Annotated in this window: 57 protein-coding genes (1 of these 57 cut by a window edge); 40 read left to right on the forward strand and 17 right to left on the reverse strand. The window is 34.7% G+C overall.

Features of this window, described 5'->3' with window-relative positions; genetic code table 11:
• Positions 1-11: 11 nt before the first annotated feature.
• A complete protein-coding gene (locus tag WFZ86_RS03965; protein ID WP_342690730.1) occupies positions 12-1,079 on the forward strand; it encodes a branched-chain amino acid aminotransferase in 1,068 nt (355 codons plus the stop codon).
• Positions 1,080-1,134: 55 nt separating this feature from the next.
• Here WFZ86_RS03965 and WFZ86_RS03970 read toward each other — a convergent pair whose 3' ends face one another.
• Positions 1,135-1,536 (reverse strand): pyrophosphohydrolase domain-containing protein, encoded by a 402-nt coding sequence (locus tag WFZ86_RS03970; RefSeq protein WP_342690731.1) that lies wholly within the window; start codon positions 1,534-1,536, stop codon positions 1,135-1,137.
• A gap of 387 nt (positions 1,537-1,923) precedes the next feature.
• Here WFZ86_RS03970 and WFZ86_RS03980 point away from each other — a divergent pair, with 387 nt between their 5' ends.
• From WFZ86_RS03980 to WFZ86_RS03995, 4 genes are all read left to right on the forward strand, one after another.
• Positions 1,924-3,033, forward strand: a complete 1,110-nt coding sequence (locus tag WFZ86_RS03980; protein ID WP_342690733.1) for an SRPBCC family protein — start codon at positions 1,924-1,926, stop codon at positions 3,031-3,033.
• A gap of 64 nt (positions 3,034-3,097) precedes the next feature.
• Positions 3,098-3,640 (forward strand): RNA polymerase sigma factor, encoded by a 543-nt coding sequence (locus WFZ86_RS03985; RefSeq protein WP_342690734.1) that lies wholly within the window; start codon positions 3,098-3,100, stop codon positions 3,638-3,640.
• Between the two features lie 32 nt (positions 3,641-3,672).
• On the forward strand, positions 3,673-4,086 hold the full coding sequence (locus WFZ86_RS03990; protein WP_342690735.1) for a hypothetical protein: 414 nt from the start codon (positions 3,673-3,675) through the stop codon (positions 4,084-4,086).
• Positions 4,087-4,110: 24 nt separating this feature from the next.
• Positions 4,111-4,560 carry a sensor of ECF-type sigma factor gene (locus WFZ86_RS03995; RefSeq protein WP_342690736.1) on the forward strand — a complete coding sequence of 150 codons (450 nt, stop codon included), beginning with the start codon at positions 4,111-4,113 and terminating at the stop codon, positions 4,558-4,560.
• Between the two features lie 55 nt (positions 4,561-4,615).
• Here the strand turns inward: WFZ86_RS03995 and WFZ86_RS04000 are convergent, their stop codons facing one another.
• On the reverse strand, positions 4,616-5,677 hold the full coding sequence (locus WFZ86_RS04000) for a sialidase family protein (protein ID WP_342690737.1): 1,062 nt from the start codon (positions 5,675-5,677) through the stop codon (positions 4,616-4,618).
• 116 nt (positions 5,678-5,793) lie between these two features.
• On the opposite strand from WFZ86_RS04000, the gene WFZ86_RS04005 reads away from it, so the two are divergent.
• From WFZ86_RS04005 to WFZ86_RS04015, 3 genes are all read left to right on the forward strand, one after another.
• The gene (locus WFZ86_RS04005; RefSeq protein WP_342690738.1) at positions 5,794-6,969 is read left to right on the forward strand and encodes a hypothetical protein; all 1,176 of its coding nucleotides are present in this window, start codon (positions 5,794-5,796) and stop codon (positions 6,967-6,969) included.
• A gap of 120 nt (positions 6,970-7,089) precedes the next feature.
• Positions 7,090-9,051, forward strand: coding sequence for a KUP/HAK/KT family potassium transporter (locus tag WFZ86_RS04010; RefSeq protein WP_342690739.1), 1,962 nt, complete (start codon positions 7,090-7,092; stop codon positions 9,049-9,051).
• Positions 9,052-9,182: 131 nt separating this feature from the next.
• Positions 9,183-10,418 (forward strand): RsmB/NOP family class I SAM-dependent RNA methyltransferase, encoded by a 1,236-nt coding sequence (locus tag WFZ86_RS04015; protein ID WP_342690740.1) that lies wholly within the window; start codon positions 9,183-9,185, stop codon positions 10,416-10,418.
• Positions 10,419-10,484: 66 nt separating this feature from the next.
• Here the strand turns inward: WFZ86_RS04015 and WFZ86_RS04020 are convergent, their stop codons facing one another.
• The 3 genes from WFZ86_RS04020 to WFZ86_RS04030 form a co-directional block, all read right to left on the reverse strand.
• Positions 10,485-10,832, reverse strand: a complete 348-nt coding sequence (locus tag WFZ86_RS04020) for a DUF1801 domain-containing protein (protein ID WP_342690741.1) — start codon at positions 10,830-10,832, stop codon at positions 10,485-10,487.
• 2 nt (positions 10,833-10,834) lie between these two features.
• Positions 10,835-12,205: a M20/M25/M40 family metallo-hydrolase gene (locus WFZ86_RS04025; protein ID WP_342690742.1), complete on the reverse strand. Its 1,371-nt coding sequence runs from the start codon at positions 12,203-12,205 to the stop codon at positions 10,835-10,837.
• A gap of 924 nt (positions 12,206-13,129) precedes the next feature.
• A complete protein-coding gene (locus tag WFZ86_RS04030; RefSeq protein WP_342690743.1) occupies positions 13,130-15,226 on the reverse strand; it encodes a glycoside hydrolase family 97 protein in 2,097 nt (698 codons plus the stop codon).
• 612 nt (positions 15,227-15,838) lie between these two features.
• Here WFZ86_RS04030 and WFZ86_RS04035 point away from each other — a divergent pair.
• Both WFZ86_RS04035 and WFZ86_RS04040 read left to right on the forward strand, forming a co-directional pair.
• On the forward strand, positions 15,839-16,423 hold the full coding sequence (locus WFZ86_RS04035; protein WP_342690744.1) for a hypothetical protein: 585 nt from the start codon (positions 15,839-15,841) through the stop codon (positions 16,421-16,423).
• The gene (locus WFZ86_RS04040; protein WP_342690745.1) at positions 16,423-17,490 is read left to right on the forward strand and encodes a DUF262 domain-containing protein; all 1,068 of its coding nucleotides are present in this window, start codon (positions 16,423-16,425) and stop codon (positions 17,488-17,490) included. The genes WFZ86_RS04035 and WFZ86_RS04040 overlap by 1 nt, the downstream gene beginning before the upstream one ends.
• Positions 17,491-17,546: 56 nt before the next feature.
• On the opposite strand, the gene WFZ86_RS04045 is transcribed toward WFZ86_RS04040, so the two are convergent.
• The gene (locus WFZ86_RS04045) at positions 17,547-17,969 is read right to left on the reverse strand and encodes a group II intron maturase-specific domain-containing protein (RefSeq protein WP_425402856.1); all 423 of its coding nucleotides are present in this window, start codon (positions 17,967-17,969) and stop codon (positions 17,547-17,549) included.
• Positions 17,970-18,000: 31 nt separating this feature from the next.
• Entirely contained in the window at positions 18,001-18,360 is a 360-nt protein-coding gene (locus tag WFZ86_RS04050; RefSeq protein ID WP_342690746.1) for a transposase, read from the reverse strand.
• A 110-nt stretch (positions 18,361-18,470) separates the two neighbouring features.
• Here WFZ86_RS04050 and WFZ86_RS04055 point away from each other — a divergent pair, with 110 nt between their 5' ends.
• The 6 genes from WFZ86_RS04055 to WFZ86_RS04080 all read left to right on the forward strand — a co-directional run bounded on the left by WFZ86_RS04055 (position 18,471) and on the right by WFZ86_RS04080 (position 23,354).
• A complete protein-coding gene (locus WFZ86_RS04055) occupies positions 18,471-19,100 on the forward strand; it encodes a hypothetical protein (RefSeq protein ID WP_342690747.1) in 630 nt (209 codons plus the stop codon).
• Positions 19,101-19,431: 331 nt separating this feature from the next.
• Positions 19,432-19,977 (forward strand): GNAT family N-acetyltransferase, encoded by a 546-nt coding sequence (locus tag WFZ86_RS04060; protein WP_342690748.1) that lies wholly within the window; start codon positions 19,432-19,434, stop codon positions 19,975-19,977.
• Between the two features lie 363 nt (positions 19,978-20,340).
• On the forward strand, positions 20,341-21,015 hold the full coding sequence (locus WFZ86_RS04065) for a BON domain-containing protein (RefSeq protein ID WP_342690749.1): 675 nt from the start codon (positions 20,341-20,343) through the stop codon (positions 21,013-21,015).
• Between the two features lie 194 nt (positions 21,016-21,209).
• The gene (locus WFZ86_RS04070; RefSeq protein ID WP_342690750.1) at positions 21,210-22,592 is read left to right on the forward strand and encodes an NAD-dependent succinate-semialdehyde dehydrogenase; all 1,383 of its coding nucleotides are present in this window, start codon (positions 21,210-21,212) and stop codon (positions 22,590-22,592) included.
• A 66-nt stretch (positions 22,593-22,658) separates the two neighbouring features.
• Entirely contained in the window at positions 22,659-23,135 is a 477-nt protein-coding gene (locus WFZ86_RS04075) for a Dps family protein (protein ID WP_342690751.1), read from the forward strand.
• 33 nt (positions 23,136-23,168) lie between these two features.
• Positions 23,169-23,354, forward strand: coding sequence for an SHOCT domain-containing protein (locus WFZ86_RS04080; RefSeq protein ID WP_342690752.1), 186 nt, complete (start codon positions 23,169-23,171; stop codon positions 23,352-23,354).
• Between the two features lie 57 nt (positions 23,355-23,411).
• Here WFZ86_RS04080 and katG read toward each other — a convergent pair whose 3' ends face one another.
• On the reverse strand, positions 23,412-25,616 hold the full coding sequence (katG, locus tag WFZ86_RS04085; protein ID WP_342690753.1) for a catalase/peroxidase HPI: 2,205 nt from the start codon (positions 25,614-25,616) through the stop codon (positions 23,412-23,414).
• A gap of 238 nt (positions 25,617-25,854) precedes the next feature.
• Positions 25,855-27,774 (reverse strand): amino acid permease, encoded by a 1,920-nt coding sequence (locus WFZ86_RS04090; RefSeq protein ID WP_342690754.1) that lies wholly within the window; start codon positions 27,772-27,774, stop codon positions 25,855-25,857.
• Positions 27,775-28,308: 534 nt separating this feature from the next.
• On the opposite strand from WFZ86_RS04090, the gene WFZ86_RS04095 reads away from it, so the two are divergent.
• The 8 genes from WFZ86_RS04095 (at position 28,309) to WFZ86_RS04130 (ending at position 37,487) form a co-directional block, all read left to right on the forward strand.
• Positions 28,309-29,517: an anhydro-N-acetylmuramic acid kinase gene (locus tag WFZ86_RS04095; RefSeq protein WP_342690755.1), complete on the forward strand. Its 1,209-nt coding sequence runs from the start codon at positions 28,309-28,311 to the stop codon at positions 29,515-29,517.
• Positions 29,518-30,473: 956 nt separating this feature from the next.
• A complete protein-coding gene (locus WFZ86_RS04100) occupies positions 30,474-31,052 on the forward strand; it encodes a hypothetical protein (RefSeq protein WP_342690756.1) in 579 nt (192 codons plus the stop codon).
• A 232-nt stretch (positions 31,053-31,284) separates the two neighbouring features.
• The gene (locus WFZ86_RS04105) at positions 31,285-32,823 is read left to right on the forward strand and encodes a glycoside hydrolase family 10-like protein (RefSeq protein WP_342690757.1); all 1,539 of its coding nucleotides are present in this window, start codon (positions 31,285-31,287) and stop codon (positions 32,821-32,823) included.
• A 21-nt stretch (positions 32,824-32,844) separates the two neighbouring features.
• Positions 32,845-34,119, forward strand: a complete 1,275-nt coding sequence (locus tag WFZ86_RS04110; protein ID WP_342690758.1) for an MFS transporter — start codon at positions 32,845-32,847, stop codon at positions 34,117-34,119.
• A gap of 11 nt (positions 34,120-34,130) precedes the next feature.
• Complete coding sequence (locus WFZ86_RS04115) at positions 34,131-35,726, forward strand: glycoside hydrolase family 3 protein (RefSeq protein WP_342690759.1); 1,596 nt, start codon at positions 34,131-34,133, stop codon at positions 35,724-35,726.
• A 397-nt stretch (positions 35,727-36,123) separates the two neighbouring features.
• Positions 36,124-36,762, forward strand: coding sequence for a peroxiredoxin (locus tag WFZ86_RS04120; RefSeq protein ID WP_064714688.1), 639 nt, complete (start codon positions 36,124-36,126; stop codon positions 36,760-36,762).
• A 104-nt stretch (positions 36,763-36,866) separates the two neighbouring features.
• Positions 36,867-37,175 carry a thioredoxin family protein gene (locus tag WFZ86_RS04125; RefSeq protein WP_159683558.1) on the forward strand — a complete coding sequence of 103 codons (309 nt, stop codon included), beginning with the start codon at positions 36,867-36,869 and terminating at the stop codon, positions 37,173-37,175.
• A 54-nt stretch (positions 37,176-37,229) separates the two neighbouring features.
• Entirely contained in the window at positions 37,230-37,487 is a 258-nt protein-coding gene (locus tag WFZ86_RS04130; RefSeq protein ID WP_159683555.1) for a DUF6952 family protein, read from the forward strand.
• A 79-nt stretch (positions 37,488-37,566) separates the two neighbouring features.
• On the opposite strand, the gene WFZ86_RS04135 is transcribed toward WFZ86_RS04130, so the two are convergent.
• On the reverse strand, positions 37,567-38,124 hold the full coding sequence (locus WFZ86_RS04135) for a DUF4494 domain-containing protein (RefSeq protein WP_342690760.1): 558 nt from the start codon (positions 38,122-38,124) through the stop codon (positions 37,567-37,569).
• 249 nt (positions 38,125-38,373) lie between these two features.
• On the opposite strand from WFZ86_RS04135, the gene WFZ86_RS04140 reads away from it, so the two are divergent.
• Both WFZ86_RS04140 and WFZ86_RS04145 read left to right on the forward strand, forming a co-directional pair.
• Positions 38,374-38,808 carry an acyl-CoA thioesterase gene (locus WFZ86_RS04140; RefSeq protein WP_342690761.1) on the forward strand — a complete coding sequence of 145 codons (435 nt, stop codon included), beginning with the start codon at positions 38,374-38,376 and terminating at the stop codon, positions 38,806-38,808.
• Positions 38,809-38,820: 12 nt separating this feature from the next.
• Positions 38,821-39,210, forward strand: a complete 390-nt coding sequence (locus tag WFZ86_RS04145; protein WP_342690762.1) for a DUF1398 domain-containing protein — start codon at positions 38,821-38,823, stop codon at positions 39,208-39,210.
• A gap of 43 nt (positions 39,211-39,253) precedes the next feature.
• Here the strand turns inward: WFZ86_RS04145 and WFZ86_RS04150 are convergent, their stop codons facing one another.
• Both WFZ86_RS04150 and WFZ86_RS04155 read right to left on the reverse strand, forming a co-directional pair.
• On the reverse strand, positions 39,254-40,291 hold the full coding sequence (locus WFZ86_RS04150; protein ID WP_342690763.1) for an RluA family pseudouridine synthase: 1,038 nt from the start codon (positions 40,289-40,291) through the stop codon (positions 39,254-39,256).
• Positions 40,281-40,907 (reverse strand): PASTA domain-containing protein, encoded by a 627-nt coding sequence (locus tag WFZ86_RS04155; RefSeq protein ID WP_342690764.1) that lies wholly within the window; start codon positions 40,905-40,907, stop codon positions 40,281-40,283. The genes WFZ86_RS04150 and WFZ86_RS04155 overlap by 11 nt, the downstream gene beginning before the upstream one ends.
• A gap of 120 nt (positions 40,908-41,027) precedes the next feature.
• On the opposite strand from WFZ86_RS04155, the gene WFZ86_RS04160 reads away from it, so the two are divergent.
• From WFZ86_RS04160 to WFZ86_RS04170, 3 genes are all read left to right on the forward strand, one after another.
• Complete coding sequence (locus tag WFZ86_RS04160) at positions 41,028-41,999, forward strand: D-alanine--D-alanine ligase (RefSeq protein ID WP_342690765.1); 972 nt, start codon at positions 41,028-41,030, stop codon at positions 41,997-41,999.
• Between the two features lie 65 nt (positions 42,000-42,064).
• Positions 42,065-42,529, forward strand: coding sequence for a pantetheine-phosphate adenylyltransferase (coaD, locus tag WFZ86_RS04165; protein ID WP_342690766.1), 465 nt, complete (start codon positions 42,065-42,067; stop codon positions 42,527-42,529).
• A 71-nt stretch (positions 42,530-42,600) separates the two neighbouring features.
• Positions 42,601-43,167: a PhnA domain-containing protein gene (locus tag WFZ86_RS04170; protein WP_342690767.1), complete on the forward strand. Its 567-nt coding sequence runs from the start codon at positions 42,601-42,603 to the stop codon at positions 43,165-43,167.
• A 79-nt stretch (positions 43,168-43,246) separates the two neighbouring features.
• On the opposite strand, the gene WFZ86_RS04175 is transcribed toward WFZ86_RS04170, so the two are convergent.
• Positions 43,247-43,690 (reverse strand): hypothetical protein, encoded by a 444-nt coding sequence (locus WFZ86_RS04175; protein ID WP_342690768.1) that lies wholly within the window; start codon positions 43,688-43,690, stop codon positions 43,247-43,249.
• 145 nt (positions 43,691-43,835) lie between these two features.
• A complete protein-coding gene (locus WFZ86_RS04180) occupies positions 43,836-45,179 on the reverse strand; it encodes a DEAD/DEAH box helicase (protein WP_342690769.1) in 1,344 nt (447 codons plus the stop codon).
• Between the two features lie 116 nt (positions 45,180-45,295).
• Here WFZ86_RS04180 and WFZ86_RS04185 point away from each other — a divergent pair, with 116 nt between their 5' ends.
• The gene (locus WFZ86_RS04185) at positions 45,296-47,023 is read left to right on the forward strand and encodes a M14 family metallopeptidase (protein ID WP_342690770.1); all 1,728 of its coding nucleotides are present in this window, start codon (positions 45,296-45,298) and stop codon (positions 47,021-47,023) included.
• A gap of 14 nt (positions 47,024-47,037) precedes the next feature.
• Here the strand turns inward: WFZ86_RS04185 and WFZ86_RS04190 are convergent, their stop codons facing one another.
• The gene (locus tag WFZ86_RS04190; protein WP_342690771.1) at positions 47,038-47,640 is read right to left on the reverse strand and encodes an NUDIX hydrolase; all 603 of its coding nucleotides are present in this window, start codon (positions 47,638-47,640) and stop codon (positions 47,038-47,040) included.
• Between the two features lie 7 nt (positions 47,641-47,647).
• Here WFZ86_RS04190 and pyrE point away from each other — a divergent pair, with 7 nt between their 5' ends.
• Both pyrE and WFZ86_RS04200 read left to right on the forward strand, forming a co-directional pair.
• Positions 47,648-48,295, forward strand: coding sequence for an orotate phosphoribosyltransferase (gene pyrE, locus WFZ86_RS04195; RefSeq protein WP_342690772.1), 648 nt, complete (start codon positions 47,648-47,650; stop codon positions 48,293-48,295).
• 20 nt (positions 48,296-48,315) lie between these two features.
• The gene (locus WFZ86_RS04200) at positions 48,316-48,708 is read left to right on the forward strand and encodes an SRPBCC family protein (RefSeq protein WP_342690773.1); all 393 of its coding nucleotides are present in this window, start codon (positions 48,316-48,318) and stop codon (positions 48,706-48,708) included.
• A gap of 53 nt (positions 48,709-48,761) precedes the next feature.
• Here WFZ86_RS04200 and WFZ86_RS04205 read toward each other — a convergent pair whose 3' ends face one another.
• Entirely contained in the window at positions 48,762-49,490 is a 729-nt protein-coding gene (locus WFZ86_RS04205) for a biotin--[acetyl-CoA-carboxylase] ligase (protein ID WP_342690774.1), read from the reverse strand.
• 96 nt (positions 49,491-49,586) lie between these two features.
• Between WFZ86_RS04205 and rsfS the strand changes: the two genes are divergently transcribed.
• The 7 genes from rsfS to WFZ86_RS04240 all read left to right on the forward strand — a co-directional run bounded on the left by rsfS (position 49,587) and on the right by WFZ86_RS04240 (position 55,203).
• On the forward strand, positions 49,587-49,958 hold the full coding sequence (rsfS, locus tag WFZ86_RS04210) for a ribosome silencing factor (protein ID WP_342690775.1): 372 nt from the start codon (positions 49,587-49,589) through the stop codon (positions 49,956-49,958).
• Between the two features lie 16 nt (positions 49,959-49,974).
• Positions 49,975-51,900: an ATP-dependent zinc metalloprotease FtsH gene (ftsH, locus tag WFZ86_RS04215; RefSeq protein ID WP_342690776.1), complete on the forward strand. Its 1,926-nt coding sequence runs from the start codon at positions 49,975-49,977 to the stop codon at positions 51,898-51,900.
• 116 nt (positions 51,901-52,016) lie between these two features.
• Complete coding sequence (locus tag WFZ86_RS04220) at positions 52,017-52,613, forward strand: lactate utilization protein B/C (protein WP_342690777.1); 597 nt, start codon at positions 52,017-52,019, stop codon at positions 52,611-52,613.
• Between the two features lie 2 nt (positions 52,614-52,615).
• Complete coding sequence (locus WFZ86_RS04225; protein ID WP_342690778.1) at positions 52,616-53,506, forward strand: phosphatidate cytidylyltransferase; 891 nt, start codon at positions 52,616-52,618, stop codon at positions 53,504-53,506.
• The gene (locus tag WFZ86_RS04230) at positions 53,496-54,149 is read left to right on the forward strand and encodes a phosphatidylserine decarboxylase family protein (RefSeq protein ID WP_342690779.1); all 654 of its coding nucleotides are present in this window, start codon (positions 53,496-53,498) and stop codon (positions 54,147-54,149) included. Before WFZ86_RS04225 ends, WFZ86_RS04230 begins: the two co-directional genes overlap by 11 nt.
• The gene (locus WFZ86_RS04235; protein ID WP_342690780.1) at positions 54,149-54,424 is read left to right on the forward strand and encodes an acyl-CoA-binding protein; all 276 of its coding nucleotides are present in this window, start codon (positions 54,149-54,151) and stop codon (positions 54,422-54,424) included. The genes WFZ86_RS04230 and WFZ86_RS04235 overlap by 1 nt, the downstream gene beginning before the upstream one ends.
• Positions 54,421-55,203 carry a superoxide dismutase gene (locus WFZ86_RS04240; protein ID WP_342690781.1) on the forward strand — a complete coding sequence of 261 codons (783 nt, stop codon included), beginning with the start codon at positions 54,421-54,423 and terminating at the stop codon, positions 55,201-55,203. The genes WFZ86_RS04235 and WFZ86_RS04240 overlap by 4 nt, the downstream gene beginning before the upstream one ends.
• Positions 55,204-55,305: 102 nt before the next feature.
• Here the strand turns inward: WFZ86_RS04240 and WFZ86_RS04245 are convergent, their stop codons facing one another.
• The gene (locus WFZ86_RS04245; protein WP_342690782.1) at positions 55,306-57,177 is read right to left on the reverse strand and encodes an alpha-amylase family protein; all 1,872 of its coding nucleotides are present in this window, start codon (positions 57,175-57,177) and stop codon (positions 55,306-55,308) included.
• 283 nt (positions 57,178-57,460) lie between these two features.
• On the opposite strand from WFZ86_RS04245, the gene WFZ86_RS04250 reads away from it, so the two are divergent.
• Positions 57,461-57,671: the 5' end (the start) of an OstA-like protein gene (locus tag WFZ86_RS04250; protein ID WP_342690783.1), read on the forward strand. The gene runs 1,433 nt beyond the window's last position; the window shows 211 of its 1,644 coding nt (coding positions 1-211); it begins with the start codon at positions 57,461-57,463; its stop codon lies off the right edge, out of view.

A 57,671-nucleotide genomic window follows, 5' to 3' on the forward strand; every position in this document is an offset into this window, starting at 1 on the left:
AATAAATAATCATGAGTACTTCTCAAACAACAGCAATTGATATCACAAAAGCCGCTACTTCTAAAATAAACGATGTAGATTTTGATAATTTAAGTTTTGGAGCCGTTTTTACGGATCATTTATTTGAGTGCGATTTTAAAAATGGCGCTTGGCAACAACCTGTCATTAAGCCTTACCAACCTTTTCTACTAGACCCTTCAGCAAAAGTTTTTCATTACGGACAAGCCATTTTTGAAGGAATGAAAGCTTACAAAGACGATAATAATGACTTATGGCTTTTTAGACCAGATGAAAATTATAAAAGATTTAATGCATCTGCAGTAAGAATGGCGATGCCAGAAGTTCCAGAAGAAGTTTTCATGAATGGTCTTAACGAGCTTTTGAAAATTGACGAAGCTTGGGTAAAAAAAGGATTAGGAAACACTATGTATATCCGCCCGTTTATGATCGCAACTGGTGAAGGTGTCGTAGCTAATCCATCAAGCGAATACAAATTCATGATTATACTTTCTCCAGCAAAAGCATACTATTCTGGTGAAGTAAAAGTTTTAATTGCAGAGCATTATAGTAGAGCTGCAAACGGAGGTATTGGTGCTGCAAAAGCTGCAGGAAACTATGCTGCACAATTCTACCCTACAACATTAGCAAACAAAGAAGGTTTCCAACAAGTAATTTGGACAGACGACGCAACTCATACCAAATTAGAAGAAGCTGGAACCATGAACGTGTTTTTCAGAATTAATGACACATTATTGACTGCTCCTGTAAGCGAACGAATTTTAGATGGAATCACCAGAAAAAGTTTGATCGAATTAGCCCAGAAAGAAGGAATAAATGTAGAAGTACGCCCTGTTTTGGTAAGTGAATTAGTAGAAGCTTCTAAAAACGGAACTTTAAAAGAAATATTTGGAGCTGGTACTGCTGCAGTTGTTAATCCAATTGTTGGGTATTCTTATAAAGAAGAATATTATGAACTTCCGAAAATTGAAAATTCATATGCTGAACAATTAAAAAGTAAACTTACTAATATGCAACATAAATTAGAGGCTGATCCATTTGGTTGGACAGTAAAAATCTAATATTGCTTCAAATAAATTCAAAAGGCGATTTTCAAAATGAAAATCGCCTTTTATTTTACATAGAATCCTGTACAATGTTTAGAATTTTAGAAAAGTCAGGTTTAAAATAATTCGGCCCTTTCATTACTTTACCGTCTTCTCTGTAGATTGGTTTTCCGTCTTCGCCCAATTTACTCATATTACTTCGCTGAATTTCATCAAAAACTGCTTCAATATGACCTTGTAAACCATGCTCAATAATGGTTCCGCATAAAATATACATCATATCTCCCAGCGCATCAGCAATTTCAACAATATCATTATTTTTTGCTGCTTCAAGATACTCTTCATTCTCTTCTTTCATTAAGTTAAATCGAAGTAAATTCTTCCCTTCTCCTAAATCAGCATGAGGTTGTTCTTTATGCCCGATGGCAAAAGCTGTATGAAATTCCTTTACCGCTTCTATTTGTTTTTGCATAATTAGATAAGTTAATTGAACGAGCAAATTAGCAATAATTCCTATTCAATTACTTAAATTTGTAGAAAAATTTACAACTATGTTTAGTCAAGGACAATTAATTTTTGGAGGCTGTTTCGCCATCGCATTCATTTTTGCTATGATTATCGCTTACCGAAAAGATGCCAATTTACACCGAATTTTTTATAAAGGAAACTATAAAATTCTATTAGGCTTCCTTCTTTTTATTGGACTTTTGTTCCTTATAAAAATTTATCTTAAGCATTAAAACTACTATCCTTTCTAGATTGCCAAGCTTATTATTATAAAGTAAGGATCAATTCTAAAAAGTACCCCTACTTTTTGAATAAAATTTCTAACTTTACGAAAGTTTATACCCAAATTCTCATGCAGATCCTTAAATATCTTTTTCTTTTACTCCTTCTTACTGCTGTTGCAACTACTATTTTTGTGGCCACTCAAAAAGGAGCATTTCAATTAGAACGAAGTAAAGTCATTAATTCTCCTAAAGCAGCCGTTTTTAATTACGTAAACGACTATCAAAATTGGCCTGATTTTAATACTTGGATGCTTGAAGATAAGAATTTAAAGATGAGCTACCCTGCAACTAACTCAGGAAATAGAGCTTCTTGTTCTTGGACAGGAGCCGACGGCACAGGAGACATCCAAACTTTGAGTACAAAATTCAATGAAAGTATTACTCAAAAATTAAATAATAACGGAACAGAATCCGAAGTATTTTGGCATTTCAAAGATACTATAGGAGGCACCAAAGTAACCTGGAAAACAAAAGGAAACTTGAGCTTTGAATTAAAAATGTTGGCCACTTTAAAAGGAGGCGTAGAGAGAAATCTAGGTTCAATTTATGAAAAAAGCCTAAAAAATCTAGATAAAATTTTAGATTACGAAATGAATACTTACTCGATAAAAGTAGTAGGTGAAATACGAAAAACGTCAACTTATTACTTAAGTCAATCCTTTAGTAGTAAAATAGTCAATATCAATAAAAACAGTAGAATTATTTTCTCTAAAATCATAGACTATTGTTATAGAAACGGTATCGAAATCTATGGAAAACCATTCATCATTTATCATTTTTATGATGCCAAAAAAGAAACAGCTAAGCTTTCTTTCTGTATTCCTGTAAAAAATGAAATAGTTCCAACTTCAGAAAGCGGGTTCGTGGCAGGCAAACTACTTTCTTTTCCAGCAATTAAGACTGTACTTAAGGGTGACTCTTCTCACCTTCAAAAGGCATTAGATCAAACCAACACTTATTTCAACACAAAAATAATTTCTAGAGAAGCTACATTTTCACATATAGAAGTCTATGCAATAGGAAAAAATGAATTGAGACAACCTTCAAAATGGGTAACTTACATTTATACACCTATAAAACCAAAAGTAATTCCTGCCCCGGTAGTTCGTCCATTAACTCCAAAGAAAGAACCTGCCGTTACGACTCCAGTTGAAGAGGAAATTCCAACAGAATTCTAAAAAAAATGATTTGAATTAAACCTTTTAACAAAATGCTATTCTAACCCTAAAAAAAGTGTAAAACTTGCAAGAAGAACAAGCATTTATCCAGCAATTATTAGATCCGAAAACGCAAAATAAAGCGTTCGAACAATTATTGAAGGAATATCAAAAACCGCTGTATCATCATATTCGGAACATTGTTTTAAATCATGACGATACTGATGATGTTTTGCAAAATACATTTATTAAAGTTTTTCGTTATTTAAAAGATTTTAAAGGAGAGAGTAAACTTTTCTCATGGATGTATCGAATAGCTACCAATGAGGCTTTGACATTTTTAAGTCAAAAGGCAAAAAAAAACAATTTATCTTCTCAAGAATTACAAGAAAAAACGATTCAAAATCTTCAATCTGACATCTATTTTGAAGGTGATGAAATTCAATTAAAATTACAACAAGCAATAGCACGTTTGCCAGAAAAGCAACAATTAATATTCAAAATGAAATATTTTGAAGATCTAAAATATGAAGAGATTTCAGAAATATTAGGAACTTCAGTAGGAGGTTTAAAAGCCTCATATCATCATGCTACTAAAAAAATTGAAGCCTTTGTAACCGGAAATTAAACCTTTTGAGACACTTATAGTCTAAACATATTATGAAAGAATTTAAATTAGATAACGAACCGAATATAAGTACTGGATTTAGTGTACCTGAAAATTATTTTGAAAATTTTTCAGCAAAACTTCTCCAAGAACTTCCAAAAGAAGAGCCCAAAGTGATTTCTTTATTTCAAAAGAGAAAAAAATTACTTTTTGCGGCTGCAGCTGTTCTCATTATAGCTTTGAGTTTACCTATTTACAATAGTTTTTTCAAAACAACACAAGAACTAGACAATGCAAGTATAGAAAACTACTTAACTTATCAACCCAATATTACACAATATGATTTAATAAGTGAAATGGAAGCCAATGACTTGGTTTCTCTCAACGAAACTTCATCGGCCGATAAAGCGGTTATCGAAGAACATTTAATTAAAGAAGGTAATTTAGAACAACTTATACTCGAATAATAGTATCGTCAAAACAAAACAATCATGACAATTAAAAAACTTTTTCCGTATTTATTTTTACTACTATCGGTAACAATCTATGGTCAAAATGAAAGATTAAAAGAAAAGAAAGACCAGATTAAAGCTATGAAAGTAGCCTTTTTGACTAGTGAGCTTAACTTAACTTCTGTAGAAGCTGAGAAATTTTGGCCAGTTTACAATGCCTATGATGACAAACAATTTGAATTAAGACATCAAAAAATGAAAACCTATGCAAAAAAACTCAATGATGGTTCTCTTGACAATATGAGTGACAAAGAAGCTTTGGCTTTTTTGAATCAGATAGAAAGTACCGATGAAGAACAATGTCTAATTAGAAAAAAATTCAATTCGGCACTAAGAAATATTTTACCTCCAACAAAAATCCTAAAACTAAGAAAATCCGAAGTAGATTTTGATAGAAAATTACTTCAACAATACCGCAACAAAAACTAATCTATAGTTTCATTTAGTTTTAGCCTCATAAATTCATTTTTGGATGTATGAGGTTTTATTTTTTAAAAGAGAGACGTATCATTTTGTTTTTTCCCGCTGCAACGGCTGTGGAATCATCGATAAAACGCAGGGTAAACAATGAAGAATCTATACTCATTTGCTTCCAAGTTGTGCCCCCATCCCCTGAATAATGAATGCCCGTAGCACCAACTGTCACTATTCCATTTCCTTTACTTTTGGGAACAAATTGTATGCATGAAATATAGCCTGGGCCACTATTTTCGGCTAATAATTGCCAAGTTTTACCTCCATCTCTTGTGATTGCTTTATTACCAAAATTCTGATTTGGCAATTCATAATTCCCTCCTGCAATACAACCAATAGATTCATTATAAAATGCAGCCGTAAAAATACCAGTCATTTGTTGGCCTTGTACAATTGGAGTCTCGTTAACACTCCATGATTTTCCTTTATCAGCCGAATAAAAAATTCTGGCTTTTTTTCCTCCAGAAACTATCCAAGTATGATAACCATTAATAACGATATTGGTGTTACTTGCAGCAAATGCACCTTCATCTTCAAAATTCTTATAAAAAACACTATTGGGTAACGATTGCCATGTTTGCCCTCCATCTCTAGTTATGATAATACTAAAATAATTATCAATCGGATCGCCCAAGGCTATTCCTTCTTTTGAATTCCAAAACTGTAAACTATCAAAAAACATTTTTTCGTTTGAATTCTCATAAACCAACTCCGTACTCAAGTTTTTTTTATCAATCTTAAACAATAAAGCTGGACTAGCGATGGTCAAAGCAAAAAAATGATTAGGCGTAATTGCACTGCTCCTACATTCAAATCTCAAGTTATCCTTTGCTAGTTTATGAATGACCTTTTCTCGTTTCTTTACATCATAAAAACCATATCGGTTTTGGTCGGCTGCAAACCAAACTTTGTCGTTATCAATATTTAAGGAACGGATACTAATTTTATCCTCAAATAGGGTATCAATTTCAATTTTTTGAAAAAAAGAACCTTTTTTTTCACTATTCTGAGCATTAGCACAATTAAAACATAAGACACTAAAAAACAACGGAATTACTATATTTTTAATCATTACAATACATTTTACATAGGCTAAAATACAATTATATTTAAATATCGATAATTAAAAAAAATATTTATTGGCACAGTAGTTGAATTATCCGTTTCAGAACTTTAAAACTAACTGCTATGAAAACTAAATTACTTTTATTTGCAATACTTACCACGCTTGTAACAGGCTGTTCAACCGCGCAAGACAGAACAACAATCTATGCGAAGAATGGAGAAATTAGTGATAATTTAGATTTGAAAGCAGTAGCTTCTGTTTTCGGAGAATCTTCAAACTTACAAGATTTCGAAAGAAGATTAAACGATCCAAGACTTCAACTTTCAAACTTAGATTTGAATTATGATAACCAAGTAGATTATTTACGTGTAATTGAATCGGTAGAAAACAGAACTCATGTTATTGTTATACAAGCCGTATTAGGAAGGGACATGTTTCAAGATGTAGCCACTATTGATGTTGAAAAAGATCGCTACAACAATGTTAGCATACAAGTAGTGGGAGATATTTTCATGTATGGCCCCAATTACATCTATGAGCCTGTCTATTACAGAACTCCTGCGATCTACGCCTCTTTTTGGATAGGTAATTATCGTCCTTACTATTCAAGATGGAATTGGAATTATTATCCTACTTATTATTATACTTGGAATCCGTTTCCAGTATACCGATACAGAAGTAATATCAACCATTGCATCAATGTACATAACTCATATCGATATGTTTCTTACAGAAGTAACTATAGAGCTTCACAAATCTGCGCTTCAACACGCAATAATGCTTTTGAAAGAAGATACCCAGACTATTCGTTTTCACGAAGAAACAATGATGTAGTTAATCGTTATGAGCTAGACCGCAGAAGAGATAATAGAGAGGTGTATAGTGACAATAGAAATGTTACACGCTACCAAGCTAATACGGACAGAAACTATTCAGCCTCTAGGGTTGAACCCTCAAGAAGATATGCAGACAATAACAACTATTCAAGAGAAAACACTATTCAAAGAAGAGATGAAAATACCACTAGAATAGCAACTCCTGTTAGAGAAGAACCAACCAGAAACTATACTGAAAACGCTGGATACAATAGAAGAGAATCAACCACAAGAACTGAAGTTGAGAATAATTCTAACAACAGAAGAAGCTCTAGTTCTAGAGAATACTCAACACAAAGAACAGAACAAAGAACCGCAGCTCCCTCAGAAAACAGAAGATCCGAAACCAACAGAAGTAATACTAGAAACGAAAGCCAATCTAGTGATGGAAGAGAAAACAGAGGAGGAAACCGAAGAACTTAAATTCTACTTCAAAAAGTAAAACACGACTAATAGGTCGTGTTTTTTTTGTTATTTTTAATAATTAAATCCTTTATTTTATTTAAAAACAGTAAATTTGAAGCAGTTTTTTAAAAAATATCCATGAGCGCATCGCACAAAGACCTACACAGCAAATTAACGCTAGGAGGTTTATTAATTTCTTTAGGAATTATTTATGGTGATATCGGGACATCACCTTTGTATGTAATGAAAGCCATTCTTGGCGAACACATCATCGACCCAGATGTTGTATTAGGAGGAGTTTCTTGTGTTTTTTGGACACTCACCCTACAAACCACATTAAAATATGTGATTATCACGCTTAGTGCTGACAATCACGGAGAAGGAGGTATTTTTGCACTTTACGCCTTGGTAAAGAAAACAAAAATACAATGGCTTATCGTCCCGGCAATTATTGGGGGGAGTGCATTATTAGCGGATGGAATCATTACGCCACCCATCTCGGTTTCTTCCGCAGTCGAAGGAATAAAAACGTTTAACCCAGAAATTAATACCGTCCCAATTGTCATTGGAATTTTGGTCATTTTATTTACCATACAACAGTTTGGAACTAAATTAGTTGGTAAGTTTTTTGCCCCCATGATGACCATTTGGTTTTTAATGCTAGCCATTTTAGGTTCCATTCAAATCAGTTACCATCCAGAAGTTTTTAAAGCGATAAATCCATATTATGCTTACCATTTGTTATCTATTCATCCAGATGGCTTTTTTGTACTTGGATTTGTATTTTTATGCACGACAGGAGCCGAAGCTTTGTATTCCGACATGGGACATTGCGGAAGAAAAAACATCAGAATCAGTTGGATTTTTGTAAAAACTGCTTTGGTGTTGAACTACTTTGGACAAGCAGCCTACCTTATTCAACATGGTGGAGAGACTTTACAAACTTTGGGAGGAGAAAATGGAAATCCATTCTATTTGATTATGCCTAGCTGGTTCCAACCTTTTGGAATTGTGGTTGCAACATTAGCAGCAGTAATTGCTTCTCAAGCATTAATTAGTGGTTCCTTTACGCTTATCAATGAAGCTATGCGTTTGAATTTCTGGCCAAAAGTTAGAATCAAATATCCTACAGAATTAAAAGGCCAGCTATACATTCCATCCATTAACTGGCTTTTGTTAGCAGGATGTATTGGAATAGTATTGCATTTTAGAGAATCTAGTAATATGGAACATGCCTACGGATTAGCCATTATTCTTTGCATGATCATGACTACCATTTTACTGAATTATTACTTAATCATGAAGCGCGTAAAATGGTATTTTTTCGTGCCATTGATTACCATTTATTTGATTATAGAGTTCAGTTTCTTAGCCGCTAACATCACTAAGTTTGCCGAAGGAGGTTATGTAACTTTATTCATCGCAATCCTATTGATTTCAGTAATGACTATTTGGTATTTGGCGAAGAAAATCAATAAAATCTATACTAAAATTGTCAAAATTGAAAACTTCAAAAAAGTTTTGGTTGAATTGAGTAGTGATTTATCTATACCAAAATATGCTACCCATTTGGTTTATATGACTAATGCTGGGCGTGTAGATGAAATTGAAGAAAAAGTAACTTATTCTATTCTACAAAAAAGACCTAAAAGAGCTGATATCTATTGGTTTGTGCATGTAAACGTACTCAACGAACCTTACAAAAAGGAATACAAAGTAACCGAAATTGTAAAAGACGATTTGTATCGAGTAGATTTTAATCTTGGTTTTAGAGAACCTACTAAAATAAATCTAATGTTCCGTGAAGTAATCATTGATATGGTGAAAAAAGGTGAGGTAGATGTTACTAGTAGATATGAATCCTTAAACAAAAACAATATTGTGGGTGATTTCAAATTTGTGCTTTCAGAGAAATTCTTATCCAACGATTCTGATTTATTATGGCATGAAAAAATCATCATGAACTCTTATTTCTTAATCAAAAAATTAAGTTTATCGGAAGAAAGTGCTTTTGGTTTAGACAGTAGTTCTGTAAAAATCGAGAAATTTCCGATGGTGCTACATGCCCCAGAAAGCTTGGGATTAACTAGAATAAAATAACCCAAAACTCAAATAGCAAAAGCACTGTAGTACAGTGCTTTTTTTTTGATTACAATATAAAATATAACAATCCATACTAAAAATTTAACATTCAATCAATAAATAGTACCTTTGCAGTTCAATTATTCAAAATGAGATTACACAGAAATTTAGTTTATACTACTATTGATGCTTTAAATGCCATATTCAACGAAGGCGAATATGCCGATAAAGTAGTTGCCCGCTCTTTAAAAAAAGACAAACGTTGGGGAAGTTCCGACCGTAAATTTGTTGCTGAAACTATATACGAAATTGTTCGTTGGAAACGACTATATGCTGAGATTGCCGAAGTAAAGGAACCTTTTGACCGAGATAATCTTTGGAGAATTTTTGCCGTTTGGGCTGTATTGAGAGGGTATCCTATTCCTGATTGGAGACAATTAGAAGGCACTCCGGAACGTAAAATTAAAGGACGTTTTGATGAACTTTCTAAAATCAGAACATTCAAAGAATCGATTCCAGATTGGATGGACGAAATTGGGGTTAAAGAACTAGGAGAAAAAGTTTGGTCCAAAGAAATTGCGGCTCAAAACCAACCTGCTAAAGTGGTACTTAGAGTTAATACATTAAAGACAACTCGAGAAAAATTAAGAGCCATTTTAATGGATTTGAACATTGAGACAGAGATGCTAAAGGACCAACCAGAGGCCTTAGTGTTGAAGGAAAGAGCCAATGTGTTTTTGACCGATGCTTTCAAAGAAGGATTATTTGAAGTTCAAGATGCTAATTCACAACTTGTGGCCGCTTTTCTTGATGTAAAACCTGGAATGCGTGTGGTAGATACTTGTGCGGGTGCAGGTGGAAAAACATTGCATATTGCCGCTTTGATGGAAAACAAAGGACAATTAATTGCCATGGATTTGTACGAAAGTAAACTCAAACAATTAAAACTGAGAGCCAAAAGAGACGGTGCGTTTAATATTGAATACCGCATTATTGATTCGACAAAAGTCATCAAAAAATTACATCAAAGAGCCGATAGAGTTTTAATCGATGCACCATGTAGTGGACTTGGAGTTTTAAAAAGAAACCCTGATGCTAAATGGAAATTACAACCAGAGTTTATCGATAATATCCGAAAAGTACAGTCGGAAGTTTTAGAGAGTTATTCTAAAATTGTAAAACCAGGAGGAAAACTAGTATATGCTACTTGTTCCATTTTACCTTCTGAAAATCAAGAACAGGTGAAACGTTTTTTAGGAACAGACATCGGAAAAGAATTCACTTTTATCAAAGACCATAAAATATTGGCTTCTGAATCTGGATTTGACGGTTTTTATATGGCTTTATTAGAGCGTAAAGAAAGCCAAGAGAAAGAAATTAAATAATATCAAAAAGTCCCATTAGTGACCATCATAACAAAAAAGTCCTCGAGCATTTCGAGGACTTTTTCGTTAATATAAATCGATGGCTTCAGCGAGTACATCGAGCAAAACTTCGTGGTCTATGGTTTCTAAACTAGTATAGCGTAACGATTTTACCGTATTTCGTTTTTCGTCCACTAACTCCGATTGATTGCGTTGCAATTGAAATCCTTTGGCGAAACCCAAATCTACAAATCCTTTCTTATGGTTGGGCGCCAAATAACAAAAAGGCTTCTTTTTATAATAGACATAAGGAATACCCCATTTGAACAACAACTCAGTATCGGATACATTTTGCTGAATCACCTGATGTAAATGCAACATAATACTCTGATACAAGTGCGGCTGATTGAAAATATACGCTTCAGCGGGTTTCATTCTTACAAGCCTTTTTGATCCATCAAATACAACAAAGAAGTCATAGTAGCTGCTCCCAATTCCAATTCTCTTTTGTTGATGGCATCAAACGTATCATTGGCCGCATGATGGTAATCAAAATAGCGCTGAGAATCAGGTTTGAGTCCTGCTTTGACGATATGTTTGGATGACAATGGGCCAATATCAGTTCCGCCATGTCCTTTTACAAAACTATGAATCAAATAAGGTTCAAATAACCCTTTCCAACTGCTAAATTTAGCAAACTCCTCGTCATTGCATTCGAATGAGAAACCTCTTGGCGAAAAGCCTCCCGAATCGCTTTCTAAAGCAAAAACATGATTTTCTTTATTGGTTTGTGCCAACTCTGCATATTTTTTTCCTCCGCGGTTCCCATTTTCTTCGTTCATAAACAACACTACACGAATCGTATTTTTGGGTTTATAATTCAGCTGCTTCAAAATGCGTAAGGCTTCCATACTTTGCACCACTCCTGCCCCATCATCGTGAGAACCATCGGCTAGATCCCAAGAATCCAAATGACCGCCCACTACCATAATGTTTTCGGGGGTTTCACTTCCTTTCAATTCGCCCACCACATTATAAGACAGCACATCGGCCATTTGTTCACAGGATTGCTTAAAGTAAAATTGCAGTTGTGGGTTTTCTTTTAACTTCTTGCTTAACAACTCCGCACCATTGGTACTGATGGCTGCTGTAGGAATCCATTGCGCTTGCGGCAAATCACCGTAGCTTTGGTTACCCGTATGTGGAAAATCATCTAAACGCAAATTCATAGAACGCACAATCGTTCCCACTGCACCATACTTTGCTGCTTCTCTCGCGCCAGAAGAGCGTTGATCTACACAATGACCATAAGCATTGAAGGTTTCAATATATTCAGCCTCCATAGGGCGATTATAAAAGACTATTTTTCCTTTTAAAGCCGTTCCTAAGGTTTCTAGTTCTTTGATGCTATGCACTTCGATTACGGGCGCTAGCAAACCCTTTTTCGGTGTAGCAATTGAACCTCCCAAAGCACAAATTGGCACTTCAATTTTGTTTTTACCATCTTTGATATAAGCGGTTTCTTTAGCACCTCGCACCCACTTTGGCACCATTACTTCCTGTAAAAATACTCGATCTAATCCCAAGGTTTCTAGCTGTGCTTTGGTGTATTGTACTGCTTTTTCGGCATTATCAGAGCCTGATAAACGGTGTCCGATTTGGTTAGAAAGATAGTCCAGCCATTGGTAACCTTGCCCTTTGGTCAATGCCGATTGGTAAATGGCTTTGAGTTGCAATTCGTCTGAAGATTGAGAAAAAACGACTCCGCCAAGGCTTAGCAATAGGGCTGTAAAAAAAGTTTTCTTCATAGTTTTAGGTTGGTTTTGGAATATTATAGTTGGCAGCAATTTCGGGAAAGTTTATGAATATTTAGCTAGGTTGTATAAAGTTTATGGTTGATTGTTTATGGTTCAGGGTTTATTGTTTCGGGTTTAGAGTTGTTTAAGATTGTTTAAGGTTGTTTAAAGTTTATAGTTAATTGTTTAGGGTTGTTATCGGCTATCGGTTTTTAGAGCCTTCGGCTTTTTCGATTTGCTGTGTGTGGACTGGACTGAAGTCCTGCCTTACAAAATGTACCGAGTCTACGACTCTTTATCGAATGTAAGAGTTCCGGAGGAACGAAACATTTTGTAGCAACTGAAACTGGACTGAAGTCCAGCCTTACAAAATATAACGAGTCTACGACTCTCTATCGAATGTAAGAGTTCCGTAGGAACGGAACATTTTGTAGCAACTGAAACTGGACTGAAGTCCAGCCTTACAAAATGTACCGAGTCTACGACTCTCAATCGAATGCAAGAGTTCCGTAGGAACGGAACATTTTGTAGCAACGGATTTTAATCCGTTGTTTTTTAATCCGTTGTTTTTAAATACGTTGTATTGGATTCGTTGTTTTTTAAACCGTTTTGTTTTTAATCGGTTGGTATTGAGCAATATTTTTTTGGGGTTTCCTGCAAGGTTTTTTCAACCTTGTAGGTATAAGGACTAATTATGAAAACCTACAAGGTCTAGAAAAAGACCTTGCAGGTTGGTAAAGTGATACTTTATTTTTTAATTGGGTTTTAAACAAACCTTCTTATGAAAATGAAACGTCTTACCTAGCCCCGATCGCAGCGGCATCCTTTTTCACAAAAAAACCTAGTAGTGGGTTACTACTAGGTTTTTTTGTGAAAAAGATAGAGCGGAGAGCGGGACGACGCGTGAGGTGCTCCGCCTACGTCTGCTCCTAAAAATTAAGGCAGTGGTTCGAAACTAATGGCGGTTCCTCCCCCAGCAGCCAATTGCAATTTGAGTTTGCTAGCCGATGTTACCACTTGTGTTTTGATGGTGTAAGCGATTGGGTTTTTCTCCCAATGTGCATTTTTGGCATCTTCGTAGATGATGGCTTTGTATTTTTTGCCTTTGGTTAGGAAATCCAATTTGATTTCGGTGGTTCGGGCATTTTCATCGGTGATGGCGCCTAGGAACCAAGTGTCTTTGCCTTTGGTTTTTCTGGCCACGGTAAGATAATCGCCGGGTTCTGCTTCTAGATACAAACTCTCGTCCCAATCCATCGCCACGTCTTTGATGAACTGAAACGCATCGGGATATTTCTCGTAGTTTTCGATCAAGTCGGCCGCCATTTGCAAGGGAGAATACATCGTCACGTACAAGGCCAATTGCTTCGCCAAAGTAGTGTGGACTTGCTCGGTTTTGTTTTTATCGTAGTAACTCATTTTGATTTCAAAAATCCCCGGGGTGTAATCCATAGGACCGCCCAACTGACGCGTGAAAGGCAAAATGGTTTCGTGCGCTGGCGGATTTCCGTTGCTCCAAGCGTTGAATTCGTTCCCACGAGCTGATTCGGCCGCGATGTAGTTGGGATAGGTTCGACTGTAGCCTGTTGGGTGCGAACATTCGTGTGAGTTGACCATCAATTTGTTATCGGCAAAGCGACGCGCGACAAAATTAAAGTGATTCACCATCGCTTGTCCGTCGTGGAATTCGCCACGCGGAATGATTTTGCCCACATAGCCTGTTTTGGCGGCAGGATAGTCGAATTTCTTCATCAAATCAAGTGCGCGATCCAAGTGGCGTTCGTAGTTGCCCACAGAACCCGAAGTCTCGTGATGCATAATCATTTTTACATTTTTTGCTTTGGCGTAGGCCGAAACTTCTGCCAAATTAAAGTCAGGGTAAGGCGTCGTAAAATCAAAAACATCCTCTTTCCAGTTGCCTACCCAGTCTTCCCAACCTACGTTCCAACCTTCGACCAACACGCCGTCAAAACCGTGCTTGGCGGCAAAATCAATATAGCGTTTGGTATTTTCGGTAGTAGCGCCGTGTTTGCCTGTTGGAATTGGATTCCCCGCAGCGTTTTGCGCATTTTGAGAACCCGCATAATCCCAAGTCGATTTCCCCACGTGCATTTCCCACCAAATCCCCACATATTTCATTGGTTTTATCCAAGAAGTATCTTCTATTTTAGAGGACTCGTTTAGGTTCAAAATCATTTTAGAGCTCACAATTTTTCTAGCGTCATCGCTGACCATAATCGTGCGCCAAGGCGAAACGCAAGGCGCTTGCAAATAGGCTTTATCGCCAATGGCGTTGGGCACCAAATTGGCTTTTAGCGTGTACTTTTGCACGTTGGCATCCAAATGCATTACGGGATAATTCACCACAGCTGCCTCAAAAATATTGAGATACAGCCCTGAAGCCGATTTCATTTGCAAAGGCGTTTGCACCGTGTATTTCCCAGGAATGGATTTCACGCCAATTCCGTTGTTAAGGTTCAGTTTTTCGTTGTCAATTTCGGAGAATTTGGTTTCGTTGTACACGTATTCATTGCTGTCAAAATCTCCTGGAATCCAGAACACTTTATTGTTTTCGGTCAAATTGAATTCGGTTTTCTCGTCCGAAATGATAAAATAGTTCAGGTTTTCTTGTTTTGGGAAATCGTAGCGAAACGCCACCCCTTCGTCAAAGGCTCTAAAGACCAAATTGAGTTTCACTTTTGAATCTTTCTGTACCAAAGCTACAATCAATTCGTTATAATGGTTCACGATTTGGGCTTGTTCTCCCAATACCGGTTTCCAAGTTTCGTTGACCGCTTGGGTTGTGGTTCCCGTCACTTCAAAATGGTTGATCAAAGCCGTTTTGTCTTTTAGACTCACCCCCAAAGCGCTAGACTGCACCACAGGTTTATTTTTGTAGCTCACCGCATAGGTCGGTTGACCATCGGGTGTGAGCTGAAACGTAAGCGCCAAAGTTCCGGTTGGCGATTCCACCCTTTGTGCGGACACCAAGTTCATACAACAAAGGAGTAGTAAGGAAAATAATTGTTTCATTTGAATTCTATTTTTTTTGTAACTATAAAAATACGCAAAAAGTCCCGAACCCAGCCACAATAAGGAACGCCTTATGCTCTTTGAAAGTAAAAAATCCCACTCCAACGTTTGCGTACTCATAACTTTTCGACCTACTCGACCAATACGATAGGCTTTATTTTTAGGAGCCAATCCTGCTGTACGCTATATCTGTAGCTCTGAACCCCAGAGCCACAGGATGCCGCTCCCATCAGGGCTAGAAACGGTAACGCAACACGAATCGAAATTCCAATTTTTAAATTCCAATAATAAGAATTCATTAAAAAAATCTCTAAAATTCACACAACGACTCCCCGCTCGAAATCAAAGATTCAACGACTCCAAAAAAAAATAAACATATGGAGTTATAGGGCTTGGGTGTGTGTGTTTTTTAATCCAAAACTTCAAAAACAAACTAAAAACAATTATTCAGCAACAAGTTTTGTAATTAAAATTGTATATATTTGAAAAAGACAATAAAACGAGATAAAACTGCGATTATCTACACAATTTTGAGGGTGTATAGTCGCTATTGTATAGCGTTTATACACTAGTTGGCGGTAATTTTAAGAAAAATCAGACATATTAACTTAAATGACACATTTAGAATCAATTGACGAAGGATTAAAATCAAACAAACCTCATAATGAAATTGTGAGGAAGATTTATTTAACATACCCAACTTCTGCGTTAATTGGAAATGAAGAAAGGCAATTTCAAATTCTTAATGAAATAAGTGAATATTTCTCTATTCCAATAATGAACGTTCAAGTTGTAGGTTCATCAAAAACTGGATATAGTTTTCATAAAAAAACTACATTTAGCTTTTTGAAATCAGACCTTGATATTGCAATTATTGATGGTAATTTATTTCAACATTACACAGAATGCGTTTTTAAGTCGACTAACGGTTTTACAGATAGAACAGGCTTTCCTTTCTATGATGGTAAATCAACTTATCAGCAATATGTAAATTGTGTTGCAAAGGGTATTTTTAGACCCGATTTAATGCCGACAGGAAAAAAAAGACTGAATTGGTTGAAGTTTTTTGGTCAATTATCCAGTAAAAACAAAGATTTGTTTAAATCAATAAATGCAGGAATTTATCTTTCTCAAACATTTTTCGAGTACAAACAAACTTCAAATATTAACGAATATATTTTAACAAAACCAATATAATGATAGATTATAGAGTACGGTCAGTTTCTTTACTTAATTTGGTAAATGACGTAAAAAAAGGTAGATTAATACCTGATGCATATTTTCAAAGAAATTTGGTATGGAGAGAACTTCATAATAAGGATTTTATTAAAACGATTTTATTAGGTTATCCATTCCCACAAATTTTTATTTCCAAAGGAAAAATTGATGTTGCTTCTATGTCTACAATTTCTTGTATCGTTGATGGTCAGCAAAGAACAAATGCAATAATTAAATTTATTGATAATCAATATGAAGTAGATGGAAGATATTATAATAATTTAACAGAAGAAGAAAAATCTAACTTCCTTAAATATGAAGTTGCTGTCATTGAACTTGATTTAGAAAATGATGACCCAAAAGTTCAAGAAATATTTCAAAGAATTAATCGAACTTCAAATTCATTATCTATAATTGAAAAAATGGCTTCTGAATATTCAACAGCAGAATATATGCTAGTTGCAAAATTATTGGCAAACGAAATAGAATTAGACTTTGATTCAACTCAAGAAGACTTAAGAGAAGATCCTAATATTCCAAAAGATTTTTTTGTTTGGGCAAAAAAACAAAAAGTCAGTAAATTTCAATCATTAATGACTGAAAAAGGAATTTTTACGAGTAGAGATATTGCAAGAAAAGTACATTTAATGCATATTTTAAATATGATGTCTACTGTGATTACTGATTTCTTCAACAGAAACGAAAAAACTACATCCCTACTTAACGATTACGGAATTGATTTTTATGACAAAGATGAAATAATTGCGAGATTTGAAAAAACAGCAGAAACAGTACTAAAACTTAAATTAAAACAAAAATCAATTTGGTATAATAAATCAAACTCTTTTTCTTTAATTGTCGGAATTGCCAAATTGGATGATAAAATTGATGATTTAGATCTTGAAAAATTAAAAGCAAATTTAGAATCCTTTGAACAAAATATTCCAGGAGATTTTAAGCTTGCTTCAACAGAAGGTGTAAATAATAAAAAAGAAAGAGAAGTTAGAAATTCATATGTAACATTATTGCTAGAAGACTCTAAATAAAAAAACTACCGCCAATCGAGTAGACGGCTCCGCCCCGAACGGAACGAGTGCGCCTCTCAAATGTTTACATTCACGAAAACCAAAAAAACAATAAAAACCTGAGTACACCACCGAGCGTACGGGTCATCCCGCAAGCTTTCGGAACAGGCTGTACTCGGCGGTTCGCAAAGAGATGGGTTAAGTTCGATGTAAACATCGGTTAAAGATTGATAGCCACGCTGTTTTAAGCGTTTCAAAGTAATGGTAGTACTCAAAATCGGACTCTGAGCAATTGCCCACCCGCCTTTGCGAGTGCGACTAAAAGCATAGGCGTGGTCTTGGTCAATGCCCAAGCGTATAAGATTCTTTCTCTTTCGCTCGGGTTTCTTCCAATCGTGCCAAATGCAATATCGAAGTCGGTTTCTAAGCCAGCCGTCTAGATCAAGTAATTTGCCCATAATACTCGTTCCCCGAAAATAGTTTAACCATCCTCGCTGGATTTGCTTCGCCTATTCGCCTTTCAGGCTCGGGTCATTGATTTTTCGGATACGTTTCACGAGACTTATCGGTGCGGTTTTGCGTGTCACTTCTTTTAAACTCTGCTTGAGTTTTGCCTAAGTGTAATTCTATATTACGAATGCTCTCTTTTTCTAGCTTTCTCGAACTTCTAAGACCATTGAGATATCCATAAAGATAAAGTATAAGAAATACTTTTGATTCAAAACTAGGACGGCCTTCACTTTTAAGAATACGAGTCATAAAACCAAGCAATTCAAGCGAGATATGCTCTACGAAAGCTTCAATAAAACGAACAGGATTATCAAGACTGATTTTATCTTCTAAACCACTTATTTGCAGTTGCTGGCGGGAGATTCCTGATATATGTTGCATACTTAAATATACAACTTTTCCTCCTTATGTAACTCAATTTTGACTACTTTTGATAAACAATAAGCGGAGGTTTTGAGACAGACTGACGTTAGGCGCAAGCAAATGAAAAAATGAGTAAACTAAAATATCTTATAATAATTTCTATTCTATTTTTCTCTTGTCAAAATAATGAGAGAGAATCATTAATTAATGAGTTTAACGCTCAAAGAGAAAAAAATGGTTTAAGCAGTTTTGATAAAAATCTAAAACTAGATTCAACTCTTTATGTGAAAACGGATGAAAATTATTGGAATCTAATAAATTACATTGCGACTTATAAAAAGCTAAGATTAGATAAAAATGATACTATTAGTAATTTTGGTAAAATTGATTTTTATTCTAACTCAAATAAGAAACTATTTAAAATAGTCTATTACAATAAAAATAAAGATGGTGTAAAATTAGTATCTGAGCAAGATAGATTTTACAGAAAATTAAATGATACAATAGAAATTTATCTAAACCACAATTATAATTATCATAAAAATCAAACTATATATTCTATAGACTCGCTTCCAACAAAATTATTTATTGAAAAAAATCAAAAGAAATTAAATGCTATGTTTGACTATGCAAAAAGAAATAATTTAGAATTATGTGGAACTTCTGCAAATGAAATTTTAAGCAAAGGGTTTCCTAAAAGAAATACAATAATAAATTATTCAAAATTTATCGCCGTCAAAACAGAACTAAATAAATAAAAGCCAGCGCCTAATCGACTAGACGGCTCCGCCAGAAACTGACGGAGTGCGCCTCTCAAATGTTTACATTCACGAAAACAAAAAAAACAAAAAAACCTGAGTACACCACCGAGCGTACGGGTCTCGTATACGGTGGTTCGTAAATCATCAATCAAAAGCCCTTTAGTACCGCTCTGCGAATGTCTCCGACTTCGCAGTATGTTAGTTTCGTTGTCCTAAATCATTTCAATAAGTTAACGCACTAAAAAATGAATTTTTCTCTTTTCAAATCCAACAATAAGAATAATTTTAAGGCCAAACGCACTATAGTTACACGAAAATAAAAAAATCCATGAAATACCTTTTAAAAAACCAAGAATCCGAAAGACTGCTGTTTAGAGAAGTCAACCTCTCAGACTTTTCGGACTGGTTAGCTTTTCATGAAGACCCAAATACTGCGCTATATTGGAACGCTACATTAGAAAGCCCTGAAAAGGAATGTAAAAAATGGTATGACAAACAAGTATACCGATACGAAAACAATTTAGGCGGTATGAATGCGTTATTAGATAAAACATCGGGGAAATTAATCGGGCATTGTGGACTTTTAGTCCAAAAGATAGAAGACAAATTGGAATTGGAAATTGGCTATTCTATTTTACCCGAATATTGGAACCAAGGATTTGCTATTGAATCGGCAAAAAAATGCAGAGATTTTGCCTTTGACCATAACTTTTCCGATTCTTTGATTTCCATCATCAGTTTAACCAATACACCTTCTGAAAAAGTTGCCATAAAAAACGGCATGACCATAGATAAACTCACAGAATACAACCAAAACACCGTAAACATATTTAGAATTACGAAATCGGAATGGGAAAGAAATAATAAGACTTAAACCAAAAAAACTCTACTAAAACCTCAACTATAAAACAACTTCTCATAACACTGCTCATCATTTATACAGCAACTGCTGTTGCACAAAAAAAAAGAGAGACTCCCAAAAAATCAAATTTACGGTGCAACTGGTCTTGACGTAACACCCAATTTTCCAGAAGGTAATAAACAGTACAAAAACTACGTTAAAGAAAACTTCAAAAAAAGTGGGCTTCATGGATGCGCTACTTCGTATGTCAAAAAAAATGTAAGTGAACACTTTCTACTAATTATATAACATTCCCTCTTAATTATATAAGCTACTGAGCTCTAATAGTTTTCACCTTTGTGTTGTTGTGAAACGCATTCACAATGAAAAAAAAATATGATGAAAACAAATGCAGAATTACAGACAGATGTTCAAAACGCCATTAAATGGGAACCGTTATTGAATGCAGCAGAGATTGGAGTTACAGCAAAAGATGGTGTAATTTCTTTGACCGGCGTGGTAGATAGCTATGCAAAAAAAGTGGAAGCCGAAAATGCTGCCAAAAAAGTAATTGGTGTCAAAGCACTAGTTGAAAAAATCGAAGTCAAATTCCCAAGCTCTTTCGTAAAGACCAGCTTAGAAATTGCCAATGAAGTGTTGGCGGCACTAAAATCAAATTGGTCGGTTCCAGAGGATAAAGTTACCGTTAAGGTCGAAGACGGCTGGGTGACTCTAGAAGGTGAATTGCCTTGGAATTACCAAAAAGAAGCTGCAAAAAGCGCTATTATTTATCTTGCTGGCGTAAAAGGCGTCACCAACAATATAAAAATCAAATCCGAAAGCCATGACGCCATTGAAAAAAGGGACATCGAAAAAGCCATTGGCAGAAGCTGGACGATAGATGATAGCGATATAGTTGTTTCGGTTTCTGGAACAACTGTTACGCTCAAAGGAACCGTAGGCTCTTGGTATCAAAAAGAAGAAGCCGCTCGTATTGCTTGGAATACGCCTGGTATTTGGCACGTAAAAAACGAATTGGAAGTAGATTATTATTATAGTTTAGTGAACTAAATCCAATTTTAAAGCGGTAAAAGCACTTGCTTTTACCGCTTTTCCTCTTTTAACACACTTTACTTCACCCTGTCATTTTCTAGACACTGACTCAATTTAAGAACACTTCATCGCCTACTCCTACCTTACTGATTGGGTAGCAAATAAAATCTTGAAGATTACATTTTTAATTACTAATAATTAAATAAAAAACTATGGCTTTTCAAACCATTAATCCAAACACCAACAAACTCGTACAATCCTTTGACGCCATGACTGCCGATGCGACAGATGATGCAATTTCAAAAGCAGCAGCTACATTTGACGCATGGAAAACAACAGACTACGCTGTAAGAGCTCAATTGTTGTATAAAATTGCAGGACTTTTAAGAGCACAGAAGCAAGAGCTTGCTCAAATAATTACCCTAGAAATGGGCAAACTTTTGAGTCATGCCCAAGGCGAAATAAAGTTGAGTGCCGAAATATTTGACTACTACGCCAAAAATGCGGAAACTCTTTTGGCCGACAAAATCTTGAATCCTGTTCACGGAAAAGCCTTCATCAGGTCTAGTCCAATTGGGATACTGTTAGGCATACAGCCTTGGAATTTCCCCTTTTATCAAGTCGCACGATTCGCGGCACCTAATATTATGATTGGCAACACAGTGCTCGTCAAACACGCCTCAAATGTGCCGCAATGCGCTATGGCCATGGAAAGAATCTTTATAGAAGCTGGAGCTCCATTAGGACTTTACACTAATCTGATGGTGTCACACGAACAAATAATCGATTTGATTGCGGACAAAAGAGTAAGAGGGGTTTCGCTTACAGGTAGTGAATCTGCAGGGGCTAATGTAGCAACCGTAGCTGGTAAAAACATCAAAAAATCAGTGCTAGAATTAGGCGGTAGCGATGCTTTTATTGTACTAGAAGATGCTGATATTGACCAAGCGGTAGATTGGGCTGTAGTAGGGCGTATCAACAATAACGGACAGTGTTGTGTAGCTTCCAAACGTTTTATCGTTGTAGCCGAAATTGCAGATGCCTTCTTGGAAAAATTTAAAACTAAACTAGCCGAATTGGTTGTAGGCGATCCCGTAGACACAAAAACACAATTAGGACCACTTTGTACGGAAGAAGCCGCTACTAAAATAGCCAATCAAGTCGAAAGAGCTGTTGATGGAGGTGCCAAAATTATTTTAGGTGGAAAACGTGTAGATAGAATTGGCGCCTTTATGGAGGCCACCATTCTTACTGATGTGACACAGAATAATCCTGTTTTTTATGAAGAGTTTTTTGGTCCAGTAGCCTTATTTTTCAAAGTAAAAAATGAAGAAGAAGCTATTGCATTGGCTAATAATTCGCCCTACGGTTTAGGCGGTTCCGTATTTACCCAAGATATAGAAAGAGGGAAACGCGTCGCCAACCAAATAGATACAGGAATGGTGTTTATCAATCACCCAACTTGGACTCAAGCTGATCTTCCGTTTGGTGGTACCAAAAATTCAGGCTATGGAAGAGAAATGGCGGCACTAGGTTTAGAGGAATTTGTCAACAAAAAACTCATCAGAATTAGTGAGCTAAGTGATCCATTTTAGTCATAAAAAATAGCAACCAAAAAACGAACAGATAAATCAAAAAACACTTTAATAAAAAGTAACAATATGAAAACAGCCATAGGAATATCAGAATCTCATCGACAAGCCGTTGTCGATGAATTGTCTAAAATTTTAGCAGACGAAACGGTGCTTTACATCAAAACAAAAAATGCCCATTGGAATGTAGAAGGAGTCGATTTTTATGACAAACACAAATTTTTTGAAACCCAGTTTGGTCAACTAGATGAAATAATTGATAGCGTAGCGGAACGTATTCGTTCTATTGGTCACTATCCTCCAGCTACTCTAAAGTCCTATCTATCATTAACACATCTTTCGGAACAAGATCGATCACAAAATGATAGTCTAGGATTCATTAAAGAACTTTTAACCGATCACGAAAGTATCATCATCATTTTGAGAGAGCATATCAAATCTTTTGCGAATGAATTCCATGATTTGGGTACTAGTGATTTTATAACTGGATTAATGGAAGCACACGAAAAAATGGCTTGGTTTTTACGATCTCACTTAAAAAATTAAATTATGTACTACGAAAACTATAATTTTTAGGGAATGCACTTTTTTTGGTGGCTGATTTGGTTTGTTTTTCTGATTTGGATATTTGCTACACCATACGCTATTCCAGGACAAAGAACAAAATCAAATACGCCTTTGGAAATACTTAAAAAAAGATTGGCTTCTGGAGCAATCAATACAGAAGAATTTCAGCGATTGAAAAAAACACTAGAAGAATCATAAACAAAAACAAAAAGTGGGCCTACAAGCCCACTTTTCTTTATACTAATAAAAATGAATTTACACTAAATCAAAACGATCAGCGTTCATCACTTTGCTCCAAACGTTAATAAAGTCTGTAACAAATTTTTCTTTGTTGTCGTCTTGTGCATATACCTCAGCATAAGCTCTTAAAACGGAATTAGAACCAAATACCAAATCAACTCTAGTAGCTGTCCATTTGGTCGCCCCAGATTTTTTATCCACAATGTGGTACAAGTTATCGCCTTCGGGTTTCCAACTGTAGTTCATATCGGTGAGGTTAACAAAGAAATCATTGCTTAGCACACCTTCATTGTTGGTGAATACCCCGTGTTTGGTTCCGCCATAATTCGTACCCAAAACACGCATCCCGCCTAGTAAAACCGTCATTTCTGCCGCTGTTAATCCTAGAAGTTGGGCTTTGTCAAGCATTAATTCTTCAGGTTGTACCACATATTTTGCCTTCATGAAGTTTCTGAAAGCATCATTAGTCGGTTCTAAAACTTCAAACGATTCTACATCGGTCATTTCTTGTGAAGCATCTCCTCTACCCGCATGGAAAGGTACTTTTACATTGAATCCGCCTTCTTGTGCCGCTTTTTCTATGGCTGCACTTCCTCCCAAAACAATCAAATCTGCAAGACTTACTTTTTTAGACAAACCTGCCTGAATTTCGGTAAGTTTGGCGATTACCTTTTGCAATCTTTCTGGTTCGTTGGCTTGCCACTCTTTTTGTGGTGCTAATCGGATTCGTGCTCCATTGGCTCCACCTCTAAAATCAGAACCTCTGAACGTTCTTGCACTATCCCAAGCGGTGTTGATTAGTTCTGCTCTATTCAATCCGCTGTTTAATAACGTAGCTTTTAGTTCTTCGATTTCAGCATCAGATAAGGTGTACTCCACTTTTGGAACAGGATCTTGCCAAATCAAATCTTCTTGTGGCACATCGGCTCCCAAATAGCGTTCTTTTGGTCCTAAATCACGGTGTGTTAATTTGAACCAAGCTCTAGCAAACACATCCGAGAAATATGCTGGATCTTTATAAAAACGCTCTGAAATCGCTCGGTAAGCTGGATCCATTTTCATAGCCATATCAGCGTCAGTCATGATTGGATTTCTTCGTACAGATGGATTGTGTGCGTCTATAGGTTTATCTTCTTCTTTGATGTTGGTCGGTTCCCATTGCCAAGCGCCCGCAGGACTTTTGGTTAACGCCCAATCATGATTCAATAACAAATCAAAATATTCGTTATCCCAACGCGTTGGATGAGTGGTCCATGATCCTTCCAAACCACTAGTTACGGTATCACCAGCATTTCCATTTCCTTTAGGGTTTAGCCATCCTAAACCTTGGTTTTCAATGGCTCCGCCTTCTGGTTCTGGCCCTAATTTTGAAGCATCACCATTCCCATGAGCTTTTCCTACGGTATGTCCACCAGCAGTTAATGCTACCGTTTCTTCATCGTTCATTGCCATTCGCTGGAAAGTAATACGAACATCGTGAGCTGTTTTTAAAGGATCAGGTTGCCCGTCTACCCCTTCAGGGTTTACATAAATTAACCCCATCATAACAGCAGCTAAAGGATTTTCTAAATTTCTTTCTCCAGAATATCTGCTGCCTTCACTGCCGCTTTTGGCTAACCATTCTTTTTCTGCTCCCCAATACACATCTTTCTCTGGATGCCAAATATCTTCACGACCTCCCGAAAAACCAAATGTTTTGAGTCCCATTGATTCATAGGCCATATTCCCCGCTAAAATCATCAAATCAGCCCATGAAATTTTGTTACCATATTTCTTTTTAATCGGCCACAATAATCTTCTGGCTTTATCCAAATTCCCATTATCAGGCCAACTGTTTAACGGAGCAAAACGGATGTTTCCTGTTCCTGCACCCCCACGACCATCTGCAATTCTGTACGTACCAGCAGAATGCCACGCCATTCTAATCATCAAACCACCATAATGTCCCCAATCAGCAGGCCACCACTCTTGACTTTCGGTCATAAAAGCTTTTAAATCATTTTTTAATGCATCTAAATCTAATTTTTTAAATTCTTCGGCATAATTAAAAGACGCTCCTAAAGGATTGGTTTTGTTATCGTGTTGATGAAGAATATCCAAGTTGAGAGATTTAGGCCACCAATCTTGATTGCTTGCACCTGTGCTTGCACTTTGAGTTAGCGCACCGCTAGAAAACGGACATTTACCACTTCCGCTAGAAGAATTACTGTTACTTTCCATAGTATGATTATTTAAATTGATATCTTAATGATTGCTAATTTACCATAGTTTTACCTGTTGGTTTTTTAATTTCAATAGATAAAAACTATTTTAAAAGTGTAAAACATTATGTATAAAGATATTAAATTAAATACAAATAAAAGAAAATCAACACAATACATCTTAGTAAAACTCTCAAATGAAGGCATGAAAAAACCTCTTAGTTTGCACTAAGAGGTTAGTTGATTATGTCTTCGTTTTATACTGTTTTTGTATTTAGTTTACTATTTTTTCGGCTAAAGCTAAAATAAATCACCAAACCGATCAATAACCATACGCCAAAATAAATCCAGTTCCATACACTTAACTCTGCCATCATGTATAGACAACAAATTAAGCCTAACAACGGAATCAATGATAAATTTTGTTTGTAAGCCCATACACATAATCCAATTAAGGAGAATAAGAAAATCCACATTGGGATTTTATGTTTGAACAAATTAAAACCACTTTCATATTTAATCGCATCTGAAACTGGCAATCCAGCTACAACTTCTGCGTATTTTACCTCATCTTCAGCATGTTTACTCAACAAACTTTCTAAATCTGAAGAAGCTGCTCCTTCTAAAGCTACTAAATACTCAGAAACCTTTTGTGTTTCTTCTTGATTTAATGAAGTCACAATGGAAGAAGGTTCATTTACTTGAGTTTTATTAGTAATGAAATCCATAGTCGCTTTTTCATTAAATCCAAAAGCAAAAACTAATCCTACAATCAATAGAATAGGCATGATAAATTTTGAATTCACATAAGGTGTTTTGAATTTCCCTCGTGGAATATCTGTTTTATTTTGCAATGACAACACGCCTGCACAAACCAAAACAAAAGCAAACAAGGTACCAATACTACATAAATCGGTTACCATGGTTAAGTTTAAGAATAATGCTGGTACAGCCACTACAAAACCAGTAACGATCGTCGCGAAGGAAGGCGTTTTGAATTTAGGATGTACTGTAGAAAATTTCTTTGGTAACAAACCATCTCTACTCATACTCATCCAAATACGAGGTTGTCCCATTTGGAAAACTAATAACACACTAGCCATAGCAACAACTGCTGAAACTGCAATAATTCCAGACAACCATTTTAAATCTAATTTTTCAAAAACAAAAGCTAATGGATCACCCACGTTCAATTGGTTATAGCTAACCATTCCTGTCAAAACCAAAGCAATTGCTATATATAAAAGTGTACAAATGATAATAGCCCACATCATTCCTTTTGGTAAATCGCGTTGCGGATCCTTGCATTCTTCTGCTGTGGTCGAAATCGCATCAAAACCAATATAAGCAAAAAACACTGCCGAAACTCCTTTTAATACTCCAGAAACACCATTGGGTGCGAAAGGAGACCAATTGGCTGTATCTACATAAAAAATCCCTACTGCTATCACTAATAATACAACACAAACTTTTATGGCAACCATTAGATTACTAGCATTTCTAGACTCTTTCATGCCACGATACACTAAAGCCGTAATCAAAATAATAATTAATAACGCAGGTAAATCGGCAACTAAATGAAAAGAACCGATAGTGGGAGAAGTTGTCCATGCTGTGTATGCTGCTTGGGTAGCTGCCGATAAGTTCTCGAAAGATTTTCCTCCTTGCATTAAAGCCGTCGCATCTTTGAATCCATTAGAAGCCGTTAAATAATCCATTTGTACCCATTGTGGTAAAGTAATACCTCCACTCTGAAGTAAACCCGTAAAATAATCACTCCATGATATTGCTACAGTAATATTTCCTACGGCATATTCCATGATTAAGGCCCAACCAATAATCCATGCGATGAGTTCACCAAAAGCTACATAAGAGTAAGTGTAAGCACTCCCTGACACAGGCACCATTGAAGCAAATTCAGCATAAGCAAAAGCGGCAAAACTACAAGCTACAGCTGTAAACAAAAACAAGAAAATAACTGCCGGACCACCATCTGCACTGGCTTTTCCAATAGTACTAAAAATTCCTGCTCCTACAATGGCCGCTATCCCAAAAGCGGTTAAATCACGAGCGGTTAAGTGCTTCCCTAGAGCTTCATGTCCCTCTAAATTATTTTTCTCAACTTGCTTTAAAATGTCTTGAACAGTCTTTTTCCTAAATAAACCTTTTAATGCCATTTTTTAAATTTTATCGGTAATGGTTAGTTAATGTATGCTTTGCAAATAAATGCTTTTAAAACTAAAAATTAAATTATTGTATCATAAAAATTAAAAACAACTCGCCTAAAAACTAGTTTTATCTTTAAAAACCACCATTAAAACAAATAATTCTTTTTTATCGTGTTAAAAAAGTCAAATATATACATAAAACAAACATACAAGAAAAAATTAATAATTTTATGATTATAATTTACTAAAATTTAATTCACATAAAGCATAAAATTAGTAATATCCTTAATATCAAGCTTACAATCTGATATTTTTTTGAGAAAAAGAAAACAATAACGTATTTTTTTGTTCAAAGCACTCGACTCCCAACCTTTTGTTATTCAAAAAAACGTATTAAAATCAACTATAATTTAGAACAGAACGTTTAGTTCATGACTATTTTTCTTAAAAAAAATAAAAGCGTCAATTTGAAAACGGCACCTTCTTTTACGAGAATCAATTTTATAGTACTTTTGAAACAGAACAATTCATTAACACTACATCATGAATCCAAATCTTCAATCACTATTTAGTATTGCACAAAAAACTGAAAAAAATATCATTGGATTGATGTCAGGAACCTCACTTGACGGATTGGACGTAGCATATTGCAAAATTGCAGGTTCAGGAACTAACACTAAAGTAACTTTAGTACACTTTGTAACCATACCTTATGATGATGAAACAAAAGGAGCTATTAGAAAGGTTTTTGCTCAACAAAATATTGACTTTCAACACCTAGCTTTACTGAATGAATGGATTGGACTATTACACGGAAAAATAGTTTTGGATTGTTTACACCAATGGCAACTCACCTCTGCCGATGTCGATTTGATCGCTTCGCATGGACAAACGGTTATGCACGCACCTAAAAGCTTACACCAACAAGACAACTTTCCTAATGCAACGCTACAGATTGGCGATGGAGATCATTTGTCCGTTACTACACAATGTATCACGATTTCTGATTTTCGACAAAAACATTTGGCTGCAGGAGGTGAAGGTGCGCCATTAGCCGTTTATGGTGATTACTTTTTGTTTCATTCTTCCACTGAGAATAGAATTTTACTCAACATTGGTGGGATTGCCAATTTTACATTGATACCAAAATCTAGCTCATTTGATTCTATTTTTGTTACTGACACGGGAACAGGCAATACTTTAATGGATGCCTACACCCGACAACATTTTCCCGACTTAGCATATGATATAGATGCGGCCATTGCAAAAAAAGGAGCCGTAAACCTCAACTTACTTAAGGTATTAAAAAACAATTCCTTTTTTACCACCTCTTTTCCTAAAAGTACAGGTCCCGAATTGTTTAATAAAGCTTATTTAGAAAATGCACTGCAAGCATCCAACAACTTAAACCTTAAAGTTGAAGATGTCTTAGCAACATTAACCCGATTTAGTGCCGAAACGATAGCTGAAGCGATTCTTGAAGTTACCCAAACCAGCATTAACAAAAACGAAGCAACTACAATTTATATCTCCGGCGGCGGCATTCATAATCCGTTATTGATTCAACACCTAAAAGAATTACTGCCATTCCCCATTACATCAACAACTTCACTAGGAATTGATGGGGACGCTAAAGAAGCCATCTTATTTGCTGTCCTAGCAAATGAAACCATTTCAGGAAAATCAAACAATTCTAAAAAAAATAACAGTATCCCTGAAATTAGTATGGGAAAAATCTCTTTTCCTTTTTAAGTTTAGCATAAAGCACTTAAACACAAAACATAGCACTTCATCAGAGACCTTTTTATTTAATTAAAATCGTCTCTTATTCTTTTGTAAAGTACTAGTACGCAAGAAATTAACTATAAAATCTTTATGAAAAATAAAGAAAAAAAGCACGTTTAAAATGACTTTTACTACAAAAAAAGTTAAATTTTAACAACTTAATAAATCTTAAGCAAGATTTTAAATACAAGCCATATCCATTTCGTAAATTTAATATAACAAAATACCACAAAATCAAGGTTAAATGTTAAGGCAAATAGCTCAAACATCTCGAACCAAAAAAATAGTGACGACTATTTTTATAACTAACAATTTAAATTAACCATTAATACAAGGTTGTTAGTACGTTATCACCTCTATTCTATACCTGAATTATTTGTTTTATAAATTAAATCTAGCGGAAAGAATAATCCAAAAGAGAGCAATAGTTTCAAGTATTATTTTTCAAATCCAAAAACACTAATCAATTTACAGAAGTTTTAGCAAACAACTATAACTCTATAAATATCAAGAAAAAGCTAATTTCTGAAATCGATCAAATAAGAAAATCTCTTATTGAATTACAAACAGAAAAGGAAGATTTAAGCTTACAACAGTTCAACGATTTGAAAAGAAATGAAAGTACAAATATTCACATAGCATTGAAAGACATCATGTTTTCAATGTCGCATAAAATTAGATTAGCACTTATATAACACATTAGAACGGATCAATTCATTACCAATATTTTAACAAAAACGAAGGGAATCATGAATTATTGTACTAATCAAAGAATCTCAAGAGATTTAGATCAACAAGCTACAAAAGAACTAGGTTCTTTTACTTAAGAACTCAATCACAACATAAAAAATTATTCTAAGTAAATGATATAAAATAAAAAAAGATGACCTGAAACTAAAACTACAACTTAAAACCAAAAAACCATGAAAACATTATTTCTATTACTCGTTAGCACTATCGCTTTTGCTCAAAGCGATAAAGAAAACTACCTTTCATTCTCAGGCGCTTTAGATGCCAGAAATTTAATATCTGGAAGTGATCCTACAAATAACGAAAGTGCTTTGAACTATCTACTACAATTTGCAATGGTTTCGAAAAATTTTGAAATTAATGTAGGATATGAACGTTTTTCTATGATTCAGTATAGTAAAAACACTATTGGTTTTGGGTATCACATTCCACTATATGCCAGAATTGGTGCTATGAATATTAAATCAACTATAATTCCATCTATCGAGCCTACATTAATCAATAGATGGGGAAAATGGGGAGGAGGAATTTCTACAGAACAAAAAAGTTCACATTTAACCGTGGGCGCTAATCTTGCCTATCGTATTCATATCTCTGATTCAATTGCTATAGAGTATCTTTTTAATGCCCTTCCAAGAGTCGACCTTTGTGCTATGTATGGAAGTGCTAGTACAAAAGATAAAAAAAGCGCTAATGGAATTCCAATAATTGGTAGCAACTATTTTAAACTTGTATATAAAATTGGAAGATAGGCCCCAAAAAAGAAAATGGATTTCAACCTTTTTGCCCAAAATAAAACCTCATTCAGAAAAAAGTTGAATGAGGTTTTACTTTTTCATTTCCCCACTTAAAAATAGAAAAAGATCATTTCAAAAAAGCCTTTCCTTCAACTAATCAATCAACATTTAAAAGAATTTATTGAATAATAATCCTTTTTTCTAATGTAAAAAAACTATTTTTGAATGCATTATAAACGAAAAAATAATGACCAAAAATAAAGTATTACTTCTTCTATTTATTTTATTACTATCTATCATTACTAATGGAATTGCTCAAAAAAAAGACCATTATCCTAAAAATGAATTTAGAGGTGTTTGGATTGCTACTGTCGTAAATATTGACTGGCCTAAAAAAAGCAATGACTCCGTTGCTAAACAGAAAGCAGACTATTTACAAATTCTCGATACCTATCAAAAGCTCAATTACAATGCAGTTATCGTTCAAATTCGAAGCGTGGGAGATGCCTTCTATCCTTCAGAATTAGCGCCTTGGTCTCGTTTTTTGACTGGAAAAGAAGGAAAAGCACCCACTCCTTATTACGATGCTTTGGAATGGATGATTGAAGAAGCCCACAAGAGGGGATTTGAATTCCACGCTTGGCTTAATCCCTATCGTGCCACTTTCGACTTGAATAAAGCGCAACTTAGCCCTAATCACGATATTTTCAAATATCCACAATGGATGATTACTTATGGTGGAAAAATGTATTATAACCCTGCATTACCAGAAGTTCAAAATCATTTAGTAAAAGTGGTAGAAGAAGTTGTAATGAAATATGATATTGATGCCATCCATTTTGATGATTACTTTTATCCTTATAAAATTAAAGGAGAAGAATTTAACGATGCTGATTCTTTCAAAAAATACGGCAATGGAATGAATCTCGAAGATTGGCGTAGAAACAATGTAACTACATTTGTAAAAAGCATTCACTCTGCCATTAAGAATCACAAACCTTGGGTGCAATTTGGCATTAGCCCATTTGGTGTTTGGAGAAACAAATCGATGGACCCTAAAGGTTCAGATACACAATCAGGACAAACCAATTATGATGATTTGTATGCCGACCCTATTCTTTGGATGCAAAATAAATGGATAGATTATCTATTGCCTCAATTGTATTGGAGCATAGACCACAAAACGGCTTCATATGCCAAACTACTAAAATGGTGGTCAGAAAACACCAATGGTGTTAATCTCTATATGGGCAACAGCACCTACAAAATCAAAGGTGATTCGGATAAAAAGTGGAACAACATTCATGAAATTCCCAATCAAATTGACTTGACCCGAAGCTATGCTAATGTGCAAGGAAATGCTTTTTATAGCGCTAAATGGTTTATCAATAATCATCAAGACGTGACACAATTAATACAAAATCATCAGTATAAATATCCTGCAATTCCGTTGCCTGTTCCCAATTCAAAACACGTCGTAATAGATACACCTGTAGTTAATAAAATTGAAATCGATTCGGTCAATTGCACTTTTACTTTACAAATGCCTTTGAATACCAAAATTCGTTATGTAGTGGTATATGGTGCCAAAAGAGATTCCAAAATCGACCTTCAAGACGCTAGTCAAATTATGAAGAAATATTTTGTCGACCCAAAAGCAACGATAATCAATTTTAGTATTCCGCTAAGCGATGTAGATAAAAACAAAGCTTTCGCCCTTACTTTCATCGACTTTTATGGTAATGAAAGTAAAGAAATCATCATTGATTTACCCAAAGAAGACTAACCCAACCTTTTCTACCATCCTATGAAATCAGAAAAAAATCCTTGGTATTGGATACCACTTTTGAATTTTGCATCAGGTTTTCCGTATGCCATAATCATATCTGTATCTGTTTTGATGTACAAAAATTTAGGCATCAGCAATGAAGATATTGGTATGTACACTAGTTTACTCTACTTGCCTTGGGTTATCAAACCGCTTTGGAGTCCTTTCATTGATTTACACGCAACCAAAAGAAAATGGTTTTTGGCGATGCAATTGGTCATTTCGATTGCTTTTTTAATCGTTGGATTAACCATTCCGATGCAACATTTTTTTGTATTGAGTTTGGCTTTATTTTGGGTGGGTGCTTTTGCGTCTGCTTCTAATGATGTGGCTATTGATGGATTCTATTTATTAGCGTTAACCAAAGACAAACAATCTTTTTTCTTAGGGATTCGCAGTACTTTTTACCGTTTATCGATGCTTACTGCCAATGGTGTAATTGTACTTTTGGCTGGATTCTTAGAAGAAAAATACGGTGACAAAAGCAAAGCTTGGTCGTATACTATGCTCGTGGTGGCTTTGATTATGATTTTCATCACGGTCTACAACTTTTTTATGACACCAAACCCAGAAATTGAACAGGAATACATAAAAAGTAATGCCAATCATAAAGTAAGCTTTACCGAAGTATTTGCTACTTTTTTTCAAAAGAAACAAATAGGATTGATTCTTACTTTCATATTGGTTTATCGCCTAGGAGAATCACAATTGATGAAGATGCTTTCTCCCTTTTTAATTGATGATATAACCAAAGGCGGAATGGGATTAAGTACCGAAGATGTTGGAATTATTTACGGAACCTTTGGGGTCGCCGCTCTAGTTATTGGTGGAATCATTGGCGGAATCGTCATCTCAAGAGACGGTTTAGGAAAATGGATGCTCCCTATGATTTTAACGATGCATTTGCCAATTATTGGGTTTGTTCTTTTAGCCCATTTTCATCCTAGCTCTGTACTTTATATTTACATCACTGTAGTTTTGGAGCAGTTTGGATATGGCTTTGGTTTTGCGGCTTTCTTAATGTATTTAATTTACGTAGCCGAAGGAGAATCCAAAACCTCCCACTACTCTATTGCCACTGGATTTATGGCTTTAGGAATGATGCTTCCCGGAATGGCAAGTGGTTATATTCAAGAGTATTTGGGCTATGGTAACTTCTTTATTTGGGTATTTTTAGCAACAATTCCAGGGATTATTTTATCTCGATTTTTGATTTTTCCTTATGATTTTGGAAAAAAAGAAACAGAAAAATAGTAATACAAGGTATGACAACCGAACAAAAAATAGGACAATTCTTTTTTCCCGCTGTATTTATTAACGATAGCGAGGAAAACATTCAGGCAACAGAACATTTAATTCGTGAATACAATATTGGTGGCTTGACATTTTTTCACAGTCGAGCTAGTGCGGCTACCAACTATGAAGGCAACAAAAAAATTGAATTCAATGATGAGAGTTACGAGCGATTAAAAGCCTTAATTGTTCGTTACCAAAAAGTAGCTAAAACTCCGCTATTGATGAGTATAGATGCCGAATGGGGTTTGGCAATGCGCGTTGAAAAAACACCTCAATATCCTTATGCCATTACACTTGGAGCTGTTCCTGTAGCAGATAAAGAATTGGTGTATGAAATAGGAAAACAAATCGGAAAGGACTTACAATCGGCTGGTATTCATTACAACTTAGCTCCTTTGGCTGACATTAATACTGACCCAAACAATCCTGTAATTGGATATCGTTCTTTTGGAGAAGACAAAAACAAAGTCGGCACCTTTGCTTTGGAGTATTTGAAAGGAATGACAGCTGCTGGGATTTTGGGGTGCTTAAAACACTTCCCAGGTCACGGTAATACCAATGTCGATTCTCATTTGGGATTACCTGTTCTAAATGAAAACTTAGACGAGTTACTGTCTAATGAATTAGTTCCTTTTATTAAAGGAATTGAAAACAAAGTCGACTCCATAATGATTGGCCATTTGGCGGTTCCTGCTCTGAACAATGGAGCAAATACCTCGGCAACACTCTCAAAAGCAGTGATTGAAGGTTTGCTTAGAGAACGATTGGGATACGATGGTCTGGTCATTTCGGATGCTTTGAATATGCATAGTGTTTCCAAACTATACCCAACTAAAGGCATATTGGAATGGGAAGCTTTTAATGCTGGAAACGATGTATTGTGCTTTGCAGAAAATGTGCCCGAAGGGATTCAGGAAATTTTAAAAAGAGCTGATATTTCTAGAATTGAAGCTAGTTTTGAACGTATTTGGAAATGCAAAGTACAAGCTGGTTTGATTACCGATAGCAAATTTGAAGCCACTGATTTAGACTGGAAATCTACAGCTGTAATCAACCAAAAATGTGCTGAAAAAGCGATTACTTTGGTCAAAAAAGACAGCACCTCTTCTATATCTGATTTTGTCAGCAATGGTGGACGTGTAGCAAAAGTGAGTGTATATAGAGAAAGTGACAATCCATTTTTTGAAGGATTAGAAAATACGATTCAGGGAGACTCTTTTTCGATTGCGCTGGGAGAAGAAAATCTGGAAGAAAAACTACAAGCAATGGACAAATATGACACTTTGATGATTGCTTTATTTGTACCAAAAGCCAAACCTTTAGCAAATTTTGAAATTGAAGATGCGATTATTACTTGGCTAAGTGAAGTGGTATTGACTAAAAAAGTGGTCTTGCATTTGTTTGGAAATCCGTATGCGCTACAAGTGCTTCCGAATATTTTGGCTGCCAAAATTGTTGTCGTAGCGTACCAAGACCTTAAGGAATTTCAAGAAGTTGCCGCTCAAAAAATAACCTTGAACCAAGCATACGAAGGAACTTTGCCTGTTACTTTGCTTTTGAAATAACTTAATGTAAAAAAATTTAGAAACGATAGTTAATTAACTATCGTTTTTTTTTGACTAATGCTCACAAGAAAGCCCATTGCTGCTTTTTAGCCCCGATGGGAGCGGCATCCTTGATTGCCGGGGTTCGGCAAGCAAGATATAGCGGAGAGCGGGACTTTGTTTCCATAAAAGCCTAAAGTTTCCTGCTCCTAAAAATTAGCCAAAATAGACCTACAAACCACTAGTTATCAATATTTTAAATTATCTACAACGTTTTCGTTAAAAACTGTTATTTTTTTACAAAATAAGCAACTCCTATTCGATTATAGTTAATTATAATTAAAACTTTGAGCAACTCGGACACTTACTAATTACCTTTGCCGAACAGAAATAAACAAAATTTTAAATCATAATCATTATGTCATTAGTAGGTAAAAAATTTCCAAGTATTGCGGTTGATGCTATCTCTGAAATGGGAGATAATTTGAAAATCAACATTTTTGAAGAAGCAGTAAACAACAATAAAAAAGTATTGTTGTTCTGGTACCCAAAAGATTTCACTTTTGTATGTCCAACTGAATTACACGCTTTTCAAGCCGCTTTACCAGAATTTGAAAAAAGAAATACAATTGTAATTGGTGCTTCTTGCGATACTAACGAAGTACACTTTGCTTGGTTGAACACACCAAAAAACAATGGTGGTATCGAGGGAGTAACGTATCCAATCTTGGCTGATACTAACAGAAACTTGGCTAACATTTTAGGTATTTTGGATATCGAATCTACTAGCTACAGCGAAGAAACTGATTCTGTAATTCTTGAAGGTTCTAACGTAACTTACAGAGCTACTTATTTGATTGACGAAACTGGAAAAATTTTCCACGAAAGTGTTAACGATATGCCATTAGGTCGTAACGTAAACGAATACTTGCGTATGGTAGATGCTTACACTCACATTCAAGTAAAAGGTGAAGTTTGTCCTGCTAACTGGGAAGCTGGTAAAGAAGCAATGAATGCTGACAGAAAAAGTACTGCTGAATACTTAAGCTTAAACTAATAACAAGTTCCAAATTTTAAATTCCAAATTCCAATGTAGTTCGTTTTAGGACTATCAAAAATTGGAATTTGGGATTTTAAAAAATGAATTTTAAAATTTAAATTATGTTAATCGAATTAAACGAAGATACGTTGGGTGCTTTGGTTGCACAAAACGAAAAAGTAGTGGTTCAATATTCGGCTTCTTGGTGTGGTAATTGTAGAATTATGAAGCCAAAATTCAAAAAAATGGCCACTGAAAACGAAAATCTAACGTTTGTTTTGGTGGATGCTGAAAATTCACCTGAATCTAGAAAGCTAGCTAATGTGAGTAACCTACCTACTTTTGCTACGTTTGTTGGAGGAAAATTAGTTAACGAAACACAAACTAATAAAGCAGAAGTTTTAGCCGATTTAGTAAAAGAAATCGCTTAAGAAAACGAATTACTCCCACTTACAATTATTTCCAATCTATATACATTTATTCCAATGAAATTACCTGTTATCAAACACCTGACTCAATTTATAGAAGAAAACGACCAAGATTACATCATTGAAACTATAGAAGTTTTAGAAGCACTTACAGAAGTTCCTTCTTTAAAAGACGAAGAGTTGGATGTGATTGGCGAATTGATTTCGAATATGTATGGCGCTTTGGAAGTACATAAAATGGTGAAAACGGGTACTGATAAGAAAGAAGCTTTGAACACATTTATGAAGCGTGTTTTGGGATCTATCGATAAATAGGTTCTGTTTTATAAAATATCAAAAAGCCTGCAAAGAGAAAGTTTTTGCAGGCTTTTTGATTATTTGAAGCTGGAAAAAATTATTCTATTTCTTGAAGTAATTCTGCTTTTAGCGCTTCGGTTTCGTAAGTATCGGTATCGAATTTAGGCGCTGTAGATGCTTTTAAGGCATTAAAACGTTCCAACGCTTCCGTCTCGTCCTCTTCTCCACTAAAATAAGGAAAAACATCCATAATAGGAGATTCGGATATAGCAGGAATCGTATATTCCCCCATGGTGTTTTTCATGGCGATAGTCGTATTATCAAATGCTTCTTTTACATCATTAGCTTGTACCAAAAGATACATATTGGTCTTGCGCTCCTTGCCACTTTCTTCATCAAAAGCTAATAAAGACACTTTGGATTTGAACCAGCGATCAGCATTTTCAAAAGGATGAATTTCGGCATAATTGCCCACTTTTATGTTGGTAATCTTGAACTCTTCACTGATGTAAGCCGCCATTTCTTCATTGATTCGTTTTTCAGCCTCGGTATAGGATAAGGCATCTACCAAATAAGGTTCGGTGGTAATCTTCTGTCCGCCAGTTTCATCGGTTTTTCTGTACTTTACTTTGCATTCGTACCAAATTGTGCTCATCTTGATTTTTTTTAGGGAGCCAAAGATAGATTTTCACGCTAATAAAAGGAATTATTCTGCAAAATAGATATTCACAATTTTAGACTAGTAAAACCAATATTCAAAGAACCAACCTTTTAAAGATAAAACAACTAGTCAAACTTTGTTGAATGATAGAAATCAGGTTTGCTATATTCAATTGTTTCTCCAGAAAAACAATATATATTCGTAATTTCGCCTCTTCATTACAAAAGAATAAAAAACATACTTATGGCTACATTTAGCAAACAACTCTCTTTTCGTTGGTCAGATTTAGACCCCAATTTTCATATGCGTCACAGCGCTTATTATGATTTTGGCGCACAACATAGAATCGAAATTTTAGAAGAATTAGGTTTAACCTTACGCGTGATGAAAACAGAGCATTTTGGTCCTGTATTGTTTAGAGAAGAATGTGTTTTTAGAAAAGAAATCAATCTTTCGGATACCATTATTATGCAAACTAAAATTGCAAAAATGAAGCCTGATGCTTCGCGTTGGTCTATCGTACATGAATTTTACCGTGACGAAGTTTTGTGTGCTACCATAACTGTAGATGGTGCTTGGATGGATACCAAATTAAGAAAATTAGCCCAACCGACTCCTCAAATTGTTGTTGATGCATTGAATTCGTTTCCAAAAACTTCCGATTTTATTTCACTTTAAACATCAATATCTATGTTTACAATCGCTCAGATTAAAGAAGCACATAATAAAGTAAAATCAGGTGCTGATTTCCCAAAATACATTCAAGATTTAATCAACTTGAGGGTCATTGGTTACGACACTTTTGTTACCGATGGTCACGTAGAATATTTTGGCAGTGACAACTACAGAACAACTGCTACAGAAACTTATGATACTCTGGCAATAGCTAATTCAGCAAATAAAGAAAGATTTATAGAGTTTTTAGTAATGCATCAAGAAGGTCAAACCGATTATTTGACTTTTTGCAAACAAGCTGCTCAATGCGGAATCGCACAATGGACCGTAAACATCATCGAAAAAACTTGTACCTATTTTGATTGCCATCAAAATAGCATTTTAATAGAAAAAATACCTCTCTAAAATAAAAGGACTTGTCATTTAAATACAAGTCCTTTTTTATTTGCTATTCTTCGTCGGTTACGTGGGTTTTGCAATAATTGCGCCATCTATCAATACAATCCCGAAAATCAGCAGGAATTTCCGTGTCGAAACGCATCATTTCTCCAGTCGTTGGATGAACAAAACCTAAGGTTTTAGCATGCAAAGCTTGTCTCGGCAAGGCTTTAAAGCAATTTTCTATAAACTGCTTGTATTTTGTAAACGTTGTCCCTTTTAGTATCAAATGCCCTCCATAACGTTCATCATTAAACAACGGATGACCAATATGTTTCATATGTGCTCTAATCTGGTGGGTACGACCTGTTTCTAACTGACAAGAAATCAAAGTAACGTAACCAAAACGCTCTAACACTTTATAATGGGTAATAGCTGGTTTTCCAATTTCTGGGTCATCAAAAACAGCCATTTGCATTCTATCTTTTAAGTGTCGTGCTAGGTTCCCTTCTATAGTTCCACTTTCAGCTACGACATTTCCCCAAACCAAAGCAATATATTCACGTTCTGTAGTTTTGGCTTCAAATTGTTTGGCCAAATGTGTCATAGCTGCTTCCGTTTTTGCAACTACTAATAATCCTGAAGTGTCTTTATCAATGCGATGCACCAATCCAGGGCGCTCGCTACTGTTCATCGGTAGATTATCAAAATGATGTGCTAAAGCATTCACTAAAGTTCCTGTGTAATTACCATGTCCTGGATGTACCACCATTCCAGGATCTTTGTTAACCAACAATAAAGCCGCATCTTCATATACAATATTTATTGGAAGATCTTCTGGAAGAATATGATTCTCAAATGGCGGATGTGACAACATCACCGTTATTACATCAAAAGGCTTGACTTTGTAATTGGATTTTACTGGAATATCATTTACAAAAATATTCCCATCCGTAGCGGCATTCTGAATTTTATTTCGGGTAGCATTCTGAATCAAGTTCATCAAATACTTATCGATTCTCAAAATGGCTTGCCCTTTGGGAACCTCAAAACGATAGTGCTCAAATAACTCGTCTTCTAAATCTAAGGTCTCGATATTATTGTTCATTCACAGGAGTTTCTGATTCTACTGCAGGAGCTTGTAAACTGTCTTTGGCCGCTTCATCTTCATAAGTGGCTTTACCATCTCCTAATACCAAATCAATTTTAGAAGCTTTTAAAACACGGTCGCCAGCTTTTAGATTTCTACCTTTAAAGCGCATCTCAAGAACCATATCTTTAGCTAAATTTGGTATATAAGTAACCGTTCCAGCTTCTAATCCTAGTGCTTTCAAAGTAGGCACAGCCTCGCGATACGTCTTCTCAATCAAATTTGGAATTCGGATGGAAGAAAAACCAGAAGAATTAATTTTGATATATACTTTTCTTCCTACCTTAACTTTAGTTCCTGGCAAAGGGTCTTGCTCTACTACACTAAACTTTGGGTAATCGTCTCTATAATCTACACTATCCAAAAGAACATAATCTAGGTCTAAATCATCTAACTTCTCCTCAACTTGCTCTTCCGTTAATTTCGCTAAATTAGGAACGGCAATTTCATGCCCGTGATCCGTTGTAAACGTTAACCAATGCATAAATAAATAGGCCAAAACAGCAATAATAGCAATGGCTACAAACAATTGCCCGAAAAAAACGCGACTAGTAAGATACTTACGTAAACTCATAAATTAATTTTTAAGAAGCAACAAAGATAAAGGTATTTCGTTTCAAAAAAAATGATAATTTTGTTTTGAATACGTTTAATCTTTTGATCGATTAAACAGTGAACCGATTAAACATTTAAAATGAAAAATATTGCTATCATCATGGGAGGCTATTCTAGCGAATACAAAATCTCTCTCATCAGCGGAAATGTAGTTTATCAAACTCTAGACAAGACTAAATATAACGGATATAGAATACACGTTTTTAAAGAAAAATGGGTGTATGTTGATGCAAATGATGCCGAATTCCCAATCGATCGCAATGATTTCTCGGTAACTGTAAACGGAATAAAAATAACCTTCGACTGTGTGTTCAATGCCATACACGGAACGCCAGGAGAAGATGGATTACTACAAGCCTATTTTGAACTTTTGGGTATCCCACAAACGGCTTGTGATTATTATCAAGCAGCGCTAACTTTCAACAAAAGAGACCTTTTATCGGTTTTAAAACCCTATGGTATCAAAACCGCAACTTCTTATTACCTAAACAAAGGTGACCTTATAAACACAGCAGAAATCGTAAAAAAAGTAGGATTGCCTTGCTTCGTAAAACCTAATAAAGCAGGATCTAGTTTTGGAATTTCTAAAGTAAAAACAGAAGCTGAACTCCCTATCGCTATTGAAGTTGCCTATAAAGAAGATAACGAAATCATTATTGAAAGTTTCTTAGATGGAACTGAAGTATCCGTTGGTGTAATCAATTACCAAGGAAAAATCACTGTCTTGCCTATTACTGAAATTGTTTCTGATAATGATTTCTTCGATTACGAAGCCAAATATGAGGGAAAATCACAAGAAATTACTCCAGCTCGTATTTCTGATGAAATGACTCAGAAAGTAGGTGACATTGCAAAACGCGCCTATGAAGTTTTGAAAATGAAAGGCTTTTCACGAAGCGAATTCATAATTGTAGATGGCGAACCGCACATGCTAGAAATGAACACTATCCCTGGTCTAACCACCGAAAGTTTAATTCCACAACAAGCCAGAGCAGCAGGAATCTCACTCGAAGATTTGTTTACTAATGCAATTGAGTTGGCACTTAATTAAGTTTCTGAGTGGCTAAGATTATTATAAGCCACTAAGTTCTTATCAACTCACAACCACAAAAACAAATGAAAAAAGCCATATTCCCAGGATCATTTGACCCGATAACCTTAGGTCACGAAGACATTATCAAAAGAGGAATTTCCCTTTTTGATGAAATCGTAATTGCAATTGGTGTCAATGCCGAAAAAAAATACATGTTTTCATTAGACGAAAGAAAACGCTTTATTGAAGAAACTTTCAAAAATGAGCCTAAAGTAACGGTGATTACTTATGAAGGATTGACCATCGATTTGTGTCACAAACTTAAAGCTAATTTCATATTGAGAGGGCTTCGCAATCCAGCCGACTTTGAATTTGAAAAAGCCATCGCTCATACCAATCGCCGACTTTCTAAAATAGAAACCGTCTTTTTATTAACAGCTGCTAGAACTTCTTATATCAGCTCAAGTATTGTGCGTGATGTTATTCGAAACCACGGAGAATATGAAATGTTAGTCCCAGACGCAGTAAGAGTAAAATTACACAAATAGCAACAATCCGGCGCACAAGTTGTAGAAGCTAGTAATTAGCCCTATTTTCGCAAAATAATTAAGAATAGATAATGAGTATAGAAAGAGAATTAAACAAACGCAGTGGAGGAAAATGTGAACTTTCAGGTGTTACCGAAGATTTAAAAGTATATCAAATTCTTCCCACTCGAAAAGGTGGACTAGATGAAAGTGTTTTAATCAACGCTACACTTATTGACCAAATAGAAAATCCTGAAAAAATGGACATTAACCTTTGGCGATGCCTGAATGATAGTATGTGGAGCGAACACCTTCCGGTTCAAGTTCTTTCTTGGCGAATGTTGAGCAGATTGCGCCATCAAGAATTACTAGACCAAATGTACCTAGACGAAGATGATTTGGCATGGGCTCAAGCAACTGGCGAAGGTGAAGAAGATGAAAATAAAATTATTCACAGAGATAGTAATGGCGTAATTCTAGAACACGGAGACTCTGTAGTCTTGATTAAAGATTTGAAAGTAAAAGGTTCTAGTATGGTGGCCAAACAAGGAACTGCTGTTAGAAACATTCGTTTAGATCATGAAAATGCAGAATACATTGAAGGAAAAGTGGATGGTCAACAAATCGTCATCATTACACAATATGTAAAAAAGATATAGCTCTGTTACTTCACATAAAAAAAGTCTATTCTTGATAAGAGAATAGACTTTTTTATTTACGACTAATTCTAATTTAGAATTACACTTTTTGGAACAATTTATCTACTTGTTCTGGAGTTAATGGCTCAGAAATGTTATTAGAAACACCTTCCTTGCTCGACACCATAAATTGCACCGTTACTTTACCTGGACCTGCTGTGTTGTAGTGCAACCAAACATAGTTATTAGGCAATTCTAATTTAATGTCGCTCAACGGAGAAGCTGCAAATCCATTCATGATAATGGTATGCAAACTGTTGTAGGCATTATCTACATCTTTGAATGTAAACTTTTTTACACTAGCCGCTTCTTCTTCGTTTTGCATACTAGCGTAATAAACAGTATACTCATCTCCCATTTTTTGGATATAAAAATTAGAATTTACTCTTCCTAATTTTTCTACAGGTACAGTTTGAATTACTTTAATTTGACCAAAAGTCACTACACTAAACAACAAAACAGCAATCGTAATAATTTTTTTCATAATTAATTTGGGGTTTATTATTTGACCCTAAAAAAACGGATTAATTATCAAAATTTGAAGTTCTATATTTTATTTTATTAACAATAAAAATTTAAAATTATTAAAAACTTAATATGTTGCTGAAAAACAAATAGTTACTAAACAATTATTCTTCTTTTTTAATCACCTTTCTAGCCACTTCAATTTTAAATTTCTTTCCTTTCATTTTTTCATCTTTCACTAATTGGAGTAAATCTTTGACTTTATTGTATTTTACAGCAGCAAAAGAGATAAAATCTTTGACTTCAATCAAACCTAAGTCACCCTTTTCTAATTTTCCTTTTTGAGAAAAGAACCCCACGATGTCAATTTTATTTAGTTTATTCTTTTTCCCACCACTAATATAAATAGTTTGAAATTGAGGAGGTTTAGGCAAAACCACATTGGAACTCACTTCCAATACAGACATGCCATAATCTATATAATCAAGTTTCTTTTCGCTTTCATTTACTATAATATAAGCCGTACCTGAAGCCAACATTCGCGCAGTTCTACCGTTTCTATGCGTAAACTCTTCTTCCTTCAATGGCAAATGATAATGAATTACATGCTTCATTTCTGGAATATCCAATCCACGAGCAGCTAAATCTGTAGTAATTAAGTAACTCATACTTCCGTTTCTAAACTGAATTAAAGCACGTTCTCGTTCCTCTTGATCCATACCACCATGATAGTAAGTCGAATAAATCCCTTTTTCATTCAGTGTATCACTAATGCGCTCTGCAGCATCACGATGGTTACAAAAAACAATAGCTGCTTCAGACTTCAAAGAGCAAATCAATTGAAATAAGGTCATGAGTTTATCCTTATCTTTAGAAATAACCATTTGCAACAAAAGATTATTTTCTTCTTTATTTTCTGGAATAAAATCCAAAATCAACGGATTTACCACTCGAGTATATTTAGGAATTTCGATTCCTGAGGTAGCCGAAACCAACACACGCTTATTGAGTTTTGACAATTTACCAATCACAAACGACATTTGTTCATGAAATCCGAGTTGCAAGGACTTATCAAATTCATCCAAAACGAGCGTCTGAATTTTATCCAAACGAAAAGTCCCACGATCGATATGATCAGCGATTCGTCCTGGAGTACCAATTAAAATTGCGGGTGGGTTACTTAAATTTTTAATTTCAGTATCAATTGAATGACCTCCATAACACACATTTACTTTGTAATTTGTGCTCATCTTTTTCCAAACTTGTTCAATTTGTAAACCCAATTCACGAGATGGAACTAAAATTAAACATTGAACCGAAAGAATTTCAGGTTGCAGTAGCTCGAAAATAGGCAATAAGAAAGCCAATGTTTTCCCTGATCCAGTAGGAGAAAGTAATAATACATTGTTTTCATTGATAATCGCATCATGCGATACTTCTTGCATCTCATTAAGGCTTGAAATCCCTAAACTATCAAGAATCGGTTTAAAATTGTGCGGTATATTCATATCGCAAAAGTAATTAAAATAGTTGGCTATGCCTATTTTCGACCTTTAGGCAAGTAGTACTAATCAAAAATTTAAGAGAAATAGCTATATTTGGTTTTTCCTCAAAACATAAAAACATGAGATTTATTCCCAACCTACTTCTATTGCTTTCATTTTCTATTTTGGCACAAAAAAACAGCAAATACGATACTTTTTTCGAAAAAGGAAATGGAAACCAATCGTCTACTTATGAAGAAACCATTCGATATTACCAAGTTTTAGCCAATGATTTCGCTACTATCCAAATAAAAGAAATGGGGATGACTGATAGTGGTAAACCTTTGCATATTGTTATTTTCAATCCTGAAAAAGAATTTGACTTTAAAAAAATTAAAAACAATAAAGCGGTATTACTAATCAATAATGGAATTCACGCAGGAGAACCCGACGGCATTGATGCCAGCATGCAATTGTATCGTGACTTGGCCTTAAGCAAAATTAAAGTTCCCAAAAACACCGTTTTAGTCTGTATTGCGGTTTATAACATTGGAGGTGCATTAAATAGAAATTCAACTTCACGTGCCAACCAAAATGGCCCTGAAGAATATGGTTTTAGAGGCAATGCCCGAAATTTTGATTTGAATCGCGATTTTATAAAATCAGATACCAAAAACACCAAAAGTTTTATTGAAATTTTCCATTTAACCCATCCTGATGTTTTTATTGATAATCACGTGAGTAATGGCTCGGATTATCAGTATAAATTAACCTACATCATGACCCAACACAACAAATTAGGAACTGTTTTGGGTAATTATTTAAATGAAGAAATGATGCCTTCTATTGTAAATGACCTACAAAAAAAGAAAATAGAGAGTACGCCCTATGTGAATACGTTCTCCGACACTCCTGACAAAGGTTTTGGGCAATTTTTTGAAAGTCCACGTTATACCACAGGCTATACTTCCTTATTCAATACCATCGGATTTGTTGTGGAAACGCACATGCTAAAAAAATATGCTGACAGAGTAAAAGTTACCTATGAGTACATGCGTTCAGCCATCGATTTTACAGATACTAATTATCAAAAAATTAAAATGCTTCGCGTTCAGAATGAAGCGCAATATTTACCAAATAAAAAGTATACTATAAAATGGGAATTGGATACCACAAAAAAAACCACTATCCCTTTCTTAGGTTTTGAAGCAAGCTACAAAAAAAGCGACGCGACCACAGGAAATCGCTTGTTTTATGATCGAACAAAACCCTACAAAAAAGATGTCTCTTTTATCAAAGAATTCAAAGCTGTAAAAGAAATTGAAATCCCTAAATATTATGTTTTACCCCAAGCGTTCTGGCCTGTGATTGATTTATTAAAACACAACGGAATCATTATGAAAACAATAGAAAACGACACCCTAATAACCGTAGAACGGTATCGTATTGCGGATTTTAAAACTACACCCAATGCTTACGAAGGTCATTATTTACATCGTAATACCTCAGTAAAGGCTACCACAGAAAAAATTCCCTTCAGAAAAGGAGATTTCTTAATTTCTACACAGCAAAAGGGAGTAAAATATCTTATAGAAACACTTGAACCCGAAGGTGTCGATTCATTCTTTAATTGGAATTTCTTTGACACACTATTACAACAAAAAGAAGGCTATTCTGATTATGTTTTCGAAGATACTGCTGCTCAATTACTAAAAGATAATTCTACCCTAAAATCCGAATTTGAAGCATTAAAAGCAAAAGATCCCACTTTTAATAATAATCCAGAAGCACAATTGGATTGGATTTATAAACATTCGGTGTATTATGAAAAAGCACACCTCAATTACCCTGTGTGTCGTATTTTATAATAACAGAAAAGCTCCTATAAAAGGAGCTTTTCTTCTTCAAATAACAATTTTATATTTTCATAGGAATTTTTTAAGGCCTCTTTGATTTGCTCAGGATTCAACCAAGCTACTTTTTCGATACCTTCTTCTAACTGTCCTTCTGGAGTTCCATCAAATTTCGACTGCATTTCAAACCAATGAGTGACTTTGAGTTTATATTTTCCATTACGTTTAAAAACGTGATAGGTTTTTTGAAGTTTTCTTGTAATTGTTAATTTATTGACTCCGGTTTCTTCCTCAACCTCGCGCATAGCAGTAAATTCAATTTCTTCTCCCTTCTCTATTCCCCCTTTGGGTAAATCCCATTTTCCATTTCTAAAAATAAATAAAACCTCACCTTTTTTATTATATACCAACCCTCCTCCAGCTTTACAAACTGGAATTTTGGCTTTTAATGTCTTCATTATCTCCCTTTCGTCAGGATGATACAAATAGGCTTTTTGTATTTTATTCTGAAATATTTTAACTATAATTCGCTCTACATCAATACTATCCAAAAGAAACAGTTCAAAATCAGTCTCTTTAGAAATTTGATTTGTCAAAAAAAGTGGTTTGTCGTTAACAAAAACTTTATACATTTGTATTATGATTTTTAATAAAGATACTGCCGAAAAAACAGCCGAATTGCTTTTGCAAATAAATGCAATTAAATTGAATCCCGGAAATCCTTTTACGTGGGCTTCGGGCTGGAAATCCCCTATTTATTGTGATAACCGTCTAATCCTTTCATTTCCAGTGATAAGAAATTATGTAAGAGATGAATTTTCCAAAAACATAGAAAAACAATTTGGAAAACCTGATGTAATTGCTGGTGTAGCCACAGGTGCCATTGGTATTGGAATGCTTGTAGCAGAAAGCATGGGACTTCCTTTTGTATATGTTAGACCTGAACCTAAGAAACATGGTAGACAAAACCAGATCGAAGGTTTTTTGCAAAAAGGTCAAAATGTAGTAATTGTAGAAGACTTAATCAGTACTGGCGGAAGCAGTTTGCAAGCTTTTGAAGCACTTAAAGAAGCTGGTGCCATTGTAAAAGGTATGGCTGCTATATTTACTTACGGATTTGATGTAGCCGAAGAAAACTTCAAAAATGCCAATCTAGACTTATACACTTTGAGTAATTATCAAAATTTACTCAACTTGGCTGTAGCCAAACAATACATTACAGAAAAAGAAGAAAGTACATTAAGAGAATGGAATGCTTCACCCTCAACATGGGGTGTTTCAGAATAATACAATTTAATAGAAAAAAAATGAATTTAGAAAGCCCTAAAGTAGCTGTATCAAAATCTGCACAAGAATTATTTGATTTATTGACAGATGTCAGAAACTTTGAAAAATTAATGCCTGAAAATATTGCTAAATTTGAAGTGATTGGCGAGGATGCTTTTATTTTTGGATTGAAAGGAATGCCAGAAATCAAACTAAAGATGAAAGAGAAAATCGCCCCAAACAAAGTGGTCCTTGGAGCAGCAAGTGACAAATTACCTTTTACGCTTACTGCAGCAATTGATGCCGTTTCTGATATTTCAAGTGAAGTAAAATTGGATTTTGAAGGCGAATTCAACCCTATGATGGCTATGATGATCAAAGGGCCAATTGGTAAATTCATAGAAACCTTAGCTACAAATATGACCAAATTGTAAATCATATTTACAACACAATTAAAATGGCAAGAATTAATTTTTGCCATTTTTTTTTAATACAACATCTGTATTTCTTTTATATCAAACTCTGCAATAGTATCGTCTTCCAAAAGCACTTGTAACTTGCCTATATCAGAAACTCCTTGAATAATTCCCATAAAATAAGACTCCTTTTCATCTGCAAATGGCATTGGAATACCTTTTTTAAAGAGTAAATGGGTATAATCCTTCCAAAATTGAAATTCTTTTTCCTTCCAATAAACAATTTTTTGTTTGAACTTATCAATGATCAATTGTAATAACAAATCTCTATCAAATTCTACTTCACAAACTAATGACAATGAAGTTGCCTTGGGTAAATCAATAAAATTGTTTTGATTGACATTTAGCCCTAAACCAATAATAGACTCTATACTTCCGTCACTTTTGATACTGTTTTCAATCAAAATGCCGCCAATCTTTTTATTGTATGACATAATGTCGTTTGGCCACTTAATACTTAATTCAGGAACTCTGTAGCTTTCTAATGCATCAATAACCGCTAAAGAAAAGACAATGTTCAAATGAAACAACTCATTAATATCTTTAAACACATCTTTCAACAAAACACTCATTATCAAATTCCTACCCGCTTCAGACTCCCATTTTTGCCCCATTTGGCCTTTCCCTCTGGTTTGCATTTCAGCAGTAACCACAGTAAAATTAACTGTTTCAGGATGAACAGAAATACCTTTAAGAAAATCATTTGTAGAATCTATGGCATCGAGTTTGATTAACTTCATTTACTATTTTTTAAAAAACATAATTTAATATTATGTTAAGGTTCAAAAATAATCACAAAAAATGGTAACTTTACAAACTTATATTAAAAATAATTCATGGCGAAAAAGACTATTAATAATGATGTTTTACTAGCAAACATCATCAAAGGAATCGAAGAGGTAAAAGGAAATGACATTGATATTCTTGATTTAAGAGAAATTGACACCGCCGTATGTGATTATTTCATAATTTGCAACGGTACTTCTAACACACAAGTAAACGCAATTGTCAATTCAATTCAAAAAACGGTATCTAAAGAAATTAAAGATAAACCTTGGCATGTTGAAGGAACTGACAATGCAGAATGGGTATTGATGGATTATGTGAATATTGTTGTTCATGTATTTCAAAAACACATCCGAGAGTACTACAATATTGAAAGTCTTTGGGGAGACGCCAAAATAACAACTATCGAAAATAAATACTAAAGAAACTTAACGTCTAATGGCTAAAGAGAATAATCCAAATTCCAATAAATTTAAAATAAGTCCTTGGTTAATTTACGCGGCGATACTTATCATTTTTCTATTAATAAACTTTGCAACTGGAGGCTCTAGCTTACAAGAAGCCTCACAATTGACATCTTCTAAATTCAATGATTATTTAGAAAAAGGCCAAATAGAAAAAGTAATCGTTTACAATAAATCTGAAGCAGAAGTATTCTTGAATGCTGCTGCTTTGAAAGAAGCTACGCATCAAAAGGTGGCTAAAGATGTATTTGACAGACCTAACAAAGGTCCTCATTACACTTTAGAAATTGGTAATGATCAAATATTTCAAACCAAATTAGAAAAGGCGGTTAAAGAAGGTAAACTTAAAGACTTTAACTTTTTACAGAAAAACAATTGGTCTGACATTTTAATTAGCCTACTCCCTATCATCATTATTATTGGGGTATGGATTTTTATCATGCGAAAAATGTCTGGCGGAGGAGCTGGAGGTGGTGGTCAGATTTTTAATATCGGAAAATCTAAAGCGAAATTATTTGACGAAAAAACAGACATCAAAACTACATTTAAAGATGTTGCTGGATTAGAAGGAGCCAAAGAAGAAATTCAAGAAATCGTTGAATTTTTAAAAAACCCTGAAAAATACACCAATCTAGGTGGTAAAATTCCAAAAGGAGCATTATTAGTAGGCCCTCCAGGAACAGGAAAAACCCTTTTAGCTAAAGCTGTTGCAGGCGAGGCTCAAGTACCCTTCTTCTCCTTATCGGGTTCTGATTTTGTGGAAATGTTTGTTGGTGTAGGTGCCTCACGTGTTCGTGACTTATTCAAACAAGCCAAAGAAAAATCACCAGCAATTATTTTCATTGACGAGATTGATGCAGTGGGTAGAGCTAGAGGAAAAAGCAATATGTCTGGTGGAAATGATGAACGCGAAAACACATTAAACCAGCTTTTGACTGAAATGGATGGTTTTGGAACTAACTCCAATGTAATTGTTTTAGCAGCAACTAACAGAGCCGATGTATTAGACAAAGCCCTTATGCGTGCTGGACGTTTTGATAGACAAATTTTTGTTGACTTACCAGATATTCGTGAAAGAGCAGAAATCTTCGCGGTTCACTTAGCACCAATTAAAAAAGTAGAAGGATTAGATTTAGACTTCTTAGCTAAACAAACTCCTGGCTTTTCTGGAGCTGATATTGCAAATGTTTGTAACGAAGCGGCACTTATTGCAGCACGTAACAACAAAACTGCTGTAGATCGTCAAGACTTTTTAGATGCTGTAGATAGAATTATTGGTGGTTTAGAAAAGAAAAACAAAATCATCACTCCTGATGAAAAAAGAGCTATCGCTATACACGAAGCTGGTCATGCTACGGTTAGCTGGATGCTAGAACATGCTGCTCCGCTTATTAAAGTAACTATTGTGCCTCGTGGTCAAAGTTTGGGTGCTGCTTGGTACTTGCCAGAAGAAAGACAAATCGTAAGAACAGACCAAATGTTAGACGAAATGTGTGCTACTATGGGAGGTAGAGCTGCTGAAAAAGTAACCTTTGACAGAATTTCTACAGGAGCTTTGAGCGATTTAGAAAAAGTAACACGTCAGGCTAGAGCAATGGTAACCATTTACGGATTAAACGATAAAATAGGAAACGTAACTTATTATGATTCTACAGGTCAAAATGAGTATGGCTTTTCAAAACCATATTCTGATGATACTGCCAAAATTATAGATACTGAAATTTCAGAATTAATCGAAGGACAATATCAAAGAGCGATCAAAATATTAGAAGAAAACAAAGACAAACTCAACCAATTGGCAGATATTTTGATTGAAAAAGAAGTAATTTTCAAAGATGATTTAGAAACAATTTTTGGAAAGCGTTCTTTTGACCAAAATCTAGAGGAAACCGTTTCTTAGAAAACGTAAACATAAAGTAGCTTTTTTTTAAAATCTTAATTCAAAATCAACTTTTGAATTAAGATTTTTTTATCTTTGACCGATTTCCAATAGATTATTAAGAATAGTAACCCAATATGAGTCTTTTCAGAAAATTTTTTAGTTCTGGTCAAACAAATTCAGATGAAGAGAAAGAGGTCAACAAAATCTCTTTTGAGCAAAACATCCCTGTTGATGAGCAATTTATCTTTAATTTCAAAAGGAACGGTGGTAAATTTCTGTATTGTGATTCTTTAGCCGAGGTAAAAGAGCAATTCGAAAATATTTTAGAAGAAAACGATTGGTTTGAAAGTGAAGCGCTATGCTTCCAACCCTCTTTATTCCCAATGCTTAAAGAAAATAATATTTTTTTTGACAAACCTCAAAATCCCAAATTTTTATTGGCAACATGCGAAAATTTAGTTTCTGATGAAGGTTCTATCTCATTTTCTTCTAACCAAATTAAGCAAAAAAAACCAAATGAATTACCTGTAAATATGGTAATAATTGCTAACACTAGTCAAATCATCTCCGGCAAAAGCGAAATTCTTAGTGCAATAAAAAACAAGTACAAGAAAGAATATCCTAGTAACATTACTACTATAAAATATTTCGAAAAAGCAAAAGAAGAAGATTTTACTCAGTACGGAAGTGCTGCCAAAAATTTATACCTTATACTACTAGAGGATCTATAATAATGAATGAAACGCTTAAACGATCCTTATCTGGAGCGGTATATATAACTTTACTACTCGCTTCAATTCTTTATTCTACTGAAAGTTTTTTTATACTATTTGGTATTTTTTTGATCATTGCCATATATGAATTTTGTTCGTTGGTACAAATCAAAGCTGCACTACCTATTTTTTTTGGATTCCTATTATATGCTGCGGTAAATTTAATAAGTCATTACAATACTAAGACTACTGAATTTATCAATAGAGTATTTCAAACGCAATTGGATTTATCAATCAACATTCAGCAGTTAGATTTAATTTTATTAGCTGTAACACTTGTCATTTCCGTCAAATGTATCCTTTTTTTATTTTATGATTCTGTTCAAAAAGTGAGTACTTCATCAAAATATCTGTACCTACTTGGTTATATTACTTTGCCTTTTATCTTTATTACAAAAATCTCTTTTGGAATAAACGATTACAACCCTAAAATCATTATCGGTTTATTTATTTTGATTTGGACAAATGATACTTTTGCATACATCATAGGAAAATCAATGGGTAAACACAAACTATTTGAAAAAATTTCACCTAAAAAAACTATTGAAGGGTTTCTAGGCGGAATTGTATTTGCGGTATTTGCAGGTTATTTAATTTCTAAATTATATATAGAACCTAAACCTGAATTTAGCCAAAAATCAATATTGATTTGGACATCTATCGCATTGATTGTTGGAATAATGGGAACAATTGGAGATTTAATTGAATCCAAATTTAAACGTATAGCCGAAGTTAAAGACAGCGGAAGTATTATGCCTGGACACGGAGGTATACTAGATCGACTAGATAGTGTTATATTTGTAGCACCAATTATATTTTTATTTTACCAAATTTTAAATTATGTTTCATAAAGAAGGAACCCCAAGCATTTTATTAGGAACTACTTTCACAGCAGTTGTTTTGTTATTGTCTGATTATTTTATTGAAACAAATTGGATTAAAATGGCTATTCAAATTGCTACATTGATATTTCTGATTATTATTTTACAGTTTTTCAGAAATCCAAAACGTGCTGTGATTTTGAATGAAAATCAAATCTTATCACCCGTTGATGGAAAAGTAGTCGTAATTGAAGAAGTATACGAAGGCGAATATTTTAAAGACAAACGTATACAAGTTTCCATTTTCATGTCTCCAATCAATGTACACGTAACTAGATATGGCTTAAGTGGTATTGTGAAATTCAGTAAATACCATCCAGGAAAATTTCTTGTGGCATGGCATCCTAAAGCTAGTGAAGAAAACGAAAGAACTACAGTTGTTGTTGAGAACGCAACTTTTGGAGCCATTTTATACCGTCAAATTGCAGGAGCATTAGCGCGTAGAATTGTTAATTATGCACAAGAAGGTATGCAAGTCGTTCAAGGAACGGATGCTGGTTTTATAAAATTTGGCTCAAGAGTAGATTTATTTTTACCTTTGGGTACACCAATTAATGTAGTTTTAAATCAAAAAGCTATAGGTGGTAAAACTATTATTGCAACAAAAGCATAATGACCAACGAAGAGCTAGACATACAATTTCAAGAAGCATTTAACAAAGCTTCTAATATGACCCAACCATTACCTCCAGATGTGATGTTGCGTCTGTATGCCTATTACAAACAAGCTACTTTTGGAACTTCTAATTATAACAGAAATGATAATTTTGACCTCAGAAATGCATTCAAAACAAATGCTTGGATTCAAATTAGTCATTTAACCCAAACAGAAGCCAAAACACTATACATAGAAACCGTAAACGAATTATTAAAAAATAGTGAATCATGAGAAATTCTTTCTTTTTAGCAACTTCTTTTTTATTCGTTTTTTTATTGACAAGCTGTAATAAAAAAGAATTAGTTGAAGTTGTTGAAGTCCCTCTTCCTACTGCAGAACAAAAAATCACCATAGGTAATCCCGAAGATGTGAAAGCGGATGATGGTTCTTTTCAAGTAGAAGCTTTACCCTATAAATATGATGCCTTAGCACCATCAATCTCAGCCTTAGCATTAGAACTTCATTATTCAAAGCACTATTTAACTTATACTAATAATTTAAACAAAGCCATCAAAGGAACTCCTTTGGAAAACTTAACCATTGAAGAAGTTCTTACCAAATTAGATATCAATAATGCCGATATGCGAAATAACGCTGGAGGGTATTATAATCACAGCCTTTTTTGGAAAATAATGGGCCCAAAAGCTGGTGGTGTTCCAAAAGACACTTTGGCAGGAGCCATCAACAAAGACTTTGGATCTTTTGAAAATTTTGCAACACAATTTAAAAACACCGCTTCAAAACATTTTGGCTCAGGTTGGGTTTGGTTAGTGGTAGATCGAGAAGGAAAACTTCAAATTACCAGCACTCAAAATCAAGACAATCCATTAACACCACTAGTTCCTGTGGTCGGTTACCATGGAAAACCTATTTTAGCATTAGATATTTGGGAGCATTCTTATTATATAGACTACCAATACAAACGAAAAAACTATATCGATGCTTTTTTTAATGTAATTAATTGGAATAAAGTCAACGAAAATTATCAGGCAACTTTCAAGAAACAATAAATTAGATTGTTAGTAAGCGAAAAATCTATTCGAGTTTACAAATTAAATTCTATAAAAAATGCTCCAATTACGGAGCATTTTTTATGAAACAAAACTAACTTTTTATTGCAATTTTAATATGAAAGATTCTGAAGGAGCGATAGCTATTGAAGCCCTACCCTCTCCATTGGTCACTTTTAATTCTGTTTTGTATTTACCATACAATTGATCTACTAGAGTATATGTACCGTCTTTTACATTCCATTTTTCAAGTAAATCTGCTGGAACTCTCATCTCATAGTTACTGACTATAGTCGAAGAAAAGTTAGCAACTACAATCAATTGTTCCTCTTTCGACCAACGTGCGAAAGTGTACAAATCTTTATCATATCCTTGAACTATATTTCTATTAGCGCCTTGAATTTCTTGATATGCTCCCATCAAAGCTGAACTTTTTAATGAAAAATTCAAAAGACGTTTATAAAAATCACGTAATTCTTTTTCATTTGCAGATAATTGGCCTCCATCGAATTTACCATTATTCATCCAACGCTGATGATGAGGCACACCGATATAATCAAAAATAGATGTTCTAGAATGCGTTCCGAAACCAGCGTCTTCTTTACCAGGTTCTCCTACTTCTTGACCGAAATAAATCATAGTAGGTGAAGAACTCAAAGTAGTTGAAACAACCATTAAAGGTTTTCCTCTTTCGCCACTACCCGCAAATTCAGGACTTGCGAGACGTTGTTCATCATGATTATCCAAGAAATGAAGCATATGATGTTCAATATCCATCATGTTATATTGAATTCCCGAAATTTCATCAGGCCAAGATCTACCTTGAATTACGTCTTTTAATTTATCGTAGGTTTCAACTTTGTCATACAAATAGTCCATTTTACCCAAATGAATATAATTTCTGTATTCTCTTGGATTGTATACTTCTGCCATTAAAAAAGAATCTGGATTAGTCATTTTTATTGCTGAATTCATATAGCTCCAAAATTCGTAAGGCACCATCTCAGCCATATCATAACGAAATCCATCAACACCTTTCGCAACCCAATACAAGGCAATATCTTTAAATTTTACCCAAGAATTTGGCACATTTTTATCTGCCCAAAAAGCAAAATGCTCTTTATAATCTTTCTTGTCAAAACCTGCAGGAAGTTCAGGAAAATCTTTTCCTCCATCAGGACGAATACCATAATTTACTTTTATTGTTTCGTACCAATCATTCTTATCGGGTTTTGCCATTCTTGAGCCGTTTCCAGTCCATTTTGCTGGAAATTCATCAAATTTCCCATCTACTAAAGGATGATTTTCTCCATTGAGCGGTTTCGGAGCATCTGGAACTTCAAAACGAGTATTAGGAATGTAATAAAAATTATTATCTCTTTTATATTCTACGCTAACATCGTCATCAGCTCCAAAATCTTTAACCCCTTTTGGATTGCTTTTGCCTTCATATTTACGCGCAATATGGTTAGGAACAATATCAATAATTACCTTCATTCCTACCTTATGAGTTCTTGCAATTAGTGCTTCAAACTCAGCTAATCTATTGGCTGGATTGACTGCCAAATCAGGGTTTACATTATAATAATCCTTAACTGCATAAGGTGATCCGGCTCTACCTTTTACTACATCTGGATCGTCATTTGAAATTCCATAAGAAGTATAATCTCGAACCAAAGCATGATGAGGCACTCCTGTATACCAAATATGAGTTACCCCTAAATCTTTAATTTCTTGCAAGGCTTTATCCGTAAAATCATTGAATTTGCCTACTCCATTTTCTTCAATCGTCCCCCAAGGTTTATTGGTTGTATTGGTGTTCCCAAATAAACGAGTAAATACCTGATATACTACCTTTTTATGTTCCGTAGTAGTTGCTTTCTTTTCTGAATTCATTTTTACATCTTTTGTTTTGCATCCCGTTGCTAGCACCAGAGCGCCTGCAAAGAAAATTAAGGCTATTTTTTTAATCATGATAGATAAATTTTACTATTTCCGCATAATTATGAAAAATGAAGAAATAACTATTCGAATTTATAAATTTACAAAAAAAGCCCCTAAAATATGCCATTTTAATACGTCCTTTAGGATTACTACACTCAGTTTTGCACTACTACAACGTGAGAGTAAACAAAATTGTTAGTAATTTAAAATGTATTAACATCCTGTTTTTAACAGTAATTTTAACAGACACAAAAAAATCATAATAAACTTATCCTACGCTGGTTTTTTATAAATTTGACAAAAATTTTTCCCATTGAAGAAAATAGCATTTATTATCCGTTTTTGTTTTATAATTAGCATTACTCCTCACCTCTTGGCTCAGGCTCCGAAGAAAATTGTTGTAGAATATTCTGATTTTTTTGCAGTTAATCAAATCGAGGCTCCTGATGCAGCATTATTTACCGGAAATGTTCGTATCATTCACGATGGTGTAGTCATGACTTGTAACAAAGCCTATTTTTTTG

This window comes from Flavobacterium polysaccharolyticum, assembly GCF_038739875.1.
In the GTDB taxonomy this organism is placed as follows: Bacteria; Bacteroidota; Bacteroidia; order Flavobacteriales; family Flavobacteriaceae; genus Flavobacterium; species Flavobacterium polysaccharolyticum.

Excerpts from the sequence above, each read along its gene's own strand:
- WFZ86_RS03965 (WP_342690730.1), top strand. The coding sequence starts at position 12 with ATGAGTACTTCTCAAACAACAGCAATTGATATCACAAAAGCCGCTACT.
- WFZ86_RS03970 (WP_342690731.1), bottom strand. The coding sequence starts at position 1,536 with ATGCAAAAACAAATAGAAGCGGTAAAGGAATTTCATACAGCTTTTGCC.
- WFZ86_RS03980 (WP_342690733.1), top strand. The coding sequence starts at position 1,924 with ATGCAGATCCTTAAATATCTTTTTCTTTTACTCCTTCTTACTGCTGTT.
- WFZ86_RS03990 (WP_342690735.1), top strand. The coding sequence starts at position 3,673 with ATGAAAGAATTTAAATTAGATAACGAACCGAATATAAGTACTGGATTT.
- WFZ86_RS03995 (WP_342690736.1), top strand. The coding sequence starts at position 4,111 with ATGACAATTAAAAAACTTTTTCCGTATTTATTTTTACTACTATCGGTA.
- WFZ86_RS04000 (WP_342690737.1), bottom strand. The coding sequence starts at position 5,677 with ATGATTAAAAATATAGTAATTCCGTTGTTTTTTAGTGTCTTATGTTTT.
- WFZ86_RS04005 (WP_342690738.1), top strand. The coding sequence starts at position 5,794 with ATGAAAACTAAATTACTTTTATTTGCAATACTTACCACGCTTGTAACA.
- WFZ86_RS04010 (WP_342690739.1), top strand. The coding sequence starts at position 7,090 with ATGAGCGCATCGCACAAAGACCTACACAGCAAATTAACGCTAGGAGGT.
- WFZ86_RS04015 (WP_342690740.1), top strand. The coding sequence starts at position 9,183 with ATGAGATTACACAGAAATTTAGTTTATACTACTATTGATGCTTTAAAT.
- WFZ86_RS04020 (WP_342690741.1), bottom strand. The coding sequence starts at position 10,832 with ATGAAACCCGCTGAAGCGTATATTTTCAATCAGCCGCACTTGTATCAG.
- WFZ86_RS04025 (WP_342690742.1), bottom strand. The coding sequence starts at position 12,205 with ATGAAGAAAACTTTTTTTACAGCCCTATTGCTAAGCCTTGGCGGAGTC.
- WFZ86_RS04030 (WP_342690743.1), bottom strand. The coding sequence starts at position 15,226 with ATGAAACAATTATTTTCCTTACTACTCCTTTGTTGTATGAACTTGGTG.
- WFZ86_RS04035 (WP_342690744.1), top strand. The coding sequence starts at position 15,839 with ATGACACATTTAGAATCAATTGACGAAGGATTAAAATCAAACAAACCT.
- WFZ86_RS04040 (WP_342690745.1), top strand. The coding sequence starts at position 16,423 with ATGATAGATTATAGAGTACGGTCAGTTTCTTTACTTAATTTGGTAAAT.
- WFZ86_RS04050 (WP_342690746.1), bottom strand. The coding sequence starts at position 18,360 with ATGCAACATATATCAGGAATCTCCCGCCAGCAACTGCAAATAAGTGGT.
- WFZ86_RS04055 (WP_342690747.1), top strand. The coding sequence starts at position 18,471 with ATGAGTAAACTAAAATATCTTATAATAATTTCTATTCTATTTTTCTCT.
- WFZ86_RS04060 (WP_342690748.1), top strand. The coding sequence starts at position 19,432 with ATGAAATACCTTTTAAAAAACCAAGAATCCGAAAGACTGCTGTTTAGA.
- WFZ86_RS04065 (WP_342690749.1), top strand. The coding sequence starts at position 20,341 with ATGATGAAAACAAATGCAGAATTACAGACAGATGTTCAAAACGCCATT.
- WFZ86_RS04070 (WP_342690750.1), top strand. The coding sequence starts at position 21,210 with ATGGCTTTTCAAACCATTAATCCAAACACCAACAAACTCGTACAATCC.
- WFZ86_RS04075 (WP_342690751.1), top strand. The coding sequence starts at position 22,659 with ATGAAAACAGCCATAGGAATATCAGAATCTCATCGACAAGCCGTTGTC.
- WFZ86_RS04080 (WP_342690752.1), top strand. The coding sequence starts at position 23,169 with ATGCACTTTTTTTGGTGGCTGATTTGGTTTGTTTTTCTGATTTGGATA.
- katG (WP_342690753.1), bottom strand. The coding sequence starts at position 25,616 with ATGGAAAGTAACAGTAATTCTTCTAGCGGAAGTGGTAAATGTCCGTTT.
- WFZ86_RS04090 (WP_342690754.1), bottom strand. The coding sequence starts at position 27,774 with ATGGCATTAAAAGGTTTATTTAGGAAAAAGACTGTTCAAGACATTTTA.
- WFZ86_RS04095 (WP_342690755.1), top strand. The coding sequence starts at position 28,309 with ATGAATCCAAATCTTCAATCACTATTTAGTATTGCACAAAAAACTGAA.
- WFZ86_RS04100 (WP_342690756.1), top strand. The coding sequence starts at position 30,474 with ATGAAAACATTATTTCTATTACTCGTTAGCACTATCGCTTTTGCTCAA.
- WFZ86_RS04105 (WP_342690757.1), top strand. The coding sequence starts at position 31,285 with ATGACCAAAAATAAAGTATTACTTCTTCTATTTATTTTATTACTATCT.
- WFZ86_RS04110 (WP_342690758.1), top strand. The coding sequence starts at position 32,845 with ATGAAATCAGAAAAAAATCCTTGGTATTGGATACCACTTTTGAATTTT.
- WFZ86_RS04115 (WP_342690759.1), top strand. The coding sequence starts at position 34,131 with ATGACAACCGAACAAAAAATAGGACAATTCTTTTTTCCCGCTGTATTT.
- WFZ86_RS04120 (WP_064714688.1), top strand. The coding sequence starts at position 36,124 with ATGTCATTAGTAGGTAAAAAATTTCCAAGTATTGCGGTTGATGCTATC.
- WFZ86_RS04125 (WP_159683558.1), top strand. The coding sequence starts at position 36,867 with ATGTTAATCGAATTAAACGAAGATACGTTGGGTGCTTTGGTTGCACAA.
- WFZ86_RS04130 (WP_159683555.1), top strand. The coding sequence starts at position 37,230 with ATGAAATTACCTGTTATCAAACACCTGACTCAATTTATAGAAGAAAAC.
- WFZ86_RS04135 (WP_342690760.1), bottom strand. The coding sequence starts at position 38,124 with ATGAGCACAATTTGGTACGAATGCAAAGTAAAGTACAGAAAAACCGAT.
- WFZ86_RS04140 (WP_342690761.1), top strand. The coding sequence starts at position 38,374 with ATGGCTACATTTAGCAAACAACTCTCTTTTCGTTGGTCAGATTTAGAC.
- WFZ86_RS04145 (WP_342690762.1), top strand. The coding sequence starts at position 38,821 with ATGTTTACAATCGCTCAGATTAAAGAAGCACATAATAAAGTAAAATCA.
- WFZ86_RS04150 (WP_342690763.1), bottom strand. The coding sequence starts at position 40,291 with ATGAACAATAATATCGAGACCTTAGATTTAGAAGACGAGTTATTTGAG.
- WFZ86_RS04155 (WP_342690764.1), bottom strand. The coding sequence starts at position 40,907 with ATGAGTTTACGTAAGTATCTTACTAGTCGCGTTTTTTTCGGGCAATTG.
- WFZ86_RS04160 (WP_342690765.1), top strand. The coding sequence starts at position 41,028 with ATGAAAAATATTGCTATCATCATGGGAGGCTATTCTAGCGAATACAAA.
- coaD (WP_342690766.1), top strand. The coding sequence starts at position 42,065 with ATGAAAAAAGCCATATTCCCAGGATCATTTGACCCGATAACCTTAGGT.
- WFZ86_RS04170 (WP_342690767.1), top strand. The coding sequence starts at position 42,601 with ATGAGTATAGAAAGAGAATTAAACAAACGCAGTGGAGGAAAATGTGAA.
- WFZ86_RS04175 (WP_342690768.1), bottom strand. The coding sequence starts at position 43,690 with ATGAAAAAAATTATTACGATTGCTGTTTTGTTGTTTAGTGTAGTGACT.
- WFZ86_RS04180 (WP_342690769.1), bottom strand. The coding sequence starts at position 45,179 with ATGAATATACCGCACAATTTTAAACCGATTCTTGATAGTTTAGGGATT.
- WFZ86_RS04185 (WP_342690770.1), top strand. The coding sequence starts at position 45,296 with ATGAGATTTATTCCCAACCTACTTCTATTGCTTTCATTTTCTATTTTG.
- WFZ86_RS04190 (WP_342690771.1), bottom strand. The coding sequence starts at position 47,640 with ATGTATAAAGTTTTTGTTAACGACAAACCACTTTTTTTGACAAATCAA.
- pyrE (WP_342690772.1), top strand. The coding sequence starts at position 47,648 with ATGATTTTTAATAAAGATACTGCCGAAAAAACAGCCGAATTGCTTTTG.
- WFZ86_RS04200 (WP_342690773.1), top strand. The coding sequence starts at position 48,316 with ATGAATTTAGAAAGCCCTAAAGTAGCTGTATCAAAATCTGCACAAGAA.
- WFZ86_RS04205 (WP_342690774.1), bottom strand. The coding sequence starts at position 49,490 with ATGAAGTTAATCAAACTCGATGCCATAGATTCTACAAATGATTTTCTT.
- rsfS (WP_342690775.1), top strand. The coding sequence starts at position 49,587 with ATGGCGAAAAAGACTATTAATAATGATGTTTTACTAGCAAACATCATC.
- ftsH (WP_342690776.1), top strand. The coding sequence starts at position 49,975 with ATGGCTAAAGAGAATAATCCAAATTCCAATAAATTTAAAATAAGTCCT.
- WFZ86_RS04220 (WP_342690777.1), top strand. The coding sequence starts at position 52,017 with ATGAGTCTTTTCAGAAAATTTTTTAGTTCTGGTCAAACAAATTCAGAT.
- WFZ86_RS04225 (WP_342690778.1), top strand. The coding sequence starts at position 52,616 with ATGAATGAAACGCTTAAACGATCCTTATCTGGAGCGGTATATATAACT.
- WFZ86_RS04230 (WP_342690779.1), top strand. The coding sequence starts at position 53,496 with ATGTTTCATAAAGAAGGAACCCCAAGCATTTTATTAGGAACTACTTTC.
- WFZ86_RS04235 (WP_342690780.1), top strand. The coding sequence starts at position 54,149 with ATGACCAACGAAGAGCTAGACATACAATTTCAAGAAGCATTTAACAAA.
- WFZ86_RS04240 (WP_342690781.1), top strand. The coding sequence starts at position 54,421 with ATGAGAAATTCTTTCTTTTTAGCAACTTCTTTTTTATTCGTTTTTTTA.
- WFZ86_RS04245 (WP_342690782.1), bottom strand. The coding sequence starts at position 57,177 with ATGATTAAAAAAATAGCCTTAATTTTCTTTGCAGGCGCTCTGGTGCTA.